This window comes from Corynebacterium hylobatis (assembly GCF_003955685.1).
Classification (GTDB): domain Bacteria; phylum Actinomycetota; class Actinomycetes; order Mycobacteriales; family Mycobacteriaceae; genus Corynebacterium; species Corynebacterium hylobatis.
The window spans coordinates 56,401-112,459 of record NZ_RXHJ01000007.1 but is presented as its reverse complement, the minus strand read 5'-3'; the positions used below and the strand labels follow the sequence as shown (position 1 = coordinate 112,459).

The window sequence follows — 56,059 nt, the reverse complement described above, 5'->3', positions numbered from 1 at the left end:
CTGATCCCGCAGGGGGAGGCTGCCGTCATCGAACGCCTGGGTAGCTACACCCGCACCGTGTCCGGCGGGTTGACCCTGCTGGTCCCGTTCATCGACCGGGTCCGTACCCGCATCGACACCCGTGAGCGCGTGGTCTCCTTCCCGCCGCAGGCCGTGATCACCCAGGACAACCTGACGGTCGCCATCGACATCGTGGTCACCTTCCAGATCAACGATCCCGCCAAGGCGATCTACGGTGTGGACAACTACATCGTCGGTGTCGAGCAGATCTCCGTGGCCACCCTCCGCGACGTTGTCGGCGGCATGACCCTGGAGGAGACGCTGACCTCACGCGACACCATCAACCGCCGCCTGCGCGGTGAGCTGGATGCCGCCACCTCCAAGTGGGGACTGCGCATCAGCCGCGTGGAGCTCAAGGCCATTGACCCGCCGCCGTCGATCCAGCAGTCGATGGAGATGCAGATGAAGGCGGACCGTGAGAAGCGTGCCATGATCCTCACCGCCGAGGGCCGCCGCGAATCCGACATCAAGACCGCCGAAGGCGAGAAGCAGGCCCGTATCCTCTCCGCGGAGGGCGAGAAGCACGCCGCCATCCTGCAGGCCGAGGCCGAGCGACAGGCCATGATCCTCAAGGCCGAGGGTGATCGTGCCGCCCGCTTCCTCCAGGCGCAGGGTGAGGCGCGCGCCATCCAGAAGGTCAACGCCGCCATCAAGTCCTCCAAGGTGACTCCCGAGGTGCTGGCCTACCAGTATCTGGAGAAGCTGCCGCAGCTGGCCCAGGGCGAGGCCTCCACGATGTGGATGATCCCCTCCCAGTTCGGGGACTCCCTCGAGCAGTTCGCGAAGGCCTTCGCCAAGAAGGACGAGGAGGGGGTCTTCCGCTACGAGCCTTCCCATGTCGACGAAGAGACCCGGGAGATGGCCGGGGCCGAGGACACCGAGGACTGGTTCAACACCGCCACGGACCCGGAGATCGCCGCCGCCGTCGCTGCCGCCACTGCGGTGGCGAACAAGCCCGTCGATCCGGAACCGCACGAGATCGCCCGCCCGCGGCGCACCGAGAACTCCGCCCTGGAGATCGGTCAGCTGGGCGCTGAGTCGCCGGAGCCCGAACCGGAGCCCGAGGTACGCTAGTCGTACCGGCCCGCCTCCGCGCGGGTCAGCAGGTTGACCGCCAGCCGCCATCCGGCGGACTCCGCCTGCCACCCGGCCGCCTGCAGGCGCTGGGACATCGCCTGCTTGGAGATGTCCAGCTCCTCGGCGGCCTCATTCTGATTTAGCCCCGAGCGCACCAGCGACGTGGCCTCCCGGCCCTCCAGGGTGCGCTTGCTCAGCACGTGACCCATCAGCGCGAAGACGGCGGCGATATCGTCGGCGAGGGTGGAGGTGCCCTTGGGCAGGCTGGCCACCTTCACCGTCCCGGCCCGTGCCCCACCCCGGAGCGCACCGGAGGCGGTGGAACGGGTGAGATCCTCATCCGTGGTACCCGGGACCACGCCGATACCCACGGCCCAGCTCCCGTCGGAGAGCAGCGCCATGACGGTGTCGCACAGGGCGGCGGGGGAGTCGACCGCCGCGCAGATATCCTCCACCCCCAGGACCTGGAATTCCCCTACCCCCTCGAGCGTGGACAGCGCCTCTGCGGAACGCCGCACCAGCAGGGCGCGGCGGGCCTCTTTGCCCCGGTAACGGGCGTGGACAGCAAGCATGGCGTGGACTCCTTCAAATGGCGACGTTGAGATAAGTCTACGTCACAGACTTGACCGGGAGTCTTTGGTCCACCGCAAGTCCGACCACACCCACCGCCGCCAGCAGGACGGTGAGGCCGATGACGACGGGATCGGTATCACCCGCGAGGGTATCGCCGAGCAGGACGGTGACCGCTGTGCCCGGGGCAGAACCAACGAAGGTGGCGAGGGTGAACATTCCCAGCGGCACACTCGTCAGGGCCGCCGCGTAGTTGAGGACGGAGAAGGGCACGCCTGCGATCATCCGGAGGCTGGTCACCGCCAGCCAGCCCCGCTCCTCCAGACGCGTGTTGACGCCCGCGACCGCCGGGTGGGTGAGCCGGGTGGACATCCAGTCCCCGAGGAGGCCGCGCACCACCAGCAGGCTCAGGGCGGCGGAGGCCGTGGTCGCGGTCAGCGCGATGAGTGCACCTTGCCACGGTCCGAAGAGGACACCACTGGCGAGGGTGAGGATGGTGCGGGGGACGGGGAACTGCGTGAGTGCCACATAGCCAACCCAGAACAATACGACGAAGGGGTTGCCGGCGGCACCGGCCCAGTCCTGCAGGGTCGCGACGGAGGGGATCTCCACGAGCACCGTCACCGCGATGCAGGACAGTAACGCTGCCGCGACCGCCAGGCGGCGGGGCCAGGACCATTCCGCGATGCCGGCCACAGCATCCCGGAACAGACCCACCATGGACTGCCCGACTTGTTTCACGGAAAGGAAGTCTACGCTCCCGGTACGTCGGAGGGGTCCGGCAGGTAGCCGTCCTCCTGTGCCCGGATGAGCAGATCGATCTTGATGTTGGCAGATTTCCCGCTGCCGGGGGCGCATGACGAAACAGCCCCGGCTCCTGCTGTCAGGAACCGGGGCTGTCTGTTGATTCTGTGCCCGGAGGGGGACTTGAACCCCCACGTCCGTTAATAGGACACTAGCACCTCAAGCTAGCGCGTCTGCCATTCCGCCACCCGGGCAGGGTGATCTTCTACTTCTCTGTGTCCATGCTCTCGGCTGGGCACCTGCATTACTGTAGCCCTACTCGCCGGAAACGTACAAATCGCCAGCTCAAAGCTAGTTTCAGGGGTGTGATGGGGGCCTGGAAAAGGGGAGCGGTGGGCGAAGCCGGGGACATGGCCCCTTCTTCTCGGGTACAACGTAGGCATGAGCAATTACGCAGAAGACACCCGTTGCCCCGGACCCGACCCGTACGCCCCGCTGAAGGACCTCCCCTCCTTCACACTGACCTCCGCCGACCTCAACAACGGCGATGAGCTTGATGAGGCGCAGCGCGCCCCCGCCAACATCTCCCCGCAGCTGTCCTGGTCCGATCTGCCGGAGGGGACGAAGTCCCTAGCAATCACCTGCCTCGACCCGGACGCACCGACAGGGGCGGGTTTCTGGCACTGGGCGGCCTTCAACATCCCGGCCTCGGTGACCGAGCTACCGACCGGGGCGGGCTCGACGGAGGACCTCGGCATCGAGGGCGTGATCAGCCTGGCCAATGACGCCGGACAGCGCACCTACTACGGTGCCAACCCACCCTCGGACCACGCGCCGCACCGCTACCTGTTCACGGTGCATGCGGTGGACGTCGAGAAGCTCGATGTCGACCCCTCCGCCACCCCCACGGTGCTGGGCTTCAACCTTCATTTCCACTCCATCGGCCGCGCCATCCTGTGGGGCTGGTACGAAAACAAGTAGTCTCTAAAGACCATGAGCGAAAACGATTCCCCTGAACGGACTTTCCGCGTGCCTGTGGCGCTGCGTGTGGGCGGCGCCTTCATGGCGCTGGCCGTGGCCCTGCTGGTGTTCACCGTCGTCTCGGTGTTCACCGACGGGTGGATGGCTCCGTTCGTGGTGACACCGGGTTTCCTCGTCATCATCGTCGCAGTGATCATCTTCGGTGCCTTCGCCACCGTCCGCCGGGATCAGGCTGCCAGCCGCGCCCAGGTCATCGCCCTGATCGTGGCGGTGGCCCTGGTGATCTTCAGCCGTTTCATCCCGAGCGTGGCCCTGTACGTGATGGGCCAGTACTGGCTGGCCATGTATGCGGTGGCGGCGCTGCTGGCGGGTCTGGTCATCCGCCGTTCACTGATCCCGAAGGACTGAGTGACAGGCATGGGGAGAGCGGACCGCGCCTGCCTCCTCATCCACGCCGATCGGGCGACGGTTTTTGCTGCCCTGACCAACCGGAATGCGCTGCTCAGCTGGTTGTCTCCCAGAGTGAGCCCAGGCTTCTAGCCGCGGGCCGGGTTGGCCAGCCACTCCAGTTCGGAACCGATGGCATCGGTGATGCTGGTCAGGCCGTGGCGGTGGATCTGGTTGGCGATGCCCCGGTGGATGTCGCTGATCCACAGCGGACCGCCGTAGATGAAGCCGGTATAGCCCTGCAGGAGGGTGGCGCCGGCGGTGATGCGTTCCCAGGCCTGCTGCGGGGTGGAGATACCGCCGACGGAGATGAGCACCAGCTTGTCGCCCACGCGGGCACGGAGACGGCGCAGGACCTCGAGGGCACGCTCGGCGACCGGCGGGCCGGAGATGCCACCCGCACCCATGGCAGCCACCTCATCGGCCGGGGTGTTCAGCCCTTCGCGGGAGATGGTGGTGTTGGTGGCGACGATGCCGGCCAGCCCCAGGTCCAGAGCGAGGTCGGCCACGGCGTCGACATCCTCATCGGACAGGTCGGGGGCGATCTTCACCAGCACGGGGGTGTCGGTGGACTTCTGGACGGCCGCGAGGATGGGGCGCAGGGACTCCACGGCCTGCAGGTCGCGCAGGCCCGGGGTGTTGGGGGAGGAGACGTTGACCACCAGGTAGTCGGCGAGGTCGCCGAGCAGGGAGGCGGAGCGACGGTAATCGTCGACGGCCTGGTCGGCGGGCACGACCTTGGTCTTGCCGATGTTGATGCCGATCACGTCATCGGAGCGGCGGCGGCGCAGGTTCTCCGCGGCGGCGGCCGCACCTTCATTGTTGAAGCCCATGCGGTTGAGGATCGCCTTGTCCTCCGGCAGGCGGAACAGGCGCGGGGTCGGGTTGCCCTCCTGCGGGGAGGCGGTGACGGTGCCGAGCTCGGAGTAGCCGAAACCCAGGGCGGTCCAGGTGTCGGCGGCGGCGGCGTTCTTGTCGAAGCCGGCGGCCAGACCCAGTGGACGCGGGACAGTGCGGCCGAAGACCTCCTGGGCGAGGACCGGGTCGTTGACGGGGATGACCCTGCCCAGCACCCGGTTGACGGGGCCGGCGGTCTGGAGGAGGCCGAGGCCGTCGTTGATGATTCCGTGGATGCGCTCCGGCGGGAGGTTGAACATGGCCTTCAGTGCCAGCTGATAGGCGGAGTGGCGCAGAGACAAGGCTGGGGTCCTTACTGGGATGTGATGTCGGGGTTGTCGATGATCTGCAGGCCGTCACCGGTGGCGGAGGCCAGGACGAGGGTGCCGTCCTCGAGCACGAGGAGGCTCTGGGCGTCGGCGACCGTGTCGAGCGACGCCCGGCGCTCGGGCACACCGCTGGACACGTCGTAGGCGGCCAGGGTGTTCTCCGCGGTGGAGGTGATCCAGGCCAGGTCCCGGCCGGCATCCCAGGCCACAGCCCAGGGGCTGGGGTCGACGGGGGCGGCCTGATGGAGCCGGACGACGTCGTTGGCGGTGTAGATCGTCAGCTGTGAGCCCATGTTGTCGGAGGCGACAAGCAGGCCGTTCTCACCTGCGGCGATCCGGCCGACACCGAGGCCGATGCGCAGGGTGCCGCCCTGCTCGCCGTCGCGCCAGTGGATGTCCTGGATGGTGGTGTTGACGTGGTTGGTGCGGACGACAGCGTCGTCCTGGCCCTCGCGGGGCACGGCGATGAGCTGGCTGGTGTGGCCGGCCACGGTGATGGTCTCCACCGGCTCCCCGGAGCCTTCCTCAAAGACGAGGACCCGGTCGTCCTCGGCGCCGGCCACGATCAGCTCGCCGGTGGAGGTCAGGGTCGCGGCGATGGAGGGCGCGGCGTCGGTGCCGGCGATGCTGCGGCGTTCGGTGTCGCCGGAGGCGGCGTCGACAAGCAGGACCTCCTCGCGGCAGGCGAGGACGAAGGTGTCGGCGGAGGCGGTGAGGTCACCGCAGTTCTCGGGGATGGTCACCTCGGTGACCGCACCGATCTCGAACTGGCCGAGGGTACCCAGCGCGAGGGTGCCGCCGGAGCGCAGGCCGATGACGTCACCGGCGGTCTCCATGTCGGTGACCTCGGCGTGGCCGGCCGCGAGTTCAATGACCCGGCCGGCGGGGTCTGTGGCGGGCGGAGAGACCTCGGCTACGGCGTTGCCCATGTCGGGCACGTCCTCCGTGGGCCCGCCACCGCAGGCTGTCAGGAGAAGGGTCGAGGCGGTCAAGGCCGCCAGGGCTGTCAGACGTCCGGCTTTCACGATCCATGAGCCTATCAGCGCGACACGTCGTCCAGCGCCTTGACGATGGCTCTGGGCAGAACCGTGTCAGTGACCTGCAGCAGCTGCCGGAGCTGCGCGGCGCTGCCGGCGCCCACCACGGCGGAGGAGACCCCCACCCGATCCCGGGCCCAGGCCAGCGCGACGACGCCGGGCGGCAGGCCCAGTCCGTCGGCGGCGGTGGTCAGCGCATCGACGATGGTGTGGGCCCGGCCGCCGAGCCGTGCGTGGACCTCCGCGCGCACACCGTGGGGCAGGGTGCTGCGGTACCTGCCGGTGAGCACACCCTGCGCCAGGGGCGCGGCGGCGATGACGCCCACCCCCAGGTGGCGGGCGGCGGGGATGAGCTCCTCCTCGATCTCCCGGGTGAGCAGGGAGTACTCGTGCTGCGTGGCGACGATCCCGGGGGAGGGGTTGCGCGCCGCCGTCACCGCCAGCTGCCAGCCCGCGTAGTCACGCGCCCCGGCATAGCGGGTCCGGCCGGTACGCACCGCCCAGTCCAGGGTGTCGGCGACCTCCGCGGGCGGGGTCTTCTCGTCCCAGTAACCCACCGACCACAGGTCGAGGTGGTCGGTGCCCAGGGTCTGCAGCGTCGCGTCGAGCTGCTGCATGAGTGCCCGGCGGGAGCAGTCCACCCGCCGGCCCACCGGGGAGCGGGGGGCGATACCGGCGGAGGAGGAGAGCACGAGGCGCTCGCGGGGCACGTCCGCGTCGGCGAGCACCTCGGCCAGGACCTGCTGTGCCTGACCCTGCGCGTAGCTGGTGGAGGAGTCGACGAGGGTGCCGCCCGCGTCGAGGAATTCCCGCAGGATGAGACGTGCCTCATCCATCGACGTTGACTCACCCCAGGTCGCCGTCCCCAGTCCGATGTCCGAGACCCGGAGGCCGCTGACCCCCACCATTCGCTGCTTCACCTCCTCTACAGTAGTAGTACGGTGGTCCGGGTGAATGACGTGTCCATCCTCGCTGCGGCCACCGACGCGGCCGCCACCGTCCCCGAGCAGATGTCCTGGCTGCAGGTCGTCGTGCTCTCCATCGTCCAGGGACTGACCGAGTTCCTCCCGGTCAGCTCCTCCGGCCACCTGCGGATCGTCTCCGAGCTCTTCTTCGGGGCCGACGCAGGTGCCTCCTTCACGGCGGTGGTCCAGCTGGGCACCGAAGCAGCTGTCCTGGTCTACTTCGCCAAGGACATCTGGCAGATCCTCACCGGCTGGTTCCAGGGTCTGTTCAACAAGGACCTGCGTGGTTTCCACTACCGCATGGGCTGGATGGTCATCGTCGGCACAATCCCGGTCGCCGTCATCGGTTTCTTCGGCCGTGACCTCATTCGCGAGGGGCTGCGCAACCTGTGGATCACCGCCACCGTGCTGGTGCTGTTCTCCTTCGTGTTCATCCTCGCGGAGAAGATGGGCAAGAAGCAGCGCAACTACGACGAGCTGACCATGAAGGACGCCATCGTGATGGGCCTGGCTCAGTGTCTGGCCCTGATCCCGGGTGTCTCCCGCTCCGGCGGTACCGTCGCCGCGGGCCTGTTCATGAACCTCGACCGCCAGGTGGCCACCCGCTTCAGCTTCCTGCTGGCGATCCCGGCGGTGCTCGCCTCCGGACTGTTCTCGCTCCCCGACGCCTTCGCACCCCAGTCCGGGCAGGCCGCCAGCGCGCTGCAGCTGGGCATCGGCTCCCTGATCACCTTCGTGCTGGGCTACATCTCGATCGCCTGGCTGCTGAAGTTCGTCGCCAGCCACTCCTTCGCCTGGTTCGCTGTCTACCGCATCCCGGTCGGCCTGCTGGTCATGGCGCTGCTGGCCTTCGGGGTGCTGCAACCGATGTAGCCTCCCGGCTGGGGGAGCCAATGGTCGTCCGTTAGAGTGTGGTTCATGCGTTCATGGCCACAACCTGAGGTACCGCAGATCAGCGGCACACCCGTCCCCCTCTCCCTGTACGACACGGCGGATGGGGTCATCCGCCCGGTGGAGGTGGACGGCACCGCCGGGATGTACGTCTGCGGCATCACCCCGTACGACTCCACCCACCTCGGCCACGCGGCCACCTACCTCACCTTCGATGTGGTCCACCGCGTGCTGCTCGACCAGGGCCACGGCGTCCACTACGTGCAGAACATCACCGACGTGGATGATCCGTTGTTCGAGCGCGCCGCCCGCGACGGCGTGGACTGGCGTGAGCTGGGGGACAGTCAGATCGATCTCTTCCGCTCCGACATGGAGCAGCTGCGGGTGATCCCGCCGCGCGACTACATCGGTGCGATCGAGACCATCGATGAGGTCATCGACCTGGTGCAGAAGCTTCTCGACGCCGGCGCCGCCTACGTCGTCGACGACCCGGAGCACCCGGACGTCTACGCCTCCGTCGACGCCACCGCGAACTTCGGCTATGAGTCCAACTACGACCGCGCCACCATGGCGGAGCTGTTCGCCGAACGCGGTGGCGACCCGGAGCGCCCCGGCAAGCGCGACCCGCTGGACGCCCTGCTGTGGCGGGCGCACCGGGAAGGGGAACCCGCCTGGGAATCCCCCTTCGGCCCGGGTCGACCCGGCTGGCACATCGAGTGCTCCGCCATCGCCACCAACCGTCTCGGTGGTTCCTTCGCCATCCAGGGCGGCGGGAGCGACCTCATCTTCCCGCACCACGAGTTCTCCGCGGCCCACGCGGAGGCCGGCCACGGTGTCGACCGCATGGCGGGCCACTACGTGCACGCCGGCATGATCGGTCTCGACGGCGTCAAGATGAGCAAGTCCCTGGGCAACCTGGTCTTCGTGCACAAGCTCACGGCCGCAGGCCACAGCCCCGACGCGATCCGGCTGGGGGTCTTCGCCTCCCATTACCGCGCCGACCGGGACTGGTCCGATGAGATCCTCGCCGAGGCTGAGACGCGCCTGGACACCTGGTGCCGGGCCGTGGCGGACGCCGGATCCCTGGCCGCCGCCCGCAAGCTCGTCCAGCAGCTGCGGGCCCGTCTGTCGGATGATCTGGACACCCCGGGGGCCCTGGCTGCCGTGGACGCCTGGGCGGCCGCCGACCGCGGGGCCACCGAACAGGGCGCCGCGCAGGTGGTGCGTGACGCACTCGACGCTCTTCTTGGCGTGCAGGTCCGCTAGATTTCGGGGACAATGACGCTCATGACCATCCGCGCCGAATTCCAGCCGACCGTCGACGAATTCCTCTCCAACCTCCACTCCTTCGCCACCGGTGATTACCTCAAGCCGGACGAGAAGGAGTTCTGGGAGCAGCCCTTCGACCCGGCGGTCCTGCCGGAGCTGCGGGGGATCCTCGAGAAGTTTCTCGATGCCCTCGATGTCCTCCCCGCCGACCCGACCGCGGACACGCTGGTCAAGGTCGTCCAGGTCACCGTCGACTCCCTCCTCGCCTTCAACGGGCGCAACCACGATGCTGTGCTCGAGCCTGAGGAGACGGCCGAGCTCAATGAACTCATCCATGACGCCTCCGCCGCCACCGGCGCGGACGATGAGGCACTCGCCGAGCTGCCGGAGATCGATTAACTCTTCCACCACCACCGCCCCCGCCGCCATCTTCTGGGACATGGACGGCACCCTCGTCGACACCGAGCCCCTGTGGGAACGGTTCACCTATGAACTCAGCGAACGCATGGGCCGGCGGCTGACGCCGGCGCTGCGGGAGACGACCATCGGCGGCAGTTTCGGCCATACCGTCCAGGTGTGCGCGAACCACGCCGGTCTCACCGTCACCGAGGACGACCATCCGCGCTACCGCGCCTTCATGTACGAGCGGATGGCGGAGCTGATGCACGCCGAGCTCGCCCCGAATCCGGGGGTGACCAGGCTGCTCGCGGATCTGGCCACCCGGGAGCTGCCCATGCTGGTGACCACCAACACGGAGCGGGTGCTGGCGGACCTGTCGATCGCGGCCGTCGGCACACATTTCTTCACCGGCTCCGTCGCCGGTGATGAGGTGCCCAGCCCCAAGCCCGCCCCGGACATGTACCTGCGTGCAGCAGAGCAGGTGGGCGCGGACCCCGCCGACTGCCTCGTCTTCGAGGATTCCTTCACCGGCATGACCGCCGCCGTGGCAGCGGGCTGCCGGGTCATCGGCCTGCCCTGGTACTCGGACACGGTGGTGCCGGAGGGCGTGGTCACGCTGGAATCTCTGCACGACCGGAATAATTTCGAGGGTGTGAACGCCGACACGGTATTCCACTGGTTCCACCAACTGGAGCGCTGAACAACGGGGCATGGAATAATGTCCTCCCGTGAAGAACTTTGACTCCCTGTTTGCCGAACTCACCGAACGTGCCACGTCCCGCCCCGAGGGCTCCGGGACCGTGGAAGCCCTGGACAAGGGCGTGCACCATATCGGCAAGAAGATCATCGAGGAGGCCGGGGAGGTCTGGATCGCGGCCGAGTACGAGTCCGACGAGGAACTGGCCGGGGAGATGAGCCAGCTCATCTACTGGACCCAGGTCATGATGGTCGCCCGCGGGCTGACCCCCGAAGACATCTACAAGAACCTCTAGGAGACCACCATGATCAAGATCGCAGTCCCCAACAAGGGTTCCCTGTCCGAGGCGGCCGTGGAGATCCTCCGCGAGGCCGGCTACAAGGGTCGCCGGGACACCAAGGCACTCAACGTCTTCGACAAGGTCAACGACGTCGAGTTCTTCTTCCTGCGCCCGAAGGACATCGCCATCTACGTGGCCAACGGCAAGCTCGACCTGGGTATCACCGGCCGCGACCTCGCCCGTGACTCCCGCGCCGAGGTCACCGAGGTGCTCTCCCTCGGTTTCGGTGGCTCCACCTTCCGCTACGCCGCCCCTGCCGATGAGATCTGGACCGTCGAAGACCTGGCGGGCAAGCGCATCGCCACCTCCTATCCGAACCTCGTGCGCGACGACCTCGCCGCCCGTGGCCTGGAAGCCGAGGTCATCCGTCTCGACGGCGCGGTGGAGATCTCCATCAAGCTCGGTGTCGCCGACGCCATCGCCGATGTCGTGTCCACCGGCAACACCCTGCGCCAGCAGGGTCTGGCCCCCTTCGGTGAGCCGCTGGTCTCCTCGGAGGCGGTCATCGTCGGCCGCAAGGACGTCGAGGTCACCGCTGAGCAGAAGGTGGTGCTGCGCCGCATCGAGGGCATCCTCCGCGCCCAGAACTACCTCATGCTCGACTACAACGTCTCCCGGGAACAGCTGATCGAGGCCACGAAGATCACCCCGGGACTGTCCGGCCCGACGGTCTCCCCGCTCGCGCGGGAGGACATGGTCGCCGTGCGCGCCCTCATGCCGCGCAAGGACGCCAACGCCATCATGGACGAGCTCTCTGAGCTCGGTGCGGAGGCGATCCTCGCCACCGAGCTGCGTATCGCCCGGATATAGGGGCCGGAAAGGCTCCGGCTACTATGGGTAGGTGAATCTCCACGATTTCACTTCTGAGAGCTCGATCACTGAGAGGAACCCCCACCACCATGGCGAACCCCCCGGAGCAGTCTGTGGACGTCGCTGACGACGCATCGCTTGAGACCACCACGACGGTCGTCCGCAAGACCCGGACCGAGGAGGATCTCCTCGGTCAGCTCGAGGTCCCGGCCACCGCCTACTACGGCATCCACACCATGCGCGCGCTGCACAACTTCCAGATCTCGCGCACCACGATCAACCACGTGCCCGAGTTCATCCACGGTCTGGTGCAGGTGAAGAAGGCCGCCGCCATGGCCAACCGCCAGCTGCACACCCTGCCGGCGAAGAAGCACGAGGCCATCGTGTGGGCCTGCGACCAGATCCTCAACGAGGGCCGGTGCATGGACCAGTTCCCCCTCGACGTGTTCCAGGGTGGTGCCGGAACCTCCGTGAACATGAACGTCAACGAGGTCATCGCGAACCTGGCGCTGGAGTATCTGGGAGAGGAGAAGGGCAGCTATGACATCATCAACCCCAACGATGACGTCAACATGTCCCAGTCCACCAACGATGCTTATCCGACGGGCTTCCGCCTCGGGCTGCACGCCACCCTGAACACCCTCATCCAGCAGATGGAGGACCTGCAGAAGGCCTTCCGCGCGAAGGGCCGTGAGTTCCAGGACATCCTGAAGATGGGCCGCACCCAGCTGCAGGACGCCGTGCCGATGACCCTCGGTGACGAGTTCAACGGTTTCGCCCACAACCTGGCCGAGGAACAGGCCGTCCTGCGCAACGCCGCGGACCGCCTCCTCGAGGTCAACCTCGGCGCCACCGCCGTGGGCACCGGCGTGAACACCCCGCCCGGTTACCGCCACCAGGTCACCGCGACCCTCGGCGAGGTCACCGGCCTGGAGATCAAGTCCGCCCTCGACCTCGTCGAGGCGACCAGCGACACCGGCGCCTACGTCCATGCCCACTCGGGTGTCAAGCGCGCGGCGATGAAGCTGTCGAAGATCTGCAACGACCTGCGTCTGCTCTCCTCCGGCCCGCGTACCGGCCTCAACGAGATCAATCTCCCGCCGCGCCAGGCCGGTTCCTCGATCATGCCGGGCAAGGTCAACCCCGTCATCCCGGAGATGGTCAACCAGGTCTGCTTCAAGGTCTTCGGCAATGACCTCACCGTGACCATGGCCGCTGAGGCAGGTCAGCTGCAGCTCAACGTCATGGAGCCGGTGATCGCCGAGTCGCTGTTCCAGTCCATCCGTTTCCTGGGCAACGCCGCGACCGCCCTGCGGGAGAAGTGCATCGAGGGCGTCACCGCCAACCCGGAGGTCTGCCGCTATTATGTGGAGAACTCCATCGGCATCGTCACCTACCTCAACCCGTTCATCGGCCACCACAACGGTGACCTGGTGGCCCGCGAGGCCGCCGAGACGGGCCGTTCCGTCAAGGAGATCGTCCTGGAGCGCGGGCTCATGGAGCCCGACGTCCTGGACCGTGTGCTGAGCAAGGAGAACCTCATGCACCCGGTGTTCCGCGGCAAGCTCTACCTGGACGGCGAGGAGTAGTTCCCGCGCCCCCGGTTCATCCCGGTGACCGCCCCGCACACCCGACTGTGCCGGGCGGTCTTTCCGTTCCGTGGCCACCCCGCGGGCAGTAACCTGGCCTCATGGGCACACCACTGACGGACGTCGCCATCGCGCAGGCACACACCCTCGAGCCGATCACCGACATCGCCGCCCGGGCGGGCATCCCGCCGCAGGCCCTGATCACCTACGGGCCGGACAAGGCCAAGGTGGACATCACCCGGCTACCGCCAGGCCGGCCCCGGGGCCGGCTCGTGCTGGTCACCGGCATCTCACCCACCCCGGCGGGGGAGGGCAAATCCACCGTGCTCATCGGCCTGGCGGATGCCCTGACCCGGCTGGGCCACCGGGCAGCCGCCGCACTGCGGGAACCCTCCCAGGGCCCGGTCATGGGGATCAAGGGCGGGGCCGCCGGGGGCGGATACTCCCAGATCGTGCCCATGGAGGAGATCAACCTCCACTTCACCGGGGATTTCCACGCCATCGCCGCCGCCACCAACACCCTGGCGGCACTCGTGGACAACCACGTCCACCAGGGCAACGTCCTGGGCATCGACTCCCGGCGCATCGTGTGGCAGCGCTGCCTGGATGTCAGCGACCGTTCCCTGCGCGACATCGTCACCGGCCTGGGTGGCCCGGCCCACGGCACCCCGCGGGAGACCGGTTTCACCATCACCGCAGCCTCCGAGATCATGGCGGTACTGTGCCTGGCCACGGACCTCGCGGACCTCAAACACCGCCTCAGCCGGCTCACGGTGGCCTTCACCTTCGACGATGAACCGGTCACCGCCGGAGACCTCGGCACCACCGGTGCCCTGGCCGCCCTGCTCAAGCAGGCGATCAACCCCAACCTCGTGCAGACCCTCGGCGGCACCCCGGCCTACGTCCACGGCGGGCCCTTCGCCAACATCGCGCACGGCTGCAACTCCCTGATCGCCACGCAGGTCGCCCTCCGGCACTCGGAGATCGTACTCACCGAGGCCGGTTTCGGTTCCGACCTGGGGGCGGAGAAATTCTTCGACATCACCGCCCGCTACGGCCGACTCGACGTCCACGGAGCGGTGGTCGTCGCCACGATCCGCTCCCTGAAATTCAACGGCGGTATGCCGCGGGAGGAACTGACCCGCGGGGACCTGCACCACCTCCAGGCCGGGGTGAAGAACCTCGCCCGGCACCTGTCCAACATCCAGCAGTTCGGCGTGAACCCGGTGGTGGCGGTCAACCTGTTCACCACGGACACCCCCGCCGAACGGGAGTTCATGAAGGCATGGGCGAGAGATTTCCGGGTCCCCCTCGCGGAGGTCGAGGTATGGGCGAAAGGCGGGGCCGGCGCCGAGGACCTGGCCCGGACCGTCCTGGGGCACCTCTCCGAAGGCGTCACTCGCCTCTACGACCCCGACCAGGGGGTGGAGAAGTCCATCGAGACCATCGCCCGGCGGATCTACCGGGCCACCAGGGTGGAGTACACCCCGCAGGCCCTGCGCGACCTGGCGGTGATCAGACGGCACGGCTGGGACAAGCTGCCCGTGTGCATCTCCAAGACGCCCTATTCCTTCAGCGACGACCCCACCCGGCTCGGCGCCCCCAGCGGCCACACCCTGCACGTGCGCCAACTCCTCCCGCGCACCGGCGCCGGCTTCATCGTGGCGCTGACCGGATCAGTGATGACGATGCCGGGGCTGCCGGACCACCCGGCCGCCGACCACATCGACATCGACGAGGGCGGACGGATCTCAGGACTGTTCTGAGCGGGACGGGCAGCCGTTCTTAATCCGCGGTGCTGCCCGGCCAACCAGGATAATCGGGCGTGGTACCCCCGAATTCCGGGCACTGCGCCTGGAAGGAGCACCAGCCACACAGCTTGGAGGTCTTCGGCCGGAAGCGCCCGGCCTTCCCGTCGCCCTCGATCTTGGCCCACAGGTCGCCTAAGTCGCGTTCGAAGTACTCGAGCTCCTCCTTCGACGGTGCCAGGAACATCGAGTCGAGGACCTTGAGATACATCAGGCGCAGCTGGTGGGGGATGGTCCCGTTGAGGCGCCAGTACACCAGAGCGTAGAAGCGCATCTGGAACTGGGCGTCGTGGCTGTAGCGGGGGATGGGCTTCTTGCCGGTCTTGTAATCGACGACACGGACCTCCCCGGTGGGGGCGACGTCGACGCGGTCGATGAAGCCGCGGACCGGCACGCCGTTGGGCAGGACGGTGTTGACGTACATCTCCACGGCGTGGGCGTCGAAGCCCTGGGGGTTCTCCATCTCGAAGTAACCGCGCAGCAGGCTGCGGCACTCGACGAGGAAGTCCAGCAGGTTCTCCTCGGGCACCAGTTCATCGAGTTCGGCATCGGCGGCGGTCATCGCCGCCCACTGGGGCTTGAGCTGCCTGACGGCGGCCGGGTAGGTGCGTTCCTCCCGGGGCTGGGCGTGCATGTGCTCGAGGACGGCGTGGACGAGGTTGCCCTTGACCTGGGGGATCGTCTTCGGCTCGGGGAGCCGGTCGATGGCGCGCAGCCGATAGAGCAGGGGGCACTGCTGGTAGTCGGAGGCACGGGAGGGGGACAGGGCAAGGGGGCGTGGAGCAGTCGACGTCATAATGGCCCTCACTTTATCCATGGCAAGCTGGAGACATGAATCAGACTCGTGACTTCCTCGACTTCATCGCGGCCTCACCCAGCTCCTACCATGCGGCACGCGTGGTCGCCGACCGGCTTGTCGACGCCGGTTTCACCCCCCAGCAGGAGACCTCCCCGTGGGACGCCGCCCCGGGCGGCCACGTCATGGTCCGCGGTGGGGCGGTGATGGCGTGGTGGGTGCCGGAGGATGCCTCCCCGGATTCCGGTTTCCGGATCCTCGGCTCCCACACCGATTCCCCGGGTTTCACCCTCAAGCCCGTGCCGGAGTCCTCGACCTGCGGCTGGGCGCAGGCGGGCGTGGAGGTCTATGGTGGGCCGATCCTGGCCTCCTGGCTGGACCGGGAGCTCACCTTCGCCGGCCGGGTCGTCCTCGGTGACGGCTCCGTGCGGCTGGTCAACACCGGCCCCATCGCCCGGATCCCGCACCTGGCTGTCCACCTTGACCGCTCCAAGGAACTGACCCTGGACAGACAGCTGCACATGCAGCCGGTGCTCGGCCTGGCGGGGGAGGGTGCCTCCTCGGTGCTGGATGTGGTGGCGTCCACGGTGGGGGTGGACAAGAACGACATCGACGGCTTCGACCTGATCACCGCCGACACCCAGCCGGGACAGGTCTTCGGCGCGGACGGCGAGCTCATTGCCGCCGGCCGGATGGACAACCTCAGCTCCGTGCACGCCTCGCTGCTGGCGTTGCTGCGCGCGATCGAATCCGGCGACACCGGCGCGGACGTCCTGGTGCTGGCCGCCTTCGACCACGAGGAGGTCGGCTCCGCCAGCACCACCGGTGCGGCCGGCCCCATCCTGGCGGATGTGCTCACCCGCACCGGCCTGGCCCTGGGGGCGGATGAGGAGGGCCTGCGGCGTATGTACGCCCGCTCCAGCTGCGTATCGGCCGATGCCGCCCACTCGGTGCATCCCAACCACGCCGGCAAGCACGACCCCGGCCACCACCCGCTGATCAACGGCGGCCCGGTGGTCAAGATCAACGCCAACCAGCGCTACGCTTCCAATGCGGAGACCGTCGCCCAGTGGCAGCGCGCCTGCCGGGCCGCCGGGGTGCCCTCGCAGTCCTTCGTCGGCAACAACTCCGTGCCCTGCGGCTCGACGATCGGCCCGATCACCGCCACCCGCCTGGGTATCGCCACCGTCGACGTCGGCGTGCCGCTGCTGTCCATGCACTCCGCCCGCGAGCTGGCCGGGGTCTCGGACCAGCTGTGGTTCGTCGACGCGCTTGAGGCATACTTGATCAATCGTTGATCCACCCCCTCAAGGAGTCTCCATTGGCCAATTCCGGCCCCTTCCAGCCCGGCGACCGCGTCCAGCTCACCGACGCCAAACGCAGGCACTTCACCATCGTCCTGAGCCCCGGGGAGAAGTTTCACACCCACAAGGGTGAGATCCTCCACGATGACATCATCGGCATGGAGGAGGGCACGGTCATCCGCTCCTCCATGGCGGGGGAGTACCTGCTGTTCCGCCACCTCATGGTCGACCACGTGCTGTCCATGCCGCGCGGCGCGGCCGTGATCTACCCGAAGGACTCCGCCCAGATCCTCATCGAGGGCGACATCTTCCCCGGCGCGCGGGTACTGGAGGCGGGCGCCGGTTCCGGTGCCCTGTCCATGGCGCTGCTGCGCGCCATCGGGCACGAGGGCAGGCTCATCTCCTATGAGATCCGGGAGGACCACCTCGAATTCGCGGAGTCCAACGTCGACGAATTCTTCGGCGGCCGTCCCGCCACCTGGGATCCGCGCCTGGGCGATCTCACGCAGGTGGGCGTCGAGGATCTCGGCGGTCCGGTGGACCGGGTCATCCTGGACATGCTCGAGCCCTGGGAGTGCCTGGACGTGGTGCGTGAGGTGCTCATCCCGGGCGGGGTGTTCATGACGTACGTGGCCACCGTTCCGCAGCTGATGAAGGTGATGGAGGGTATCCGCGCCCAGCAGTGCTTCACGGAGCCGAAGGCCTGGGAATCGCTCGTGCGCGAGTGGAAGGTGGAGGGTCTGGCCACCCGCCCGGAGCACCGGATGAACGCGCACACCGCCTTCCTGGTCTGGGCCCGGCGACTCGCCGACGGGGTCACCCCGCCGCGCCCGCAGCGCCGCGCCCGCAAATAGCGTCCCGCCAGGGGTCTCCCTGGGAATGGCCCGGGGATGAGCAGGCCCTCAGGTGGCGGGGGTTACAGTTGAGGTATGGAAAGCTCCCAGATCACCGATCCTGCTCGCCTGCAGCGTGAGGTCCAGACGTTGAGCAGCCGCAACGCCAAGCTGTCCCAGCTGCTCAAAGCGTCCCGGGACCGGCTCAAGGACCTCTCCGCCCAGGTCGACGCCCTCGCGGAGCCAGCCTCCACCTACGGCGTCTACCTCGGGGACAGCGAGGGCAGCCATGACGCGGAGGTGTACACCTCCGGCCGCCGCATGCGCCTGAAGATCTCGCCGCACATCGATCGCGCTGAACTCCTCCCGGGCACGCTGGTGCGCCTGGGCGACGGCTCCATCGTCGTGGAGACCTGCGGCTTCCCGGAGACCGGCGAGTTGGGGATGCTCACCGAACGCATCACCGGCAACCGCGCCCTGGTGGCCAACTCCACCGGTGAGGAACAGCTGGTACGCCTGGCCGAGCCGCTGCGCGGCACCGCGCGCGCCGGGGACACCCTGCTGGTGGACACGAAGGCAGGCGTCGCGCTGGAGCGCATCCCCAAGACGGAGGTCGCGCAGCTCTCGCTGGAGGAGGTCCCGGACGTCACCTACGCCGACATCGGTGGCCTGGACGAGCAGATCGACCAGATCCGCGACGCGGTTGAACTGCCCTTCTCCCATCCGCAGCTCTACCGTGACTATCAGCTCAGCCCGCCGAAGGGCGTGCTGCTCTACGGCCCGCCCGGCTGCGGTAAGACGCTGATCGCCAAGGCGGTGGCCAACTCGTTGTCCGCGCGCGTGGGCGACGGCTCCGCCAGCTACTTCCTCAACGTCAAGGGCCCGGAGCTGCTGAACAAGTACGTCGGCGAGACCGAACGCCGCATCCGGCTGATCTTCGAGCGCGCCCGGGAACTGGCGGAGGACGGCCGTCCCGTCATCATCTTCTTCGACGAGATGGAGTCGATCTTCCGCACCCGCGGGTCGGGGGTGTCCTCCGACATGGAGACCACCATCGTCCCGCAGCTGCTCACCGAGCTCGACGGCGTGGAGAACCTCGCCAACGTCATCATCATCGGTGCGACCAACCGGGAGGAGCTCATCGACCCGGCGCTGCTGCGCCCGGGGCGGCTCGACGTCAAGATCCGGGTGCAGCGCCCCACCCGCGACGGGGCCCGCGACATCTTCACCCGCTACCTCACCGGGAACGTGCCGCACGCCGTGCCGGTGGGCGAGCTGATCGAGGCGGGCGTCGAGAAGCTTTTTGAGCCGCGGCCCTATGTCGAGCTCACTCTCGTCGACGGGGAGATCGAGGTCCTCGACTACTCGGACTTCGTCTCCGGGGCGATGATCGCCAACATCGTCGACCGGGCGAAGAAGCTGGCCATCAAGGACCACCTGGCGAAGGTCAGCGAGGCGGGTGTGACGGTCGAGCACATCCACCAGGCGGTGGCCGCCGAGCAGAACGAGAGCGAGGATCTGCCGAACACCGCGAACCCGGACGAGTGGTCGCGGATCGCGGGCCGTCACGGCAAGCGCGTCATCCAGGCACGAGTGATTGGTTAGGGTTGATCAACATGTCCAGATTCATGGGTACCGAAACCGAGTACGGCATCTCCACCCCGGGAAACCCGGAGCTCAGCCCCATCGTCACCTCCACCCACGCGGTGGTCGCCTACGCGGCGATGAACACCGGGGCGCGGTCGCGCTGGGATTATGAGGAGGAGTCGCCGCTGAAGGACACCCGCGGCTTTGACCTGCGCCGCTACCACACCGTGCCGGTCGTGGAGCCGGATGCGGTGGGCATCGCGAATGTGGTCACCGCCAACGGGGCCCGGTTCTACGTCGACCACGCCCACCCGGAGTACTCCTCCCCGGAGGTGTCCAACGCCTACGACGCGATGGTCTACGACGCCGCCGGGGACCTCATCCTGCTCAAGGCCGCCGCCGATGTCGCCGCCCTCTACGAGGAGGGGGTGTCCATCCTCAAACACCACGAGCCGTGCCCGCCGCTGAAGTTCTACAAGAACAACGTCGACGGCAAGGGGGCCTCCTACGGGGCGCACGAGAACTACCAGTATTCGCGCCAGACGGACTTCGAGGTGCTCACCCAGGCGATCATCCCGTTCTTCGTCACCCGCAACATCATCATCGGTGCGGGCCGCATCGGTATCGGTGAGGCAGGGGAGCGCGACGGGTTCCAGATCTCCCAGCGGGCGGACTACTTCCACCAGGAGATCTCCCTGGAGACCACCCTCAACCGCGGCATCGTCAACACCCGCGACGAGCCGCACGCCAACGCCGTGCACTTCCGCCGCCTGCACACCATCGTCGGCGACGCGAACATGTCGCAGACGGCGACCTTCCTCAAACTCGGCATGACCAAACTGGTCATCGACGCCATCGAGGACGGTGTGGACTTCACCGACCTGCGCCTGGATGATCCGGTCGCCGAGATCAAGAACGTCTCCCACGACCTCAGCCTGCGCCACCGCCTCAAGCTTGTCGACGGCCGCGAGCTCACCGCCCTGGAGATCCTGCGGCTCTACCACTCCCGGGTGCGCCCGGTCGACGAGGTCGACGAGCGGGTCATCGCCCTGTGGGCGGAGGTCATGGACCTGCTGGCCGAGGACCCGATGAAGACCTCCCACCTGCTCGACTGGACGGCGAAGGCTGCCCTGATCAAGGCCTACGTCGACCGTGGGGTGGATATCGCGGACCCCAAGCTCAAGCTCATCGACCTGCAGTACTCCGACATCGACCCCGCGAAATCGCTGTACCACGCGCTGGTGCGCAAGGGCCGGATGCTCACCCTGGCCACCGACGAGGAGATCGAACAGGCGGCGAACACCCCGCCGGCCGATTCCCGCGCCTGGTTCCGCGGTGCGGTCTCCGCCCGCTTCGGCGAGGACATCATCGCGGCCAGCTGGCAGACGATGATCCTCAAGTACAGCGAGGGCACCGCCCGCCTGCAGACCGGCGAGGTGGACAAACTCACCCGGGAGCACGTCGGGGAGATCATCAACTCAGCCGAGAACACCGATGAGCTGCTGGCCGGACTGGCGGAGATCGGTTTCACCCCCGACCACTACATCACCCACCACAACAAGACCCACATCAACAAACCCCACCAGCACTAAGAAGGAGACCACCATGACCGGACCCCAGACCCAGATCAGCTCAGGCGGCGACGACAAGGACGGCTCGGGCGACGACGCCTTCCAGGCCGGCCAGGCCCAGCTCAACACCACCGGCACCGACGACCTGCTCGATGAGATCGACGGCCTGCTCGAGACCAACGCCGAGGAGTTCGTCCGTTCCTACGTGCAGAAGGGCGGGCAGTAGGCCCCCATGAGCAGCCCCACTGAGTCACCCGTGTTCGCCCGCCGCATCGTCGGCGTGGAGACCGAATACGGCATCACCGCGGTCACCGGCGACGGTGGCCGCACTCTGAGCCCCGACGAGATCGCCCGCTACCTGTTCCGGCCGGTCGTCTCCCGGCACGCCAGCTCGAACATCTTCACCCCCAACGGCTCCCGCCTCTACCTGGATGTCGGCTCCCACCCGGAGATCGCCACCGCCGAGTGCGACAGCCTCACCCAGCTGCTCAACCACGAGCAGGCCGGGGACCGGGTGGTCAACGACCTGGCGGTGCAGGCGGAGGCCGCACTGGCCGCAGACGGCATCGACGGGCGGGTCTACCTGTTCAAGAACAACGTCGACTCGGTGGGTAACTCCTACGGCTGCCACGAGAACTACCTCGTCGGCCGCCGGCTGCCCCTGCGCAGCCTGGGCAAGCAGCTCCTGCCCTTCATGATCACCCGCCAGCTGATCTGCGGGGCGGGCATGGTGGGGCGTGCCGGCGGCGGCTTCCCGGCCGGTTTCCTCCTCTCCCAGCGCGCCGACCAGGTCTGGGAGGGCATCTCCTCGGCCACCACCCGGGCCCGGCCCATCATCAACACCCGCGATGAGCCCCACGGGGACGCGGAGCGTTTCCGCCGCATGCACGTCATCGTCGGTGACTCCAACATGTCCGAGACGACCTTCGCCCTCAAGATCGGCTCCACCCTGCTGGTACTCGAGATGATCGAGGCCGGCGTGGCCCTGCCGGACTTCGAGATGGACAACCCCATCGGCCACATCCGCGACATCGCCCGCGACCTCACCGGCGCCACGCAGCTGGACCTCAAGTCCGGCGGCACCGTCACCGCCCTGCAGGTCCAGGAGGCCACCCTGGCCGCCGCCACCGCCTGGCTGGATGAGCGCCCCGACGAGGGCACCCCCACCGCCGAGCTGCGGAAGGTGGTGGACCTGTGGACCCGCCAGCTCGAGGCGATCCGCACCCAGGACTTCTCGCAGGTGGACCGCGAGATCGACTGGGTGATCAAACTCAACCTGCTCAACCGCTACCGGGAACGCCTCGGTGAGGACTGGACGCATCCCAAACTCGCCCAGGTCGACCTCGCCTACCACGACATCCGGCCTGACCGTGGCCTGTTCCCCATGCTGGAGGGCAGGGGACTGGTGAAGCGGTGGACCGATGACGCGGCGATTGCCGCGGCCGTCAACACGCCGCCACAGACCACCCGAGCGCGGCTGCGCGGGGAGTTCATCACCTGCGCCGAAGCCCTCGGCGCACCCGTGACCGTCGACTGGGTCAACCTGAAGGTCAACGGGCCGGAACCGCGTGTGGTGGAACTCTCAGACCCCTTCGCCGCGGTTGACGAGCGCATCGACGGCCTCCTGGCCTATCTTGAGGACAACGCCGGTGTCTACGGGAGGGTCTAGATGGTCAAACAGATGGAGGCGGTCACACGCCTGACCAACCTCGCCTTCGCGCTTCTCGACGCCGACCGCAACGGCGGCCGCATGCTCACCCCGGCCTGGATCCGCGACCACGTCGACGGCTACCAGGACCTGAGCCGGGAGGCCTTCCTGACCAAGCTGCGCCGCGACATCGACACCCTGGCGCGCGCCGGGGTGCCGCTGGAATCGGCCACCGGTACGGACGGGGTGACCACCTACCGGCTGCTCTCCGACCAGTACGACCTCCCCGAGGTGAACTTCACCGCCGAGGAGGCGGCCGTGCTCGGCCTGGCCGGGGAGATGGGGCGCAGCAGCGAACTCGGCGCCTTCGCCCGCTCCGGCTGGACCAAGCTCGCGGCCGCAGGTGTGCGTCGCGACCTCTCCCAGGCGCCGGTGTTCACCACCGTCAACGATCTGCACCGTCTGCCCCCGACACTGCTCAAGGACCTGCTCACCATCATCCGGCAGGGGTTGCGCATGTCCTTTGACTACGTGGCCACCCCCACCGCCGACCCGGTGCGACGGGTCATGGATCCGTGGGGCCTGGTGACCCTGCACGACAGGCTCTACCTCGCCGGCCACGACATCGACCGCGACCAGCCACGGGTTTTCCGCCTCCGGCGCATCCGGAACGTGAAGGCCTCACGTACCCCGGCCACCCACACCGAGCCCCCGGCGGATCTGCAGAGAATCGTCGAGGACTCCCTGCGCGCCGGGCGCGTGCGTGTCGACGCCGTCCTCACCATCCCCGAGGGCACCGCCCTCGAGCTCGCCGAGGCGGGCACCCGCCGCACCGACGGCCTGGTCGAGCTTGTCGACGTCGACCGGGACTGGCTGGCGCGCACCGCCGCCGGCTTCGCCCCGGCCGTCATCGTGCACGAGCCTGCGGACGTGCGCGCCGAAGTCATCGCCCTGCTTGAGGAGGTGGCCCGCTGAGATGTCCCGACCCGTGGATTCCCCCGCGAAACTGGACACCCTGGTCCGGGCGCTCAACCTCATCCCGTATTTCCAGGCGTATCCGGAGCGCACCGTGCTCGAGGCTGCCCGCGACCTGGGCCGGGACCCGGCCCGGCTCATCGACGAGCTGACCCGCCTGGCCTGCTGCGGGGTCGGCCCCTGGCCGGAGGAGCTGGTGGATCTGACCGCCACCTACAAGCAGGTGCAGATCACCAACTCCCAGGGCATGGACCGACCCCTGCGTCTGACACCCACGGAAGCCGGTGTCCTGCTGCTGACCCTTGAGTCGTTGGAGGCGATGCCGGGGCTGACCGACCGGGAGGCGGTGATCTCGGCGGCGGCGAAGCTGCGCGGGATTCTGGGGGAGGAGACCGTGGCCATCTACGACTCCTTTGCCGCCGACGACCCGGCGGAGCACACCTCCCAGGAGATCCTCCGGGAGGCGATGGAGGCCGGCCGCAGAGTGCGCTTCACCTACCGGTCGCACTCCTCGGACCGCACGAGTACCCGGGTGGTCGACCCGGCGCGGATCTTCGTCACCGGCGGGGAAACCTACCTCACCGCCTGGGAGGAGAGCTCCGGCCGGCACAAGAACTTCCGTGCCGACCGCATGAATCAGGTCCGGATCCTTGACGATGGCTCCACACCCCACCTGGAGTCCCTGCCCTTCGACTCGGATGACCCTTTCGGATACCGGTTGATCACCGAGCAGGCCGAGCTGCTCATCCACCCCGAGCACACGTGGCTGGCCGATTATTTCCCGGTCACCCTCGGGGAGGTGGCCGAGGACGGCTGGGTGAGCGCACGGATGCCGGTCGGTTCAAAGGAGTGGCTGGTACGTTTCGCGCTGGGTCAGTCCGACCGGCTGAAGGTCACCGGCCCACCGGAGCTGGTGGCGGAAATGCGGGACTCGACGGCCTCGGCTCTGGCCGCATACCATTGATTCCTTGCAGTGTGGGGCAGAAGTGTTAACGTAATCCTGATCCTTCCAGTTCCACCGAAAGGCCCCCATGCCCAACATCGGTCCCACCGAGCTCATCATCATCGTCGTCGTCCTGATCCTGCTGTTCGGCGCGAAGAAGCTCCCGGATGCGGCCCGCTCCCTCGGCCGGTCGATGCGCATCTTCAAATCGGAGGTCAAGGAGATGAGCAACGACGATCAGCCCCAGGCCGCCCCGCAGCCGGAGCCGGGCCAGATCGCCCCGCCGCAGGGTTACTGGGATCAGCCGCAGAACCAGCCGCAGCAGCCCCAGCAGCAGCCGGGTCCGACCGGCAAGCCGGGCCAGCCCGGTCAGCAGCAGTACCCCAACCAGCCGAACCAGTAGCCGGGGGTCACGTCGACGATGTCCCAGTCCGGTGACGTCACGCAGAGGCGCCCTCGCCTGAAGAAGAGGAAGAAGTCGCCGGCCGGTGAGATGCCACTGGTTGAGCACCTCCAGGAGCTGCGCCGCCGCGTGATCATCTCCCTGCTCGCCCTGCTGGCGGGCACGGTGGTCGGTTTCGTGTGGTACCAGTACGCCCCCTTCGGGCTCATGCCCTTAGGTGAGATCCTGCGGGGGCCCTACTGTGCGCTGCCCCCGGAGAACCGCGCCTCTTTCACCTCGGATGGCGAATGTCGCCTGCTGGCCACCGCCCCTCTGGAGATGTTCATGCTGCGCCTGAAAGTCGGCGCACTGGCCGGCATGGTGCTTTCCTCCCCGGTGTGGCTCTACCAGCTCTGGGCCTTCATCGTCCCGGGTCTGCACAAGAAGGAACGCCGCGCGACCTTCACTTTCGTCACCCTGGCGGTGCTGCTGTTCGTCGCCGGTGCCGTGCTGGCCTACTTCATCATCCACTTCGGCCTGCAGTTCCTGCTCACCATCGGTGACCAGACGCAGGCAGCGGCGCTGACCGGTGAACGCTACTTCAATTTTCTGTTGGCGTTCCTGCTCATCTTCGGCGTCAGCTTCGAGGTGCCGCTGATCCTCGTCATGCTCAACATCATCGGTGTGCTCGAGTACGAGGCGATCAAGGAGAAGCGGCGGATGATCATCCTCCTCCTGTTCATCTTCGCGGCGTTCATCACCCCGGGCCAGGAGCCCTTCTCCATGGTTGCTCTCGCCGTGGCACTGACACTGCTGGTCGAGATGGCGCTGCAGTTCGCCCGCTTGAACGACAAACGCCGTGACCGTCAGCGCCCGGAGTGGATGGACCTGGACGATGAGCAGGCCTCGCCGCTGGGCACCGCTCCCGGCGGGGTGGACGCGCCAGCCCCGGTCAGTCCTGCTCGGCCGGTGGCTGCCTCGCGCCCGGCCACCGACAGGCGTTTCGACAACTTCGACGACGTGCTCTAGCCCGGCACGTAAGCACTCCCATGCGCTAGTCTGGCGCCCAGCACCGCACCGTGGTTGCTGGGCGCCTCCGGTCTTCTGGGGTGTTCCCGATTGAACTGGTGCGGACCGCTACGGCACGGCCCTCTCGGGGCCCGGGGGTTCGAGTCCCCCTACTCCTCTCAAATGGGTTGCCGTCGCCCGGAATTTCCCCGGTGGTGGCCAGCGGCCCGGCCCGATCCTGTGCACCTTTGAGCACAGGGGACGCCCCGGTGCCCCGCCGGCCCCGGCCCCGGCCGGCGGCAACCCCCTCAACTTCTCCGGGTGATTGCATTGGGTCTTTTCCGTTCTCGTTCCGTCGACCGTGGCTGGACCATGTACTCACCGTTGTCGGATGGCCCGGGCCAGCGGCCCGGCTGGCAGCCATCACCGCTGTGTTCACCTGTACCGCGGGCCGGGCACGCCGTGCTGCGCCAGCGCGAGGGGGAGACCACCCGCCTGAATGCCCGCGAGTTCTCCCGGCCGGGGGATCGTTTCCTGCAGGTTGATCTGCGCCGGCGCCTGATTCAGGTGCATCCGCAGTCGATCCCCACCGCTGACGCCCTGACCGTGACGATCACGCTGGCGCTGTCGGCGCGCACCGTCGACCCGGTCGCCTTCATCATCGATTCCCAGGGACCGGACGAGGAGATCTACCTCGCCGCCCAGATCGCACTGCGGGAACTCGTCGCCGGACTCCCACTGGAAGCTTTCGTCGGCACCCGCATTGACCTCGCCCCGGTGCTCGCAGCCGCGCAGGAGGCGGCCGGGGCTGTCGGGGTGCAGGTGACCACGGTCCTGCTCAAGGACGTCAGTCTGCCCAAGGAATACTCCTCCGCGCTGCAGGAGGCACTGGTGGCCAAGGTACAGGCCGAGACCGACCTGGAGCGCGCCCGCACCGAGGTCAAGACGACCCGGGCGCGGCTGGCCAGCGCCAAGGTGCTGGAACAGAACCCCGTCCTGGCACGGATCCGCATGCTCGAGGCGTTGCCGCCCGGCTCCACCATCGAGGTCCGCGGTGAACAGCTCTAGCCGGCCCTGACCCGGGGGAGCGTGCCACCGGGTCTGTCCCGCTCACAGACCCCTTTTTTCAGTAACCTGGGAGCCATGAACGCCACTGACAGCCAGGCCAGCCACCTCGCGGAGTTCACCTCCCGCCTGAGCTTCCCGCTGGATGACTTCCAGCTCCGGGGTTGCCAGGCGGTCGAGGAGGGCCACGGGGTGCTCGTCTGTGCCCCCACCGGAGCCGGCAAAACCATCGTCGGCGAATTCGCGGTCTCCCTGGCACTGTCCCAGGGGACGAAATGCTTCTACACCACGCCGATCAAGGCGCTGAGCAACCAGAAGTACCACGACCTCGTCGAAGTCCACGGGGAGCAGGCGGTCGGCCTGCTCACCGGCGATGTGTCCATCAACGGCAACGCCGAGGTCGTCGTCATGACCACCGAGGTGCTGCGCAACATGATCTACGCCGGCTCCAATACACTCGACCGGCTCAGCCACGTGGTCATGGACGAGATCCACTACCTGGCTGACCGGGAACGCGGGGCGGTGTGGGAGGAGGTCATCCTCAACCTCGACGAACGCGTCAACATCATCGGCCTGTCGGCCACCGTGTCCAACTCCGAGGAGTTCGGCGACTGGCTGTCCACCGTGCGCGGTGACACCAAGGTCATCGTCACCGACCTGCGGCCGGTACCGCTGGAGCAGTGGATGCTGGTCGGCCGGAAGCTCTACCCCCTGTTCGAACCGGGCACCGGCGGCCAGGTCAACCGCGAACTGGAACGGCGTATCGAACGCCTGGAATCCGCCGAGGCGGAGGAGGGGCGTTCCGACTGGGAATCCGGCCGCGGTTTCCGCGCGCGTGCCGAAGGCCGGCGCTCCGGGGTCAAACGCCCCGAGGACCGCCAGAAGCCGGTGGGCCGCCCCGATGTCATCCGGGTGCTCCAGGGCATGAAGATGCTGCCCGCCATCACGTTCATCTTCTCGCGTGCCGGCTGCGACGGGGCACTGTTCCAGTGTCTGCGTTCCAACCTCATCCTCACCACCCAGGAGGAGGCGGAACGGATCGAGGAGATCATCGACGCCGGGGTGGAGGGCATCCCGGAGGAGGACCTGGAGATCCTGCAGTTCTCCCAGTGGAAGGCGGCCCTCAAGCGCGGTTTCGCCGCCCACCACGCCGGCATGCTGCCCGCCTTCCGCCATATCGTCGAGGACCTGTTCGTCCAGGGCCTGCTGCGCGCGGTCTTCGCCACCGAGACCCTCGCCCTGGGCATCAACATGCCCGCCCGTTCCGTCGTGCTGGAGAAGCTCGTCAAATTCGACGGCGAGGGCCACGTCGACCTCACCCCGGGCCAGTACACCCAGCTGACCGGACGCGCGGGCCGCCGCGGCATCGACGTCATCGGACATGCGGTGGTGCAGTGGGCCCCTGCCATGGATCCACGGGCGGTGGCCGGGCTGGCGTCGACACGCACCTACCCGCTGATCTCCACCTTCGCGCCGGGCTACAACATGGCCGTCAACCTGCTGAACATGATCGGCTTCGAACCTTCGCTGCGCCTGCTGGAGAAATCCTTCGCCCAGTACCAGGCCGATGAATCCGTCGTCGACGACGTCCGGGAGATCGAACGCGCCGAACACCGCGTCACCGACCTGCGCACCCAGCTCACCTACGCCATCGCCACCTTCGCCCCACCCGCCCGCGACGGCGAGGACGCCGCAGACCTGCTCATGGACTACATGCGCCTGCGCCGGGAGATCACCGACGAGGAGAAGGCTGCACGCATCTACTCCATGGAACAGCGCCACCAGGAGACCATCACCCTGCTGGGTAAGATGCAGGTCGGCGACGTCATCGCCATCCCGGGGCGTAAACACCCCGTCCTGGCGGTGGTGGTCACCCCGGCCAACCAGACCGCCGACCCGCGCCCCTGGGTGACCACGGAACAGGGCTGGTCGGGGCGTATCGACGCCGAGTCCTTCGCCAACCCGCCCATGACCCTGGGGCACATGCGCCTGCCGCGCAACGTGACCAAGGAACCGCGCCGCAACACCCGGTATGTCACCGAGCAGTTCCGCCGCCACAGCTACGGCCGACCGAAGAAGATGCGCGAGCACGCCCGGGTGCGCGAATCGAAGAAGGTCACCGAACTGCGCGATGCTCTACGCCGCCACCCGGTGCACCACTGGCCCTCGACCGACCGGGAGCAGCTGGCCCGGGTGGGCGAGAAGCTGGCGCGCCGGGAACGCGAGCTCGACCGGCTGACGGCACGGGTGGAGAAGGCCACCGACACCCTCGGCCGGCATTTCGAGCGCATCATCGGCCTGCTCTCTGAGATGAGCTACGTCGCCTTCGAGGGCACCGGCCCGGAGCGCACACCGGTGATCACCCCGGAAGGTGAGCTGTTATCCCAGATCCACAACGAATCCGATCTGCTGGTGGCCCAGTGCCTGCGCCGCGGTATCTGGAATGAGCTGGACCCGGCGGAGCTGGCCGGGGTGGTGTCGCTGTGCACCTTCGAGAACCGGAAGTTCACCGGTGGGGAGCCGCAGCCGGCCACCGACCGGATGGGGGAGGCCATGAATGCCACCATGCGGGTCTGGTCGGAGCTGGCCGCCGATGAGAAACGCCACCACCTGCCGGTCACCCGGGAACCGGAGGCGGGTTTCGCGCTGGCGATCCACCAGTGGGCCGCCGGTGCCCCGCTGGGTTATTGCCTGGCCGCGGCCGCGGACTCGGGTGCGGAGATGAGCCCGGGTGATTTCGTGCGCTGGTGCCGCCAGGTCATCGACCTGCTCGACCAGGTGGGTAAGACCGCCTACACCGACGATGTGCAGGCCAACGCCCGGCGCGCGATCAACGCGATCCGCCGGGGTGTCGTGGCCATCGGCTCCTAAGAACGGGGTGCGCGGTGGTCACCGACGGCGAGCATGTCAGCGCCGCCCTGCTGCTGGACCCGGAGGCGTTGCTGCTGTGCGGTCTCATGTGGGCAGGAAACGGCCACCAGGCCAGTGACCGGGTGTGTGCGGTGCTGGCGGGCGCGGACTTCTATGATCCCCACCATGGCCGGTTGTTCGAGTTGATCGCCACGCGCCGGGCGGTGGGCCAGCCCACGGATCCGGCGAGCCTGCGTTCAGCCCTGTCGGCCCAGGGCAGTGCTGCGGCGCTGCCGCACCGGACGGCGGAGTCCGTCCTGCTGGATCTGGCGACCCTCGGGGTGCGCGCCGAGCAGGTGCTCAGCTACGCCGACCAGGTACTCGGTGCCTCCTACCGCCGGCAGTTCCAGGCGATGGCGGCCGCGCTGGTGCATGCAGGGGAGACCGCCCCGGAACACGACCTGTTCCGGATCATGGTGGCACACGGTAAGGCCCAGCGGGCGGCCTGGCAGCGGCGTCAGGTGCTGCGGGAAGTGCTACCCGGGGATCAGTAGGCGCGCTGGAGAGCCTCGACCGCCGCCGCGATCTTTCCCCGGTGGGCGGCGACCTGGGCCACGGTGGCGATGCCGAGGTTGTATCCCAGCGGATCGGAGATCAGCGCCTGGACGGCCACGATCTCACCATCCACGATCACCGGTCCGCCGGAATCACCCTTGATCGCCTTGGGGCTGTTGTGCAGGATCGCCGCGGAGGTGACCAGGGTGCGCAGGTTGCGTCCCAGCGCGAAAGGCAGGTGGGCGATGACCCGGCCGTGGCGCTGCTGCACATGGCGGGCACCACCGCCGAAACCCTCGGTGCGGGTGGGGGCGAGCCAGGGGGCACGGGATGTCGATAAGCGCAGCAGATCGGCAGGGGGCGCGGGTGCGTCCAGGCGGAGCACCGCGAGATCGGTGCGCGGGATGCGCACGGCGCCGAGCACGTGTGCCCGGCCGACCTTGATCGGCCCGGTGCGACCGCGCAGGAAATGCGCGCAGCTGAGTACCAGATCGGTGCGGGTGTGTTCGGCGGCCTGCAGGTCCGGGCTGATGAGCACCCCGGAGCAGTAGGAACGGCCCGAAGACAGGCGGACGGTGATGGCAGAGGACACGCCACCCCAGGGTAGTGGTGCCTACGATGGACGGCATGGCTGAACTCTTCGACACACACGTCTATGCCCGCCGCCTCACCGAGGCCGCCCGCCTGTGCCGGGTACAGGGGCTGGCGGGGCTGATCATCGGCACGGGCCCGGAGCTGGCCTATCTCACCGGCTCCTGGCTCAGCTCCCACGAACGCCTCACCGCCCTCGTTGTCCCCGCCGACGGCACACCCGTGCTCCTCGTGCCCGGCACGGATGTTGGCGATATCGCCCATTCCGCGGTACCCGAACTCAACGTCGAGGTCCGCGGCTGGAACGACGGGCAGGATGCCCACGCCCTGGCCGTGGAGATCCTGCCCTCAACCGGCGCGGTGGCACTCGGCTCCTCACTGACCACCCTCCACGTCCTCACCCTCCAGCACCACCTCGACGGGCGCGAGACCGTGGCGGCGGCGACCACGCTCAAGGAACTGTTCATGCGCAAGGACCTCGCCGAGGTCGAAGAACTCCATAAGGCCGCAGTGGCCATCGACCGCGTCCACGAGCGGGTACCGAAGCTGCTGCGCGCCGGGCGCACGGAAGCACAGGTGGCGGCCGACCTGCACGCGCTGATCCTCAAGGAACACGATGCGGTCGATTTCGTCATCGTCGGCTCCGGACCCAACGGCGCCAACCCCCACCACAGCCACTCCGGCCGGGTCCTGGAAACCGGTGACATCGTCGTCGTCGATGTCGGCGGCACCCGCGGGCCCGGCTACCACTCCGATTCCACCCGCACCTACGTCGTCGGCGGCATCGAACATGCCGACCCGGAGGCTGTCGCCGCCTACGAGGTGCTGGCACAGGCCCACGCCGCCGCCGTGGCGCAGGCCCGCCCCGGGGTGACGGCAGCCTCCGTGGATGCCGCTGCCCGCGAAGTGATCAGCCGCGCCGGGTACGGGGAGTACTTCATCCACCGCACCGGCCACGGCATCGGTCTGTCCACCCACGAGGAGCCCTACATCATGGCCGGCAACGGTCTCGTGCTGGAACCGGGGATGTGCTTCTCCATCGAGCCGGGGATCTACCTGCCCGGGAAGTGGGGAATGCGGCTGGAGGATATTGCTGTTGTGTCAGATAACGGTATAGAGTTACTGACACGTCAACAAAGAGATCTGAGGTAAACACCCCCATGAGCACCACCCGCGCCCTGTTCGTCGGCCACGGCACCCCCATGAACGCCATCGAGGACAACGACTACACCCGCACCTGGACCAAACTCGGCGAACAGCTCACCCAGGAAGCCCCGCGGGCCATCCTCTCGATCTCTGCCCACTGGTACACCCGCGGCACAGGTGTCACCGCCATGACCAACCCGCGCACCATCCACGACTTCTGGGGCTTCCCCCAGGAACTCTTCAACGTCCAGTACAACGCGCCGGGCGACCCGGAGATCGCCGAGCTGGTCCGCGACATCGCCAAGCCCACCCTCGTCCAGAATGACCAGGACTGGGGACTCGACCACGGCACCTGGTCCGTGCTCAAACACATGTTCCCCGAGGCCTCCATCCCCGTCGTCCAGCTCTCCCTCGACGCCTCCAAGCCGCTGGGCGAGCACGTCTCCCTGGGCACCCGCCTGGCCAAACTCGCCACCGACCACAACGTCCTCATCGTCGGCTCCGGCAACGTCGTCCACAACCTCTCCATGGTGCAGTGGCACGCCGGCGACACCGGTTTCGGCTGGGCAGACTCCTTCGACGAGGCCGCCCGCGACCTCATGCTCACCGATCCCGACCGCCTCGAGGCCCTGCGCGACCACGCCGGCTACACCCGCTCCGTACCCACCCCCGACCACTTCCTGCCCCTGGCCTACATCGCCGGCGTCTCCGCCGCCATCGGTGACAGCGAAGTCGACGTCTTCAACGAGCAGCGCACCATGGGTTCACTGTCGATGACCGGATACCGCGTGGCATCCTGAGGGTCATGAACGGCATCCTCCTGCTCGGCGCCACCTCCGACATCGGCGGCGAACTGACCCGACGCCTCTGCCCGGGGCGCCCGGTCGTCCTCGCCGCCCGCAGACCCGACTCGCTTACCGACATCGCGGCCCAGCTGCGCAGTGCCGGTGCCACGCAAGTCCACACCCTCGCCTTCGAGGCCACCGACCTGACCTCCCACCGCGAGGTCGTCACCCGGGCGCAGGAACTCACCGGGGGAGTGGCAACCACCATCCTCGCCTACGGCATCCTCGGCGACCAGCAGCGTGCCGAAACCGACGAGACCCACGCCGCCGAGATCGCCACCATCGACTACACCGCCCAGATCAGCATGCTCACCGTCCTGGCGGATTCAATGCCCCACGGCGAGATCATCGCCTTCTCCTCCATCGCCGGCTGGCGGGCCCGCCGCGCCAACTACGTCTATGGCTCCACCAAAGCCGGCCTCGACGCCTTCTGCCAGGGACTCGCCGACCGACTCCACGGCAGCAGACTCCGCCTGATCACCGCCCGCCCCGGCTTCGTCATCGGCTCCATGACCCAAGGCATGACACCCGCCCCCATGTCCGTCACCCCAGACCAGGTCGCCGACGCCGTGGCCACAGAGATCCACACAGGGAAGGGCAGCACCACCCTCTGGATCCCCCGACGCCTCCAGCTGCTCGCCTGGGTGATGAAACTCGTCCCCCGACCCATCTGGCGCCACATGCCCCGCTAACAGACCCCGCGATCACCCCACCACGCCCCCAGACCCCCGCAAAGAGCTCGTGTCAGAATCAGAAGGCGCTGGCACAGACGCCGAGTGTCACTACTGTCGAAGTGCCTGGTTATGTGGACTCCGTGGGTTTCTTCCGCCGGGAGGGTAGTGTTCCAGCCTCTGTGCGCAAGTGCCCGGTAAACGGTCGTTTGCAGCCACATCCGGTGGGGTGTCATCAACCGCCGCGGGCACGGTCGAGGAAGTCCTCCAGCCCGGGGGCTTCCCACCCCACGGGCACGGACCACATCTGCACGAACTCAGGACTGATCCTGCTGCGCTCGTCTTCAAGGACAAGGCGGGCTACCTCCTCATCGAGGGTGGCGAGAATAAGATCCTGCCCGGGGAAGACAAAGGAGATGGGCCCGGGCTCGGGGAGCGCGCTGTGGAGGACAAGGTGGACCAGGGTGCCCTCGGCGGCGTCTTCCAGACCGGGTTCTTTACTTCTGATCTCTTCCCACTCCAGGTAATGGTGTTCGAGCTTGCCGGGTGGTTTCAAGAGTTTCTTGATCCGCGAGGTGCCTCTGAGTAAGCCGACGCAGCATTCCCTCCCGGTCTCCTTCTCGGAGACAAACAGCAGGGTGAGACGAGGTGGATCCACGAATGCGAACACTTTCCTGTCCTCTCCTTTTCTCGGGGATCTGACCGGCACGTGCAGCGTCGACTAGCGGTTTCTTCCGATAGCCGCGGTGTACCTCGCCCTGGGGCATATCCCAGGCAACAGGGTACTACCAGCTGTCGCCGGTCCTGCCCAGTTCTTCGCAGATGGCCGCCAGCTCTTCTGGATCTATCTGACGGAGAAACTTCGTTCGTTCTCCGATTTGGCGGGAGCGGGTGAGGAGCGTATTGGTGGGGTAGGAAGTCAACTCTTCCCTGGTGGCCGTGATATCTGAGATGTAGCCACCTCCCCAGGCCTTCGTCCAGAGCCCCTCGTCGGTGACCACGGGGGTGATCCAGAACAGTTCTTGAGGGTCGTGCGGAAACTGGATCGTCTGCCCCTCGTTGTCCTGGGTTGCCGTGCTGAGATTAACGGTGAACACTCCTCTCTTCGGCTCGGAGAAGGTGATCTCTCCGATATTCTCCGGTGGCCTCCATGGGTCCTGGGCTAGAGCATCGCGAATGTCCTCGTCGATCGCGTAAATCCGAGTGACTGCCGCATCACAGACCACGACATGGGCGAGGACGTCGCCGTTGTCATCCAGGGAAATCGCCATTTCCCCTACTGGAACGGCGGTGACGAGGTTACCGCAGGCCACGAGGCCTGGAATCAGACAGGCAAGCAGACAAAGCGCCACGCCACGGATCGGTTTTGTGACATCCCGGGAGCCGCGCAGAGGTGACCTCCTTGAGGAGCGAAGCCTCACCGTCTTCCTCCCGACGTAAAGCGCTTCCCGGCTTGGATGCCGGTTACTGCGCACAGAGGCTGATGCACTACCCACACGGCACAAGAAGTCCGCATAGCCAGACATTGCGACAGAGCGGCTCCTGGAATCTGTGCCAACGCCTTCTGACTCTGACAGCCAGAAAACACGACTGATCACAGGACCGTGATCACGGAGCTCTGACCGCAGAGTTTCCCGCAGAGGACCTACCCTCTCACCTCATACTCACCATCCCCGGTCGCCAGATACACCGTGTGCGGGCGCGCCGGGGCACCGCAGCGGTACCCACAGCCCACGAAATGCGTGTGCCCTGCCGCCAGCGCCCCGGAGGCCACCGCCTGCAGGGCATCGCCACGCACATCCGACAACGCCAACCCGCACTGGCCGGCCCCCACACATGCCGAAACCGCCAACAGCGGAGAATTGACGTCGAAGATCAACCCCTGCGGCGCCAGCACACGCACCACCTGCTCAGCAATCGACTCACTCAACCCCTCGATCCGCAGCACCCGCCCCCGGCACAACACCACCGGCGCCTCGATGACATCGAGCATCCGCGCCATCTGCGCACCCATCGTCCCCAACGGCAGCGCCGCACCCAGGTGCACCAGCCCATCCTCCTGCTCCAACCACCCGATCTCCCCCGCACCGGCGGAAGACCCCGCCGCAGCGGGGGAGTAGCCGGCATCGGCCAGGGCGTCGAGAAGCACCCCCACGGAGGATGCAGAGGAATACAGACGCAGCAGACCCGCCTCCGTCACATGCAGCAATGAATCCCCATGGGCATCCGCAAGCACAGCCAACGGCTCCCAACCCCCGGGCGCAATGACCCCACCAGGAATATCGATGTCAATGAATACAGGCTCGCGATCAGTCACGCCAGCAGTGTAACGACCATGGGTGGTTCCACCCCCAACTACGCAGGTAGGGTGACAGATGTGCCGTTGATCCTCACAGTTTTCCCCGTACTCCTCATCGAGGCCCTCACCTTCTGGGCAACCGCCTCCTGGCTCGGCCTCGGCTGGGCCCTGTTCACCGTCTTCGCCCTCATGGGCCTCGGAATGGTCAGCACAGGCGTAGAGATGCAACGCGTCAGCCGCCTCGCCGCCGCCAAACGCATCAGCCCCGGCCGCCTCGCCGGCGACTACGGACTACTCACCGCAGGCGCCATCCTCGCCGCCACCCCCGGAATCGCCTCCTCCATCGTCGGCCTCCTCCTCATCTTCCCGCCCACCCGCGCCCTGGCGCGCCGGGTGCTCGCCGCCAGGCTGGTCAAATCCATCGAAAACCTCGGTGTCCGCAGCTTCGAGGCCACCAACGCCAACCGTGAGGCCACCAGCTACGGCAGTTTCTTCGGCCCGCAGGAACCACAGCCCGGTGCGCAGGCGGACCAGCCCACCGGTGAGGTCATCGACGAATCAGAGATCGCCGAGTGGACCCGCAACATTCGCCCCGAAGACTTCACCGGACCCGAGAACCCGGAGAATCCGGACACGCCAGGGGAGAAGGGGTGAGCGTCAAGACGCGCTCCCGCCCGCAGACCCGCCGGAAACCACCGCAGCAGCAGGAGGTCGGCAGGCCCCGGGTGATCCTGCTGCTGCGTTTCCTGCTCGCCGCGGCCTCCGGTTTCCTCGCCTTCACCGCCAATGAGCCGCTGGGTTGGTGGATTGCCGGTGTCATCGGCATGGCGGGGCTCTACGCCGCGCTGATGCCCTGGCGGGGGAGACCTGGGCCGTCGTTACGCACCGGCGCACTCCTCGGCCTCGTCCACGCCCTGGTGCTCTACCTGCTCATGCTGCCCTGGATCGGTGAGTTCGTCGGCTCCCTGCCCTATGTCGCCCTCGCTGTCGTCTGCGCGCTCAGCGCGCTGCTCACCGGCCTGGGCGGGGCGGCAGTCGCCCGCTGGCGTCACGGTTTCCTCGCCTTCCCCTTCGTCTATGTACTGGTGGAGTGGGCGCGCAGTTCCTTCCCCTTCGGTGGTTTCGCCTGGGTGCGCCTGGCCTGGGGCCAGATCAACGGCCCCCTGGCCAGCCTCGCGGTGTGGGGCGGCCCGGCGCTGGTGAGCCTGGCGGCCGTCATGGTGGGGGCCGGCCTGGTGGGTCTGTTCACCCGCGACCGCCGCATCCGGTTGACCGCCCTGGCCGCCGTGGTGCTGCCCCTGCTGGCCGGCCTGCTCACCGGGGCCACCGTGGTCAACCGGGACTCCGCCACCACCGGAGAGGCCACCGTCGCCGCGGTACAGGGCAATGTGCCGCGCATGGGCCTGGACTTCAACGCCCAACGCCGGGCCGTGCTGGCCAACCACGTGCGCGTCACGGAGGAGCTGGCCGCACATGTGGCGGAGACCGGGCAGGAACTCGATCTGGTCATCTGGCCGGAGAATTCCTCCGACGTCAATCCCTTCGCCGATCAGCGGGCGGGCCAGATGGTCGCGCAGTCCGTCGCGGCCGTCGATACGCCCGTGCTCGTGGGAACCATCACCCGCGACGAGGTAGGCGACCGCAACACCATGGTGGTCATGGACCCGGAAGAGGGCGCCGTCGACCACCACCACAAACACTTCCTCCAGCCCTTCGGCGAGTACATGCCGATGCGGGACTTCTTCCGTCTGTTCTCCTCGTACGTCGACCAGGCGGGCGACTTCAAGCCCGGCCCACCGGAATTCACCGTCCGCATGGGGGACGTCATCCTGGGCGTGGCCACCTGCTACGAGGTCGCCTTCGACCCGGCCTACCGGCAGGCCGTCCTCGACGGCGCCCAGCTGCTGACCACCCCGACCAACAACGCCACCTTCGGATTCACCGACATGACCTACCAGCAGCTGGCCATGAGCCGCCTGCGCGCCATCGAGGTCGACCGGGCCCTGGTGGTGGCCGCGACCTCCGGGGTGTCCGCCATCGTCCACCCCGACGGCACCGTCAGCCAGAACACCGGGATCTTCCACCCCGGCCACCTCGTGGAGACGCTGCCACTGCGCAATTCGATCACGTTCGCAGCCCGGTACGGCCAGGCCGTTGAGCTGGCACTTATAATCCTGGGAGGCATTCTCTCGGCCGCCGCCCTGGTGCTCATCCGTCGGCAGCAGTCGACAACAACCACAAGGAGACCTTCGTGACCAATCCCAGTGACGCGACCCTGGTGATCATCCCCACCTACAACGAGCTGGAGAACCTTCCCCTGATCGTCGGACGGGTCCGCGCGGCCACCCCGGAGGTCGACATCCTCATCGTCGACGACAACAGCCCCGACGGGACGGGGAAGAAGGCCGACGAGCTCGCCGCGGAGGACAACCACATCAGCGTTCTGCACCGGGAGGGCAAGGGCGGCCTGTGCGGTGCCTACGTCGCCGGATTCAGGTGGGGCCTGGAGGCCGGTTACACCGTGCTGTGCGAGATGGACGCCGACGGCTCCCACGCCCCCGAGCAGCTGCACCTGCTGCTCGCGGAGGTTGACGACGGAGCAGACCTGGTCATCGGTTCCCGCTATGTCCCCGGCGGCAGGGTGGTCAACTGGCCCAAGAACCGCCTGGTCCTGTCGAAGGGCGGCAACGCCTACATCTCGCTGATGCTCGGTGGGGGACTGTCGGACATGACCGCCGGTTACCGTGCCTACCGCCGCGAGGTGCTCGAGGCGATGGATCTGGAGGAGCTCTCGGACGCCGGCTACATCTTCCAGGTGGACCTGGCGTGGCGGGCCGTCCAGGCCGGTTTCGACGTCCGCGAGGTGCCCATCACCTTCACCGAGCGTGAGATCGGCGAATCCAAGCTCGACGGCAGCTTCGTCAAGGACTCCCTCTTCGAGGTCACCCGCTGGGGGCTCAGCCACCGCGCGGGACAGCTCACCGAGTTCGCCAAGGTGGCCAAGGGCATGATCGGCTACGAGTACAACCGCTGGCAGCGCATGCGCCACCGTTAGGCATCCTGGAGGACAGTTCCCTGAATATCGATGACATCCACGACGACAGCTGCGCTGACTCCTATCAGGACCGGTTGCAGAAAACAGCTGAGGAGGCGCGCGTGCTGCTCGCCGAATTCCAGGCCGAGCAGCAGTCTCCTCATTTTTTCGGCACCAACTTTCCGCGAGGTTCCCTGGAGCAGATCAGGGATTCCACCCTGGAGGAAGATGAACGCCAGCGACTGATCACCTATCTGCTCGGTCACTGGTATCTGGACCAGGTGGAAGGGGACTGGGCCTACGTCCCCATGCTGGTCGACAAGCCCTCCCTGTATCTTTCCTTCGGGTTGGGAATCCGGACAGAGCAGGGTTCGATGATCAACATCGCCGAATCTGCCCGGGAGATCCTGGAGGGTGCTGACCTCGGATTCAAGGAAGCTTTTTATACCGCCAGCGTGAAGGTGGAGCAGCGGGGCGGCAGGTAACCGCCTGCAGCTGCCGCCGCGGCGACGGACCATGAAAAAATCCCCTCCCGGGTGGGGGAGGGGATCATCATCTGATGTGGGCGCGGGCCCTGCGGGGGGCTACTTCCCTTCCTGTGCCTGCTGCTCCTTGAGCAGACGGGCAGCGGAACGGCGGCGCTTGCGCAGGAGCTCAATGCGCTCCTCCAGGAGCACATCCAGCTCCTCGATGCTGCGACGTTCGAGCAGCATGTCCCAGTGGGTACGCGGGGGCTTGACCGGCTTGGACTCGACACCCTCGCCCTCGACGAGTGTGCCCAGCTGACCGTTCTTGCACATCCACTCCTCGGGGATCTCCGCATCCTCGGCGAACGGGACCTCGTAGATCTCACCGTTCTCCGTGCGGTACTTCACCATCTGGCGCGGGGCAAGGTCGTGGTCGCGGTCAGTTTCGTAGCTGACAGCACCCATGCGGCTGCCGCGGAGTACGCGATCTGCCATTGCGGCATCATCCTTTTCATTGCATTCCCGGGGAACCGGGGGAGAAGAACTCCCCATGGTTCACTTATAGACCTACCAGTATAACGGACCAGGCCACCGGTTTGTTCCCTGCGGATGGCACAAGATCAGTTATGGTGGGTCACGTGACGATATCCTCGACCAATCTCGTGACTTCCTGTACGTGGTGCGGCAAGGAGCTGGTCAACACCGGCCGTGGCCGACCACGCAAATACTGCAGCAGATCGTGCAAACAGCGGGCTTATGAGCAGCGCCATAACGTCGCGGGTACCAGTATCCCCGCGGAAGCAGTTATCATTCATCCGGACCGCGTTGCAGCACTGCGGGACTCTCTCTTCGAGTTGCGGTGCGCGGCCGAGGACGTTGCCACCGCATCCGCGGAGGGAGCCGACCCGGAGGAAATGCGCGTCCTGTGCACCGAACTGGTTGCGCTCGCACGGACAATTGAGAAGTTGAGGTAACTACGGGATGGCCCAGCAGAAATCCGCCAACAAGATCATCGTCGCGATCTTCGTCGTACTGATTGTGGTGCTTGCCCTGGTGGCGGTTGTTCCCATGCTGTACAACATCATCATGGGGCCGGGGGTGCGTACGGAGGGGCTCTCCGCGCAGAGCGCACAGCCCGCCACGACCGAGGTTGACGGCGAGTGGCAGGTCACCCACGGCACTGATACGAACTCCACCTCCGTGGGCTTCACCTTCTTCGAGATCCTGCCCTCCGACCGCCGCCAGACCTCCGGTTCCACGCAGGCCGTCGAGGGTTACGCCACCATCGAGGCGGGCACCCTGCAGGCCGGTGAGATCATCGTCGACATGACCCAGGTGAGCACGGACAACGAGCGGCGTGACATCAACGTCCGCAACAAGATCCTCCACACCAACCAGTTCCCGACTGCGACCTTCCGCATCACGGAACCTGCCGACGTCTCCCAGCTGCCGGGCAACGGCACCCCGGGCAAGGTGACGCTGAGCGGCGAGATGGAGATCAGGGGAGAGGTGCGCCCGCTCAGCCACGAATTCGACGTGCTTCGCGACGCCGACCGCCTCATCGTCTCCGGGGACGTCCTCATCGACCGCAACGAGTACGGCGTCGAGTCGCCGGACTTCGTCGCCGCGAAGATCGACGACACCGGTGAGCTGAACATCCGCGTCGCCCTGGAGAAGAACTGATGTCCCCGTCCCGGATGATCCCGATGATCTGGCTGCGCCTGATCGTCATCCTGGCTTTCGGTATTTTTGTCACGGCCCAGGGCTACTGGCTCGTCGGAATTCTCGCCGGGGTGATTGTCCTGGTTTCGGCCGGACAGCTCTGGTACGCGTACCGTCAGCGCGGCAACGAGTAGGGAAACCTGACCCCCTTAACGTCACAGTGACGTAATTGGGGTGGCCCGGAGGTCGCGGGGAAGAAGCGGCCTCCGGGCCGTTTTTTGCTTTTCGATGCCTGCGGGCCTGCGGCGAGGAGTCAACCGCGACGTGCCGGGTGCGGCAGGCTGGATTGAGGGTCATGCGGCCGGACGATGCCTGAGCGGCGCAGCGGCGCGGAACCCGCCGGGACGCATGCGACGGCGCGTGGCACTGGGGAGCTGAATCGGCGGTGCCCGGTGACTGGACGCCGGGAACGCGGGGCCGTCGATAAGCCGGAAAAACGCACGGGCCAGAGTGTGCCATGGCACGCGGATGGGCGCCGGAGGCCTGTCCAGGCCGATATCGGAAATTGTCCGATAATGTACATTATGTCATTTCATCTGGATGGGCTGCTCCCCGCGTGCGGGTTTCTATCCGCCCCAGCGACTCACACCGTCAACGGCGTCAGCACGGCGATGCGCCATTCCCGGTCAGCGTCCTGGGCCAGTTGGTAGATGAACCGCTCCCGAACCTCACCCTGATAACTCCACGCGACATCCACCCGTAGTTGCCCGGGAAAAGAATCAGTGCCGGAACAGAATAAAGTTCAGCGAGGGCGTCGGCATCACGATCCAGAAGAGCCTCCGTATGCTGGACGAAAAGATCGTGGACGAATGAAGGAACCGTGTCATGGTGTCTCATATCACTCAGGATGCGCTCCCCTGCCACCCGGCAATCTGCATTTCAGCATCTGTCCAGTTCTCAGCGCTTTTTCAGTGTCATTGCATATATAGAACGGGACTCCTGCTCCCCCATCGACCAACCTATGGGGCCAGGAAAGTCGCCGGAAGCCAACATGGAGCTGGCAGATATGGTGAGCTGAACAGGTCTGCCTCAGTCCGGGAAGGTTCCCGATTCTGAGAACTCACGTCTTCTGTTTGAGAGGAACTCTTCATTTTATGGGTGCTATTTTCACATTGATCGCCGTCGCGGTCCTCGTCATACTCGGTGTCGGCGGTCTCTTCTTCCTGCTGTCCGCACGGGCCTGGATCAAGGTCGCCCGAGCCGATGAGGCCCTCATCATCTCCGGCAAGAGCCAGAAGGATGAGGACGGCACCACCCACGCCACCACCGTCGTGGTCAACGGCAAGGCCCTGGTCAACCCCATCAACCAGCGCCATGAGGTCATCTCCCTGCGCTCCCGCCAGGTCAACATGAAGTCCGAGGCCCAGAGTGCGGACAACGTCACACTCGCCGTCGAGGCCGTTGCCCTGGTCAAGATCGGCTCCGACCCCGACTACGTCCGCCGGGCGGCCGAGCGTTTCGCCTCCCAGGACAAGGCCATCGAGAACTTCACCCAGGACCAGCTGGAAGGTTCCCTGCGCGGTGTCATCGCCCAGCAGTCCGTGGTCAGCCTGATGCGCGAGCGCAAGGCCTTCTCCGAGGAGATCGCCAGCTCCATCACCCCCGAGCTGGAGCAGCAGGGCCTGATCCTCGATTCCTTCCAGATCCGCGGCATCACCGACGGCGTCGGCTACATCCAGTCCCTGGGTGCCCCGGAGATCGAGGCCAAGCGCCAGGCCGCCGAGATCTCCCAGACCAACGCTGAGCGTGCCATCGCCAAGGAGCGCATCACCAACGAGGAGGCCAACCTCGTCGAGCAGACCGCGCTAGACACCAACACCGCCAACGCCACCAGTGAGGTCGGTCGGGCCCGCGCCGAGGCGGAGCAGGCCGAGGCGCTGGCCGGCGAGAAGGCCCGCCAGCAGGTCCTCCTGCAGCAGGCGGAGAACCGGCAGGCTCAGCTGGACGCGGACGTCAAGCGTGTCGCCGATGCCGAGCGTTACCGCCGCGAGCAGGAGACGGAGGCCATGGCCTTCGAGCAGACCCGCCAGGCGCAGGCCCGCGCCGAGATCGCCAAAGCCGATGCCCAGGCTGTCGAGGTCCGCGCCGAGGCGGAGGCCAACGCCATCCGCCTGGCCGGCCAGGCCAAGGCGGACGCCCTCAAGGCTGAGGCCGAGGCACTGAAGGAGAACCAGGAGGCGCTGCTGGCGCAGCGCGCCCTGGAGGTCCTCCCCGACCTGATGAGCACTTTCGCGGAAGGCTACCGCAATGTCGGCTCCATGACCGTCATCGCCGGCGGCGAAGGCACCGAGGGTACCGTCGGTTCCCGCTTCGCCGGTGAGCAGGCCGCGGGCATGCAGGCGGTCTTCCAGACCGTCCAGCAGACCACCGGTATCAACCTCGCCGAACTGATCCAGGGCCGCGCCCTGGGCGAGGCTGCGGGCGCCGCACAGGGGGCTGCGCTCAACAAGGCCCTGGACACTGAGGGCATCAACCACCGTCCCGCCCAGGAGATTGCCACCGAGAGCTGATCCCGGTCTCTCCCCCGCCATCGCCCACCGGTTAGCGCAAAGCTGGCCGGTGGGCTTTGTCCATGGGCACAATCGATGGACATGCTTTGCACTACACTGCTTCCATGGCTAATTCGCGCTCGGGTGAATCAGTGATCGTCCGGGTTGTTCGCATCCTTGAGGTTCTTTCTGGACACACAGCATCAATGAGCGTGCGTGAGATCGCTGCGAAAGCTTCTCTGCCGGTGACCACCGCGCACCGGCTGCTCGGAGAACTCGAATCTGAGGATCTGGTGGCGCGGGATGCAGCGGGTAGATGGCAGCATGGGAACCGTCTCTGGGAGATCGCCTCCCGCGGGACCCCCACCCAGGAGCTGCGTCAGGCTGCCTTACCGCCGATGGAGGACCTCATGCTGGAACTCAACGTCCATATTTCCCTGGGAATTCTCGACCGCAACGAAGTGCTCTACCTGGAACGGCTGGGACCTGATGAAAAGACGGTCAATATCACCCAGATCGCCGGCCGCCTACCCGCCCATGCCACCTCCGCGGGGCTCATACTCACCGCTTTCGGGAATGAAGAGGACCAGGAACTGATGATGCGTCGTCAACTACCGCGCTTCACCGATGACACCATCACCGATGCTGCAGCATTGAAGAGATTATTCCGCCAAATCCGGAGGGATGGTTTCGTGGTCGCCTCCGGAACCATCGTCCCTGAGTCAACCGGGCTGTCCGTACCGGTCTTCGGGCAGGATGAGCACGCCACTGCCGCCTTGACCGTCATCGTTCCCCGTGGTGACGAGAACCTGGCAGTGATGATCCCGCAGCTCAAGTTCGCGGCACGAGCCATTCAGCGTAGGCTCGGCGGCTCTCCTGACCGCCCCCAGGGGATCCGGCGCGAAAGCAACCAGGGGCCACTGGGTTGACTGAGATCAGGAATCAGACCGCAGGTTATTACCTGCAGTTTCGCCCCCGTCGAGCACGAAAGAACCACCCGTGGCGAATCGCGACTCATCGGAGACCAGATAGATGATCAGATATGAGACCTCCTCCACCCCCGCTGCCCGCCCGAGCGGGATCTGACCGAATCCACGCTTCAATCCTGCCGTCAGCGGGGTTTCGACGCTGCCGGGATGGACCGAGTTGACGCGGATCCCATACGGGCCGAGATCCATCGCGGAGGTCTTCGTGAGACCCTGCACCCCCCACTTCGCAGCAGAGTAGGCGGCGCGATTCTTGAATCCGGTTAACCCCGCGATGGAAGAGATGTTGATGATGGAGGATGTCTCGTTCTTCTTCATTTCCGGCACCGCAGCCTTCATCCCGTAGAACGCGCCGTTGAGGTCAATTGCGATGGTCCTGTCCCAGTCGGGGACACTGGCCTCCTCCACACTTCCGGCGGTGAAGATCCCTGCATTGTTGATCAGGACGTCCAACTTCCCGAATCTCCCCACGGTCTCCCGCACCGCATTCTCCCAGTTCCTGTGGTCGGTGACGTCAAGGTGGACATAGTGGGCATGCTCTGTGCCTATTTCCTCTGCCAGGGCGTGCCCCCGCTCATCAGCGATGTCCCCAATGACGACCTTTGCCCCCTGGGCGACGAGCATACGGGCGTGGGACTCCCCCATTCCTGAGGCGGCCCCCGAGATCAGGACGACTTTTCCGGCAACTCGTTCATTACTGTTCGACATGTGCGCAGACTACGTCTAACCCCTCAAACTGAACAGGGAAAAGAAGCTCTTGATCCATTGAACGGCACGTGATGTTCCATTCAATGGATTCACCCTACCGCTGACCTCCTCACCGTTTCATGATGTAGCTCACACCCGATGGAAATGAGTGAGAGGCAACACCAATCATGCGAATCCTCAACGATACCCTGCTGTCCGACAGCTACGATCTGGTCGTCGTAGGTTCCGGCGCAGCCGGACTGACTGCCGCAGCCACTGCCGCCCACGCTGGCCTCAATGTGCTGGTCACGGAAAAGACCGACCTTCTCGGGGGCACCTCCGCCGTGTCCGGCGGAATGCTCTGGGTCGTGGATAATCACTACGCCCACCGGGCCGGTATGTCTGACTCCAAGGAAGCTGGTCGTCGATACGTCAAGGCGGTTTCCCGTGGCCGCGGCCGCACGGAGCTTCTCGACGCAGCGCTCGATCACGGCGATGCAATGCTCAAGTTCCTGGCAGATGAGCTCGACGTGAAGTTCCTCTTCCTGGACAACTTCCCGGATTACCGCCAGGACTTCGCTGGGGCGGTGCAGGGTGGCCGCACCGTGGAGCCGGAGCTCTTCAACTACCGCGAGGCCCTCGGCGGAATGGCCGCGCACATCCGCACCGACGGACGCCACCCGTACACCATGCAGGAGTACGAAAACTGGGGCGCTTTCACCCGCTTCCCCTGGGAGGAGCTCAACCAGCGCATGATCGACGGTTACGCGGCCAAGGGACATGCCCTCGTGGCCATGCTGGTGTCGGCCTGCGTGCGGATGGGTGTCACCTTCGCTGTTGACACCCGGGTGACGCGGCTGCTCGGTTCCCCCGAGAAGATCACGGGCATTGAGACAGAGGAAGGGCACCTGATCCATGCCGGATCGGTGATGATCGCCTCGGGGGGCTTCGAGTGGGATCACGAGCTCGCGGATTCCATGCTTGCCTCTCGCCTGCACACCGTATGTTCCCCACCGTCCAACACCGGTGATGGGCTGAAAATGGCCCAGCGTGTGGGCGCTGCGGTCCGGGGAACCCGGGAGGCATGGTGGGCACCGATGTCCCTGACCGGGGGCACGCGCGACGGATCCCCCATCGGATCACTACTTCGCTTTGAACGCCAGGGGCCGGGGTCCATCATGGTCAACCGCCATGGGCAACGCTTCGCCAATGAAGCGCAGAACTACAACGACCTCGCACGCTGCCTGCAGTCCTGGGATTCGCCCAACAACCAGACACTCAACACCCCCGCTCATGTGGTCTTCGACCACTCCTACCTGGAGCGCTACGGCATCCTGGACCACCGTGCAGGCCAGCCGACCCCGGCTTATCTCATCGAGGCCGCCACCCTTGAGGAGCTGGCAGGCAGAATCAATGTTCCGGCTGAGGCTCTGCAGAACACGGTTGCGCGATTCAATGAGATGGCCGTACGCGGGGTGGATGAGGACTTCGGGCGTGGAGAATCCGAATATGACCGCTACTGGGGTGACGCCGACTGCTCCTGGCCCAACCCCTCGCTCGGTCCCCTGCAGCAGGGCCCGTACTACGCGCTCGAGGTCGTCAACGGCGCCTTCGGCACCTGCGGTGGAGTCGCCACAGACGGCAACGGCCAGGTCATCGACGTTGACGGCGAACCCATTCCAGGGCTCTTCGCCGCCGGCAACGTCTCAGAATCCCCCTTCGCGGCCGGATACCCCGGCGCCGGTGCCACGCTCGGCCCTCTCATGACCATGGCCTTCCAGGCGGGACGAACCATCACCACCCGGTTGAGTGAGCGTAACCCGCTGGCGGTGCACGCATGATCCGCCACGTCCTCATGTTCCGCTGGAAAGACAGCTTCACCCCGGACATCCGGGCGAAATGGCTCGAGGGTCTGGAAGCGATGCGTGGACAGATCCCCGGCATGCTCAGCCTCACCCACGGCCATGATGTCCTCCACACCGGGAAGTCCTGGGATCACGTCCTCATTGTTGATTTCGAGTCCCTCGAGGACCTCGATACCTACAACACGCACCCTCTCCACGAAGCGATCAAACCCTACTCCCTGCCCAATGTCGAAGAACTGGCGTATGTCGATTTCGAGCTTCACCCCCATCCCGCTGTCCCTGTAGGAAAGGTCTGAACATGAGCACCGAAGCAACAACCCTGGAAGAGCGGCGGAGCCCCCGGAAAGCTGCTCTGGCCTCCTTCCTCGGCTCCACCTTGGAGTACTACGACTTCTTCATCTACGGTACCGCCGCAGCCCTCGTCTTCCCCCGGCTGTTCTTTCCCGAAGGCAACCAGACGATCGCCACAATCGGGGCGTTCGCCAGCTTTGGCGTCGCTTACATCGCCCGCCCGCTGGGTGGTCTGGTCATGGGGCACTTCGGCGACCGGATCGGCCGGAAGAACGTCCTGCTCTTCACTCTGCTGCTGATGGGTATGGCCTCCTTGGGAATCGGCCTGCTTCCGACCTACAGCCAGATCGGTATCTGGGCCACGGTACTGCTGGTCCTCGGCCGACTCGCCCAGGGATTCTCAGCAGGTGCGGAAGCAGCCGGCGCCTCCTCCCTCACCCTTGAACACTCTCCGGAACGGCGGCGTGGATTCTTCACCTCCTTCGTCATGACCGGTTACGCCTCCGGCATGGTGCTTTCCACTGTGGTGTTCATTCCGATTGCTGCGCTTCCGGAAGAGGCACTGATGACCTGGGGCTGGCGGGTCCCGTTCCTCCTGTCCGTTGTCGTACTGATCCTCGCATTCTGGGTTCGCACCAAGCTTGATGAGACACCCGTGTTCCAGGACGAGGTGGAGGAATCCTCCGCGCCGAAGAAGCTGCCCGCCGGTCAGGTCCTCCGTTTCCAGGGGGGCGATGTTCTTCGGGTGCTCCTGATGTCGATCTTCTCCGTCATGCAGACCATCTTCACGGTCTTCGGACTCTCTTATGCGACCTCCCAGGGTGGTTTCGACCGGACCTCCATCCTCACCATCAATGCGGTCGCAATCGGATTGTCCATGATAATGATGCCGCTGGCCGGTCTCCTGTCTGACCGCATCGGTCGCAAGCCTCTGATACTGACCTCCATGGCCGGCTGCGGTGTCTCGATCTTCCTCTACTTCCTGGCCCTGGGAACAGGCAATATCTGGTTGGTCTTCGGCGCAAGCCTGCTGTTCATGACCGTCTTCTACTCCGGTTTCAACGGCATCTGGCCCTCCTACTTCGCAGAGCTCTTCGCCACGCCGGTCCGTTACACAGGCATGGCCATGGGAAATCAACTGGGCCTGGTTGTCGCCGGCTTTGGCCCGATGATCGGTGGTCTGCTTCTCACAGACGGAACCTTCGGCTGGGTACCTGTGGCTGTTTTCGGCCTCGTCTGTGTAATCCTTGCCGCCGGTGCAGCTCTCAGCTCCCGCGAAACCGCCTTCATCCCGATCACCCGTCTCGGCGAGCCTTACCTCCGCGCCACCGCCAGCTGGGAAACGGAAGAGTCCGTGGAAACTCACCAGAAGTCATCCGGTAGCCCCAAGACGCAGAGCCCTGTCCTGAGTCCTCTTTAAGGCGTTCGATTTCGATAACCACCTCTCCTCTCCACCCAGAAATCTCTGAATCAGCAAAGGAATTAAGTTCCATGACCTCCAGCATCAACTCTGGCCGCACCTGCGATGTCCTCGTCGTCGGTTCCGGTGTCGCGGGCCTGGCCACCGCTCTCGCAGCCGCACACCAGGGACTTGACGTCATCGTCGCAGAACAGGAGGCCCACTTCGGTGGTACCGCCGCCATCTCCGCCGGCTGGGCCTGGGTGCCCGGAAACCCGAAAGGCGCAGCCGCCACCGGTGACACCCGCGAGGAAGTCGAGACCTACCTCAAGGCCCTGGCACCGGACACCTACAACGAGGCCGGCGTGACGGCCTTCCTTGACACCGTCGCGGAGGCCATCACCTTCTTCGAGGACAACACCGAGGTCAACTTCGTCTACCCCGACAAAGCCCCCGACTACCAGATGGACCTGCCCGGGGCGAGGATCGGCGGGCGCGCCATCCTCCCTGACGACGCCGATGCCCGCATGCTCGGCGAGCGCAGGCACGAACTCCAGCCCTACCTGAGTTCCTACACCGTCTTCGGGTACATGCCTCAGGTCGGCCCGGACCTCAACAAGGTCGTCCAGGCCAACCGCTCTCTCCGCGCCTTCTGCTACGTGGCCGGCAAACTCACCCGCACCTGGTTCGATGCCCTCGTCCACCGTCAGCCCCTCAAACGCACCAACGGCTCCGCCCTGATCACCCGCATGGTTCGCTCGGCACTTGATGCCGGTGTCACCGTCTGGACCGCCACCCCCGTGGAGGCCCTGGAACAGGATGACACAGGAGCCATCACCGGGGCGGTCCTCGGCGGTGTGCACTCCGGCACTGTCCACGCCCGCCTCGGTGTGGTGCTCGCCGGCGGCGGTTTCACCGGCAACACCACCCTGCGCAGAAAGCACTTCCCGCACGATGTGACCGGTGACAACCACATCACCCCCACCATCGGCCATAACGGCTCCAGCGCGGAGATGGCCATCACCGCTGGCGGTCGTATCAGCGACGCCGTGTTCACCCCGGGTTCCTGGGCACCGGTCACCGAGTTCAGACAGCTCCGCGACGGCCGCCAACGACTGTTCCCCCACCTGCGGCAGATCGGCCTGCCCGGGATGATCACCGTGGACCGCACCGGGCGACGCTTCGGCAATGAGGCCCTGAGCTATCACGACTTCGGCCGTCAGCTGCTCGAACATGACAAGGACCACGACGACACCTACGCGTGGATCATCGCGGATGCCGCCTGCATGCACACCTACGGCATCGGCTACGCCAAGCCCTGGCCCATCCCGCGGAAGTACTTCCACGACATCGGTTTCCTCATCAAGGCCGACACGCTCGCCGAACTGGCCGGGAAGATCGGTGCAGATCCTGTCACCCTGGAGGAGACCGTCACCCGTTTCAACGGTTTCGCCCGTAGTGGTGTGGACGAGGACTTTGGCCGGGGTTCCACCGCCTACAACCACTTCCGGGGAGACCCGACTCATAAGCCGAACCCGAATCTGGCGACCCTGGAGAAGGCCCCGTACTACGCGGTGAAGATCCGGATGGGGGATCTCGGTTCCTTCGCCGGCATCGACGTGGATGGTCACTCGGCGGTCATCGACGATGACGGCCAGGTCATCCCGGGACTGTTCGCAGTGGGTTCAGCAGCTGTCTCCGTTTTCGGGGGTGGTTATCCCGGTTACGGTTCCCACATCGGTCCCGCACTGATCTTCGGCTACCGCATGGGCCGCGACATCGCCCGGTTGAAGCAGCGTTCTGCCTCCCGGGCAGGTTAATTCTGATGGAAACGGCGCCCCTGGATAAGGGGGCGCCGTTTCTATTCTTAGCAAGCTTTCCCACCTGGTGGACATGGGTCTCCTGAATCCTCGGCCCGAGACCCGATCCCATTTCATGAATTTCCCACCTGATGGGATTTAATCCCCGGCGCGGTGGGGTTCTGCCCCTTCCCTCAGCCTCCCGGGGTGATCTGACCGGCCAGCTCGGAGGCAGCCAGCTTGCCTTCCTTGGAAGCGGCCATGACTTCGCGGGCTTTCGGAACGCTGTCCCAGGTGTTCCACAGCAGGACGCCGCGTACGACGTCGTTGTCGTCGAGGTAGTAGAGGACGGCGGCGGTGTGCTCGTCGTTCCAGTGCTCCTCGACGCGGTGGTTGGTGCGGGTCTCCCCGACGGCCTCGTAGCCGTCGTCGAAGAGATCGGACCAGAACAGCGGGGTGTAGCGGTATTCGGTGCGTTCGCCGGCCATGGTGCGCCCGGCGGTGTCGCCGGAGCGCTCCGCCATGGCCATGTGTTCGACGCGGCGGCGACCGAGGATGGGGTCATCGTAGGTGGCGATATCGCCGGCGGCGTAGATGTCGGGGGCGCTGGTGGCCAGAGTCTCGTCGACGAGCACGCCGCCCATCTCGAGGGTCAGGCCGGCTTCCTCGGCGAGCTGAATGTTGGGGGCCGCGCCCAGGCCGAGGACGACGACGTCGGCGACCACCTCGTCCCCGGACGTGGACTTCAGCACGAGCTTTTCCCCGGCGGACAGCGAGTCGAGGAAGAAGTCGCCGTTGAGGCTGACCCCCTTCGATTCGTAGAGCTTGGACAGGTGCCCGGTGATCGAGTCGGGGAACATCTGCTCCAGGATGCGTTTGCCCGGGAAGTGGACGCTGACGTCGGCGCCCACGGCTGCCAGCCCGGCGGCCATCTCGGAGGCGATGTAACCGCCGCCGACGATGGCGACGCGGGTGCCCTCGGAGACCATGGAGCGCAGGTGGCGGTAGTCATCGGCGTTGCGGTAGTAGACGATGCGCTCATCGTCCGGGGTGCCGATGTGCCGGGCGGAGGCGCCGGTGGCCAGCAGCAGCTTCCCGTAGCCGACCTGCTGCCCGTCGGCGGTGGTCACGGTGTGCCCCTTCGGGTCGAGGGCGGTCACCCGCGTCCCCAGCAGAAGCTCGGCACCGGTGTTCTCCTTCGTTGCCAGGTCGATGCTGTCCAGCTCCGCATTGGGTTTGAGCCACAGGTCCTTGGACAGGCCGGGCCGGTAGAGCGGGCCATCGCTGATATCCGAGATGATCAGCACGGAGGCGTCCGGGGCCACCTCCCGGATCGCCCGCGCGGCCTTGTCGGCGGCCACACCCCCGCCGACGATGATGTGGTCATAGGCGGGTTGGAGAGTTGCTTTCACTTCGATGGGGTTCGACATGCTGACTGCACCGTCCTCAAAGAATCGGGTTCTTGTGTGTTATATGCCACACTACCCCTGTGGTCCGGACCGCAGTCCCTGTTCGGGCGGCCCAGACTCGGGACCATGACGAACTCCAGCACCGCAGACATCACCCCCTACCGACGTTTCCCCGGCACCGCCCGGGAGGCCATGGAGACCTACCAGCGGATCTTCGGCCGCGAGCTGGCGACAAGGTCATGCACGCCGAGCTGATCATCAACGACCGCAAGGTGCTCTTCGCCGCGGACGTCCCGGGCGGGGACGCGCCGCAGAAGGGGCAGGATACTCCCCTGGCGATCACCGGGGGACCCGCCTAGGCGGAGCAGATCCGGGAGCACTGGGAACAGCTCGCCGAGGGTGGCACCATCGACATGCCCCTGGAGCGCTCCCCGTGGGAGGCGACCTTCGGTCAGCTCACCGACCGTTTCGGCAGGATCTGGATGTTCAACATCGCCCCGAACTAGTACTCAGGGCGTGTAGTGCGCCACCAGGACCCGAGGGCCAGACAGTCACCGGCGTCCCCGCCGGTCGCGGTGGGTGAGCGTGAACTGGACGGTGTCGAGCATGCCGAGACGGTACAGGGCCTCGCGGAGGGAGAACTGGTAGCTCCACAGGCGTCGGAAAGCGATGTCGAAGCCGGCGGCGGCGGCCTCGCGCATCTGTCCGTCGAAAAGCGAGCGCTGCATCGCCAGGGAACGCTGCTGGTGGCTGCCCAGATAGGTCTCCCCGATGATGCGCAGGCCTGATTCGCGGTCGACCAGCTTATGGATGTCCGTGACCGTCGGATGATCCAGCCCCGGCCAGACATAGGCCCGCAGTGGATCGAGGGCGGCCCGGGCGGTGGGGGTCATGGTCTCGGTGGCCACCGCCGACTGCATCGAGATGAAACCGCCGATGGTCAGCAGCCGGTCCAGGGCTCGGATATAGGGCACCCGGTCGCGTTCATCGAGGGCCTCGAGGCGTTCCACCGACACGATCGCGTCGTAGCTGCCCCGCCAGTCCCGCGGACCGGGCACCGGACGTTCGATGACGGCGGTGTGCACCGAGGCGTCGACACCCGCGAGCATGAGCTGCTCCCCGACCGCCCGGGCATGCTCCGGGTCTGCGGTGAGCGTATCCACGGTCGCCCGCCGGTGCGCCGCAGCAATCGCGACCGCGCCGCCGGAACCCGGGTACTCCAGGAGATGGGTGCCGCCGGTGACCCGCGCGGCGTCGAGAAGCCGCATGACGGTGCGTTCCTGCGCATCGCCGAGATCGTCCCGGTCCACGTCCACGGGCGCGGAGAACGTCGTCATGTCCACGAAGTAGGTGGCCCGGCCGCGGTCGCGGGCATGGCCCGGGACGTGGCTGGACACAGCGGTACGCACCGTCGTGGGCACCCCGGAGGCGAAAACCCCGGCGAAAGCGCTCAGTCCGTCACCGGAACTCAGACGGACCAGTTCGGTGGGCAGCTCTCCCCCGCCGTAGCTCCCGACGGACAGGACCTTGCCGGGTCTGCCCGGACGGGGCCGGTATCCGACGCGGATGAAGGCCTCAAGGACATCCGTGAGACGCTCCGAATGCCATTCCCCGGCCATGTAGCCCTCCGCCAGCCCCAGCCAGCCGGAGACCGCCAGGCGGTGGAAGAGGGTGTCGTATTCAACGACGAGGTCGGCTTTCCCGGCCGGATCCGGGTCCAGTCCGGCCTGCACGCAGGCCCGGGCGAAGGCGGCCTCCGCCACGCGGGCGCGCATGCTGATGAGCCGTCCGGTCGGGACGTCAGCCAGACCGGGCCACGCCGCGGCGTCGATGGCCGCCAGATGGGGATGCCTCACAACCGACGATCCTAACCCCCGCCGTGCCCCGAAACACGAATGCCCCACCATTCCGATGTCCGGAATCGGGGTTAGCCACGGATTTCCCGGCTCCCCGGTCCCGTTGACACCCGTGAACGGGATACGATGGGTGCCGTTGCTTCCCGCTAGTAGATGAGGAACTGATCTTCAATGACGAACACCCCCTCCCGTCCTGAAGGCGGCCGCCACCATGTGGTCATCATCGGGTCCGGATTCGGCGGCCTCTTCGCCGCCCAGGACCTGAAGAACGCCGACGTCGATGTCACCATCATCGACCGGACGAACCATCACCTGTTCCAGCCGCTGCTCTACCAGGTGGCCACCGGCATCCTCTCCTCCGGCGAGATCGCCCCCTCGACCCGCCAGGTGCTCAAGGGACAGGAGAACGCCAACGTGGTCAAGGGGGAGGTCACCGACATCAACCTGGAGAAGCAGGTGGTCACCACCTCCCTGGGTACCTATACCCGCACCTTCGAATACGACTCCCTCATCGTCGCCGCAGGCGCCTCCCAGTCCTATTTCGGCAACGACCACTTTGCCCAGTACGCCCCGGGCATGAAGACGATCGATGATGCCCTGGAGATCCGGGCCCGCGTCATCGGTGCCTTCGAGCGCGCCGAACTGGCCAAGGACCCGGCGCAGCGGGAGCGCCTCCTCACCTTCGTCATCGTCGGCGCCGGCCCCACCGGTGTGGAGCTGGCCGGCCAGCTGGCCGAGCTCTCCCACCGCACCCTGACCGGCGAGTACTCCAACTTCTCCCCGGCCGCCGCGAAGATCATCCTGCTGGACGGCGCCCCGCAGGTGCTGCCGCCCTTCGGCAAGCGCCTGGGGCGTAACGCCCAGCGCCAGCTGGAGAAACTGGGTGTGGACGTCCGCCTCAACGCCATGGTCACCGACGTCGACGAGAACTCCGTCACCTACAGGAGCACCGTCGACAACACCGAGACGACCATCGACACCTTCACCAAGATCTGGTCCGCCGGTGTGGCAGCCTCCCCGCTGGGCCAGCTCGTGGCTGAGCAGTCCGGTGCCGAGGTCGACCGCGCCGGGCGTGTCCTCGTCAACGACGACCTGACCGTGGGCAAGCACAAGAATGTCTTCGTCGTCGGCGACATGATGAACTACCAGAACCTGCCGGGCGTGGCCCAGGTCGCCATCCAGGGTGGCCAGTACGCATCCGAGCTGATCTCCGATGAGCTCTCCGGACGCAGCACCGTCGAGCAGCGCGAGCCCTTCGAGTACTTCGACAAGGGTTCCATGGCCATCGTCTCCCGATTCAGCGCCGTGGTGAAGATGGGCAAGGTCGAGGTCACCGGCTTCATCGGCTGGATGCTGTGGCTGGCCGTGCACGTGCTCTTCCTCGTCGGCTTCCGTAACCGCATGATCTCCATGCTCAACTGGGGCCTCAACAGCGTCGCGCCGAAGCGCTACAACCTGGCCACCACCCGCCAGCAGCTGCACTCGCGCACCGCACTGATGAAGCTCCAGGAGTTCACCTCCGAGATCGAGGGCGACACCCCGATCGAGCTGCGGGACACCACCAAATTCACCGGTAAAAAGCAGCTGCGCTGACAGTCACCCACGCGCATTCCAGGGCCCGGCAGGAGAATTTTCCTGCCGGGCCCTTTTTCGTCCTGCGGAAATTGATGCCTGTGCCGGGGTGGGAGGAGGCCCCGCTGGTGCCTGATAGGCTCGTCCACGACATTGGGGTGCACGGCTTACAGGGCTGTGCTGAGAACACACCCATCGAACCTGATCTAGCTAGAACTAGCGGAGGGATTGTCGTGACTCAACCACGCGTTCTGTCCATCGCCGGCACCGACCCGACGGGAGGTGCAGGCATCCAGGCGGACCTGAAGTCCATCGCCGCGGCCGGGGGTTTCGGTATGGCGGCGGTCACGGCCCTGGTCGCCCAGAACACCCATGGGGTGCGCTCTGTGCACACCCCGCCCCATGACTTCCTCCGTGAGCAGCTGGCCGCCGTCTTCGACGATGTCACGGTGGATGCGGTGAAGATCGGCATGCTCGGCGACGCCGCCACCGTCGCCGTCGTCA

General features: G+C 66.5%; 55 protein-coding genes, 1 tRNA gene, 2 pseudogenes and 1 riboswitch (2 of these 59 running past the window's edge). Of the genes and pseudogenes, 43 read left to right on the top strand and 15 right to left on the bottom strand.

From position 1 onward, the window contains the following. Nucleotides 1-1,134: the 3' portion of an SPFH domain-containing protein gene (locus tag EAH68_RS07460; protein WP_126120691.1), read on the top strand. The gene continues 75 nt to the left of window position 1, outside the view; only the last 1,134 of its 1,209 coding nucleotides appear in the window; its start codon lies off the left edge, out of view; its stop codon occupies nucleotides 1,132-1,134. On the opposite strand, the gene EAH68_RS07455 is transcribed toward EAH68_RS07460, so the two are convergent. The 3 genes from EAH68_RS07455 to EAH68_RS07445 all read right to left on the bottom strand — a co-directional run bounded on the left by EAH68_RS07455 (nucleotide 1,131) and on the right by EAH68_RS07445 (nucleotide 2,705). Further along, entirely contained in the window at nucleotides 1,131-1,709 is a 579-nt protein-coding gene (locus tag EAH68_RS07455; RefSeq protein WP_126120690.1) for a MarR family transcriptional regulator, read from the bottom strand. The two genes, EAH68_RS07460 and EAH68_RS07455, sit on opposite strands and share 4 nt — an antisense overlap. Before the next feature lie 37 nt (nucleotides 1,710-1,746). Then, nucleotides 1,747-2,448 (bottom strand): TVP38/TMEM64 family protein, encoded by a 702-nt coding sequence (locus EAH68_RS07450; protein ID WP_369408351.1) that lies wholly within the window; start codon nucleotides 2,446-2,448, stop codon nucleotides 1,747-1,749. 171 nt (nucleotides 2,449-2,619) lie between these two features. After that, nucleotides 2,620-2,705, bottom strand: a tRNA-Leu gene (locus EAH68_RS07445). 187 nt (nucleotides 2,706-2,892) lie between these two features. Between EAH68_RS07445 and EAH68_RS07440 the strand changes: the two genes are divergently transcribed. Beyond that, entirely contained in the window at nucleotides 2,893-3,432 is a 540-nt protein-coding gene (locus EAH68_RS07440) for a YbhB/YbcL family Raf kinase inhibitor-like protein (protein WP_126120689.1), read from the top strand. Between the two features lie 12 nt (nucleotides 3,433-3,444). Next, nucleotides 3,445-3,840: a hypothetical protein gene (locus EAH68_RS07435; protein ID WP_126120688.1), complete on the top strand. Its 396-nt coding sequence runs from the start codon at nucleotides 3,445-3,447 to the stop codon at nucleotides 3,838-3,840. A gap of 128 nt (nucleotides 3,841-3,968) precedes the next feature. On the opposite strand, the gene EAH68_RS07425 is transcribed toward EAH68_RS07435, so the two are convergent. Genes EAH68_RS07425 through EAH68_RS07415 form a run of 3 tightly spaced genes read right to left on the bottom strand, consistent with a single transcriptional unit; the run spans nucleotide 3,969 to nucleotide 7,050 of the window. Further along, the gene (locus tag EAH68_RS07425) at nucleotides 3,969-5,078 is read right to left on the bottom strand and encodes a quinone-dependent dihydroorotate dehydrogenase (RefSeq protein ID WP_439647617.1); all 1,110 of its coding nucleotides are present in this window, start codon (nucleotides 5,076-5,078) and stop codon (nucleotides 3,969-3,971) included. An 11-nt stretch (nucleotides 5,079-5,089) separates the two neighbouring features. Next, complete coding sequence (locus EAH68_RS07420) at nucleotides 5,090-6,130, bottom strand: NHL repeat-containing protein (protein ID WP_241228341.1); 1,041 nt, start codon at nucleotides 6,128-6,130, stop codon at nucleotides 5,090-5,092. A 14-nt stretch (nucleotides 6,131-6,144) separates the two neighbouring features. After that, the gene (locus tag EAH68_RS07415) at nucleotides 6,145-7,050 is read right to left on the bottom strand and encodes an aldo/keto reductase (RefSeq protein WP_126120787.1); all 906 of its coding nucleotides are present in this window, start codon (nucleotides 7,048-7,050) and stop codon (nucleotides 6,145-6,147) included. Nucleotides 7,051-7,152: 102 nt separating this feature from the next. Between EAH68_RS07415 and EAH68_RS07410 the strand changes: the two genes are divergently transcribed. The 8 genes from EAH68_RS07410 to EAH68_RS07375 all read left to right on the top strand — a co-directional run bounded on the left by EAH68_RS07410 (nucleotide 7,153) and on the right by EAH68_RS07375 (nucleotide 14,868). Further along, nucleotides 7,153-7,980: an undecaprenyl-diphosphate phosphatase gene (locus EAH68_RS07410; protein ID WP_126120786.1), complete on the top strand. Its 828-nt coding sequence runs from the start codon at nucleotides 7,153-7,155 to the stop codon at nucleotides 7,978-7,980. A gap of 45 nt (nucleotides 7,981-8,025) precedes the next feature. After that, nucleotides 8,026-9,264: a cysteine--1-D-myo-inosityl 2-amino-2-deoxy-alpha-D-glucopyranoside ligase gene (gene mshC / locus EAH68_RS07405; protein WP_126120686.1), complete on the top strand. Its 1,239-nt coding sequence runs from the start codon at nucleotides 8,026-8,028 to the stop codon at nucleotides 9,262-9,264. Between the two features lie 21 nt (nucleotides 9,265-9,285). Continuing rightward, complete coding sequence (locus EAH68_RS07400) at nucleotides 9,286-9,666, top strand: hypothetical protein (RefSeq protein ID WP_126120685.1); 381 nt, start codon at nucleotides 9,286-9,288, stop codon at nucleotides 9,664-9,666. Beyond that, on the top strand, nucleotides 9,632-10,366 hold the full coding sequence (locus EAH68_RS07395) for an HAD family hydrolase (RefSeq protein ID WP_277600462.1): 735 nt from the start codon (nucleotides 9,632-9,634) through the stop codon (nucleotides 10,364-10,366). Before EAH68_RS07400 ends, EAH68_RS07395 begins: the two co-directional genes overlap by 35 nt. A gap of 28 nt (nucleotides 10,367-10,394) precedes the next feature. Beyond that, on the top strand, nucleotides 10,395-10,658 hold the full coding sequence (locus EAH68_RS07390; RefSeq protein ID WP_126120683.1) for a phosphoribosyl-ATP diphosphatase: 264 nt from the start codon (nucleotides 10,395-10,397) through the stop codon (nucleotides 10,656-10,658). Nucleotides 10,659-10,667: 9 nt separating this feature from the next. Further along, a complete protein-coding gene (gene hisG / locus EAH68_RS07385) occupies nucleotides 10,668-11,513 on the top strand; it encodes an ATP phosphoribosyltransferase (RefSeq protein WP_126120682.1) in 846 nt (281 codons plus the stop codon). An 89-nt stretch (nucleotides 11,514-11,602) separates the two neighbouring features. After that, nucleotides 11,603-13,102, top strand: coding sequence for an aspartate ammonia-lyase (aspA, locus tag EAH68_RS07380; RefSeq protein ID WP_126120681.1), 1,500 nt, complete (start codon nucleotides 11,603-11,605; stop codon nucleotides 13,100-13,102). Nucleotides 13,103-13,203: 101 nt separating this feature from the next. Continuing rightward, entirely contained in the window at nucleotides 13,204-14,868 is a 1,665-nt protein-coding gene (locus tag EAH68_RS07375; protein WP_126120680.1) for a formate--tetrahydrofolate ligase, read from the top strand. Between the two features lie 19 nt (nucleotides 14,869-14,887). On the opposite strand, the gene EAH68_RS07370 is transcribed toward EAH68_RS07375, so the two are convergent. After that, entirely contained in the window at nucleotides 14,888-15,706 is an 819-nt protein-coding gene (locus tag EAH68_RS07370; RefSeq protein ID WP_126120679.1) for a RecB family exonuclease, read from the bottom strand. Nucleotides 15,707-15,741: 35 nt separating this feature from the next. On the opposite strand from EAH68_RS07370, the gene EAH68_RS07365 reads away from it, so the two are divergent. From EAH68_RS07365 to EAH68_RS07305, 13 genes are all read left to right on the top strand, one after another. Beyond that, nucleotides 15,742-17,004 (top strand): M18 family aminopeptidase, encoded by a 1,263-nt coding sequence (locus EAH68_RS07365; protein WP_126120678.1) that lies wholly within the window; start codon nucleotides 15,742-15,744, stop codon nucleotides 17,002-17,004. A 23-nt stretch (nucleotides 17,005-17,027) separates the two neighbouring features. Then, nucleotides 17,028-17,864, top strand: coding sequence for a tRNA (adenine-N1)-methyltransferase (locus EAH68_RS07360; RefSeq protein ID WP_126120677.1), 837 nt, complete (start codon nucleotides 17,028-17,030; stop codon nucleotides 17,862-17,864). Between the two features lie 75 nt (nucleotides 17,865-17,939). Beyond that, nucleotides 17,940-19,448: a proteasome ATPase gene (gene arc / locus EAH68_RS07355; RefSeq protein WP_126120676.1), complete on the top strand. Its 1,509-nt coding sequence runs from the start codon at nucleotides 17,940-17,942 to the stop codon at nucleotides 19,446-19,448. Nucleotides 19,449-19,459: 11 nt separating this feature from the next. Next, the gene (dop, locus tag EAH68_RS07350) at nucleotides 19,460-21,022 is read left to right on the top strand and encodes a depupylase/deamidase Dop (protein WP_126120675.1); all 1,563 of its coding nucleotides are present in this window, start codon (nucleotides 19,460-19,462) and stop codon (nucleotides 21,020-21,022) included. Nucleotides 21,023-21,035: 13 nt separating this feature from the next. Beyond that, complete coding sequence (locus EAH68_RS07345; protein WP_126120674.1) at nucleotides 21,036-21,227, top strand: ubiquitin-like protein Pup; 192 nt, start codon at nucleotides 21,036-21,038, stop codon at nucleotides 21,225-21,227. A gap of 6 nt (nucleotides 21,228-21,233) precedes the next feature. Beyond that, entirely contained in the window at nucleotides 21,234-22,670 is a 1,437-nt protein-coding gene (gene pafA, locus EAH68_RS07340; RefSeq protein ID WP_126120673.1) for a Pup--protein ligase, read from the top strand. After that, the gene (locus EAH68_RS07335) at nucleotides 22,671-23,624 is read left to right on the top strand and encodes a helix-turn-helix transcriptional regulator (protein ID WP_126120672.1); all 954 of its coding nucleotides are present in this window, start codon (nucleotides 22,671-22,673) and stop codon (nucleotides 23,622-23,624) included. 1 nt (nucleotide 23,625) lies between these two features. Then, complete coding sequence (locus EAH68_RS07330) at nucleotides 23,626-24,588, top strand: helix-turn-helix transcriptional regulator (RefSeq protein WP_126120671.1); 963 nt, start codon at nucleotides 23,626-23,628, stop codon at nucleotides 24,586-24,588. 67 nt (nucleotides 24,589-24,655) lie between these two features. Next, entirely contained in the window at nucleotides 24,656-24,970 is a 315-nt protein-coding gene (gene tatA / locus EAH68_RS07325; protein ID WP_126120670.1) for a Sec-independent protein translocase subunit TatA, read from the top strand. A gap of 18 nt (nucleotides 24,971-24,988) precedes the next feature. Further along, nucleotides 24,989-25,978 carry a twin-arginine translocase subunit TatC gene (gene tatC / locus EAH68_RS07320; protein ID WP_439647616.1) on the top strand — a complete coding sequence of 330 codons (990 nt, stop codon included), beginning with the start codon at nucleotides 24,989-24,991 and terminating at the stop codon, nucleotides 25,976-25,978. Nucleotides 25,979-26,287: 309 nt separating this feature from the next. Next, nucleotides 26,288-27,025, top strand: a complete 738-nt coding sequence (locus EAH68_RS07315) for a slipin family protein (protein WP_164546429.1) — start codon at nucleotides 26,288-26,290, stop codon at nucleotides 27,023-27,025. 75 nt (nucleotides 27,026-27,100) lie between these two features. After that, nucleotides 27,101-29,893 (top strand): DEAD/DEAH box helicase, encoded by a 2,793-nt coding sequence (locus EAH68_RS07310; RefSeq protein ID WP_126120669.1) that lies wholly within the window; start codon nucleotides 27,101-27,103, stop codon nucleotides 29,891-29,893. A gap of 14 nt (nucleotides 29,894-29,907) precedes the next feature. Continuing rightward, nucleotides 29,908-30,426 (top strand): DnaB-like helicase N-terminal domain-containing protein, encoded by a 519-nt coding sequence (locus EAH68_RS07305; protein ID WP_126120668.1) that lies wholly within the window; start codon nucleotides 29,908-29,910, stop codon nucleotides 30,424-30,426. On the opposite strand, the gene EAH68_RS07300 is transcribed toward EAH68_RS07305, so the two are convergent. Continuing rightward, the gene (locus EAH68_RS07300) at nucleotides 30,420-31,019 is read right to left on the bottom strand and encodes a S1 family peptidase (RefSeq protein WP_126120667.1); all 600 of its coding nucleotides are present in this window, start codon (nucleotides 31,017-31,019) and stop codon (nucleotides 30,420-30,422) included. The two genes, EAH68_RS07305 and EAH68_RS07300, sit on opposite strands and share 7 nt — an antisense overlap. A 35-nt stretch (nucleotides 31,020-31,054) precedes the next feature. Between EAH68_RS07300 and EAH68_RS07295 the strand changes: the two genes are divergently transcribed. From EAH68_RS07295 to EAH68_RS07285, 3 genes are read left to right on the top strand one after another with little or no spacing between them, the layout of a single operon-like run. Then, nucleotides 31,055-32,170 carry a M24 family metallopeptidase gene (locus EAH68_RS07295; RefSeq protein WP_126120666.1) on the top strand — a complete coding sequence of 372 codons (1,116 nt, stop codon included), beginning with the start codon at nucleotides 31,055-31,057 and terminating at the stop codon, nucleotides 32,168-32,170. A gap of 8 nt (nucleotides 32,171-32,178) precedes the next feature. Continuing rightward, nucleotides 32,179-32,964 (top strand): 4,5-DOPA-extradiol-dioxygenase, encoded by a 786-nt coding sequence (gene ygiD / locus EAH68_RS07290; RefSeq protein WP_126120665.1) that lies wholly within the window; start codon nucleotides 32,179-32,181, stop codon nucleotides 32,962-32,964. 5 nt (nucleotides 32,965-32,969) lie between these two features. After that, complete coding sequence (locus EAH68_RS07285) at nucleotides 32,970-33,701, top strand: SDR family oxidoreductase (RefSeq protein ID WP_126120664.1); 732 nt, start codon at nucleotides 32,970-32,972, stop codon at nucleotides 33,699-33,701. A gap of 214 nt (nucleotides 33,702-33,915) precedes the next feature. Here the strand turns inward: EAH68_RS07285 and EAH68_RS07280 are convergent, their stop codons facing one another. The 3 genes from EAH68_RS07280 to EAH68_RS07270 form a co-directional block, all read right to left on the bottom strand. Further along, nucleotides 33,916-34,389, bottom strand: a complete 474-nt coding sequence (locus EAH68_RS07280; RefSeq protein WP_241228339.1) for a hypothetical protein — start codon at nucleotides 34,387-34,389, stop codon at nucleotides 33,916-33,918. A 76-nt stretch (nucleotides 34,390-34,465) separates the two neighbouring features. Next, on the bottom strand, nucleotides 34,466-34,951 hold the full coding sequence (locus tag EAH68_RS07275; protein WP_126120663.1) for a hypothetical protein: 486 nt from the start codon (nucleotides 34,949-34,951) through the stop codon (nucleotides 34,466-34,468). 374 nt (nucleotides 34,952-35,325) lie between these two features. Beyond that, nucleotides 35,326-35,997 carry a hypothetical protein gene (locus EAH68_RS07270; protein WP_126120662.1) on the bottom strand — a complete coding sequence of 224 codons (672 nt, stop codon included), beginning with the start codon at nucleotides 35,995-35,997 and terminating at the stop codon, nucleotides 35,326-35,328. A 60-nt stretch (nucleotides 35,998-36,057) separates the two neighbouring features. On the opposite strand from EAH68_RS07270, the gene EAH68_RS07265 reads away from it, so the two are divergent. The 4 genes from EAH68_RS07265 to EAH68_RS07250 all read left to right on the top strand — a co-directional run bounded on the left by EAH68_RS07265 (nucleotide 36,058) and on the right by EAH68_RS07250 (nucleotide 39,498). Continuing rightward, nucleotides 36,058-36,633 carry an FxsA family protein gene (locus EAH68_RS07265; RefSeq protein ID WP_126120782.1) on the top strand — a complete coding sequence of 192 codons (576 nt, stop codon included), beginning with the start codon at nucleotides 36,058-36,060 and terminating at the stop codon, nucleotides 36,631-36,633. A 71-nt stretch (nucleotides 36,634-36,704) separates the two neighbouring features. Next, entirely contained in the window at nucleotides 36,705-38,234 is a 1,530-nt protein-coding gene (gene lnt / locus EAH68_RS07260) for an apolipoprotein N-acyltransferase (protein WP_126120781.1), read from the top strand. Further along, on the top strand, nucleotides 38,231-39,034 hold the full coding sequence (locus EAH68_RS07255; protein WP_126120661.1) for a polyprenol monophosphomannose synthase: 804 nt from the start codon (nucleotides 38,231-38,233) through the stop codon (nucleotides 39,032-39,034). The genes lnt and EAH68_RS07255 overlap by 4 nt, the downstream gene beginning before the upstream one ends. A 74-nt stretch (nucleotides 39,035-39,108) precedes the next feature. Next, nucleotides 39,109-39,498 (top strand): hypothetical protein, encoded by a 390-nt coding sequence (locus tag EAH68_RS07250; protein WP_126120660.1) that lies wholly within the window; start codon nucleotides 39,109-39,111, stop codon nucleotides 39,496-39,498. Nucleotides 39,499-39,597: 99 nt separating this feature from the next. Here the strand turns inward: EAH68_RS07250 and EAH68_RS07245 are convergent, their stop codons facing one another. Continuing rightward, a complete protein-coding gene (locus EAH68_RS07245) occupies nucleotides 39,598-39,975 on the bottom strand; it encodes an RNA polymerase-binding protein RbpA (protein ID WP_126120659.1) in 378 nt (125 codons plus the stop codon). A gap of 131 nt (nucleotides 39,976-40,106) precedes the next feature. On the opposite strand from EAH68_RS07245, the gene EAH68_RS14955 reads away from it, so the two are divergent. The 5 genes from EAH68_RS14955 (at nucleotide 40,107) to EAH68_RS07220 (ending at nucleotide 44,620) form a co-directional block, all read left to right on the top strand. Then, entirely contained in the window at nucleotides 40,107-40,454 is a 348-nt protein-coding gene (locus tag EAH68_RS14955) for a hypothetical protein (protein ID WP_126120658.1), read from the top strand. A 7-nt stretch (nucleotides 40,455-40,461) separates the two neighbouring features. Then, nucleotides 40,462-41,163 (top strand): YceI family protein, encoded by a 702-nt coding sequence (locus EAH68_RS07235; protein ID WP_126120657.1) that lies wholly within the window; start codon nucleotides 40,462-40,464, stop codon nucleotides 41,161-41,163. Then, the gene (locus EAH68_RS14735; protein WP_164546424.1) at nucleotides 41,163-41,336 is read left to right on the top strand and encodes a hypothetical protein; all 174 of its coding nucleotides are present in this window, start codon (nucleotides 41,163-41,165) and stop codon (nucleotides 41,334-41,336) included. The genes EAH68_RS07235 and EAH68_RS14735 overlap by 1 nt, the downstream gene beginning before the upstream one ends. A gap of 960 nt (nucleotides 41,337-42,296) precedes the next feature. Then, nucleotides 42,297-43,712 (top strand): SPFH domain-containing protein, encoded by a 1,416-nt coding sequence (locus EAH68_RS07225; RefSeq protein ID WP_126120656.1) that lies wholly within the window; start codon nucleotides 42,297-42,299, stop codon nucleotides 43,710-43,712. Nucleotides 43,713-43,774: 62 nt separating this feature from the next. Beyond that, entirely contained in the window at nucleotides 43,775-44,620 is an 846-nt protein-coding gene (locus EAH68_RS07220) for an IclR family transcriptional regulator (RefSeq protein ID WP_241228338.1), read from the top strand. Between the two features lie 6 nt (nucleotides 44,621-44,626). Here EAH68_RS07220 and chcB1 read toward each other — a convergent pair whose 3' ends face one another. Continuing rightward, nucleotides 44,627-45,385: a trans-4-hydroxycyclohexanecarboxylate dehydrogenase gene (gene chcB1 / locus EAH68_RS07215; RefSeq protein ID WP_126120655.1), complete on the bottom strand. Its 759-nt coding sequence runs from the start codon at nucleotides 45,383-45,385 to the stop codon at nucleotides 44,627-44,629. A gap of 167 nt (nucleotides 45,386-45,552) precedes the next feature. Here chcB1 and chcC1 point away from each other — a divergent pair, with 167 nt between their 5' ends. The 4 genes from chcC1 (at nucleotide 45,553) to chcC2 (ending at nucleotide 50,739) form a co-directional block, all read left to right on the top strand. Further along, a complete protein-coding gene (gene chcC1, locus EAH68_RS07210; RefSeq protein ID WP_126120654.1) occupies nucleotides 45,553-47,205 on the top strand; it encodes a 4-oxocyclohexanecarboxylate 2-dehydrogenase in 1,653 nt (550 codons plus the stop codon). Continuing rightward, nucleotides 47,202-47,525 (top strand): Dabb family protein, encoded by a 324-nt coding sequence (locus EAH68_RS07205; RefSeq protein WP_126120653.1) that lies wholly within the window; start codon nucleotides 47,202-47,204, stop codon nucleotides 47,523-47,525. Before chcC1 ends, EAH68_RS07205 begins: the two co-directional genes overlap by 4 nt. 2 nt (nucleotides 47,526-47,527) lie before the next feature. Then, on the top strand, nucleotides 47,528-48,940 hold the full coding sequence (locus EAH68_RS07200) for an MFS transporter (RefSeq protein ID WP_164546428.1): 1,413 nt from the start codon (nucleotides 47,528-47,530) through the stop codon (nucleotides 48,938-48,940). A 71-nt stretch (nucleotides 48,941-49,011) separates the two neighbouring features. After that, the gene (gene chcC2 / locus EAH68_RS07195) at nucleotides 49,012-50,739 is read left to right on the top strand and encodes a 4-oxocyclohex-2-ene-1-carboxylate 5-dehydrogenase (protein ID WP_126120652.1); all 1,728 of its coding nucleotides are present in this window, start codon (nucleotides 49,012-49,014) and stop codon (nucleotides 50,737-50,739) included. Between the two features lie 173 nt (nucleotides 50,740-50,912). Here chcC2 and EAH68_RS07190 read toward each other — a convergent pair whose 3' ends face one another. Further along, nucleotides 50,913-52,148 (bottom strand): NAD(P)/FAD-dependent oxidoreductase, encoded by a 1,236-nt coding sequence (locus tag EAH68_RS07190; protein WP_126120651.1) that lies wholly within the window; start codon nucleotides 52,146-52,148, stop codon nucleotides 50,913-50,915. A gap of 105 nt (nucleotides 52,149-52,253) precedes the next feature. Here EAH68_RS07190 and EAH68_RS07185 point away from each other — a divergent pair. Next, a pseudogene (locus tag EAH68_RS07185) lies at nucleotides 52,254-52,633 on the top strand (VOC family protein). 45 nt (nucleotides 52,634-52,678) lie between these two features. Here EAH68_RS07185 and EAH68_RS07180 read toward each other — a convergent pair. Beyond that, complete coding sequence (locus EAH68_RS07180) at nucleotides 52,679-53,983, bottom strand: SAM-dependent methyltransferase (protein WP_241228337.1); 1,305 nt, start codon at nucleotides 53,981-53,983, stop codon at nucleotides 52,679-52,681. Between the two features lie 171 nt (nucleotides 53,984-54,154). Between EAH68_RS07180 and EAH68_RS07175 the strand changes: the two genes are divergently transcribed. Both EAH68_RS07175 and EAH68_RS07170 read left to right on the top strand, forming a co-directional pair. Continuing rightward, the gene (locus EAH68_RS07175; protein WP_126120649.1) at nucleotides 54,155-55,576 is read left to right on the top strand and encodes an NAD(P)/FAD-dependent oxidoreductase; all 1,422 of its coding nucleotides are present in this window, start codon (nucleotides 54,155-54,157) and stop codon (nucleotides 55,574-55,576) included. 123 nt (nucleotides 55,577-55,699) lie between these two features. Further along, a riboswitch (TPP riboswitch) is annotated at nucleotides 55,700-55,800 on the top strand. Further along, nucleotides 55,789-56,059, top strand: a pseudogene (locus EAH68_RS07170) (bifunctional hydroxymethylpyrimidine kinase/phosphomethylpyrimidine kinase); its annotated part runs 1,256 nt beyond the window's last position; the annotation flags it as partial. It overlaps the preceding riboswitch by 12 nt.

What these genes read in the sequence shown, in the direction of transcription:
- EAH68_RS07455 (WP_126120690.1), bottom strand. Translation starts at nt 1,709, where the DNA reads ATGCTTGCTGTCCACGCCCGTTACCGGGGCAAAGAGGCCCGCCGCGCC.
- EAH68_RS07440 (WP_126120689.1), top strand. Translation starts at nt 2,893, where the DNA reads ATGAGCAATTACGCAGAAGACACCCGTTGCCCCGGACCCGACCCGTAC.
- EAH68_RS07435 (WP_126120688.1), top strand. Translation starts at nt 3,445, where the DNA reads ATGAGCGAAAACGATTCCCCTGAACGGACTTTCCGCGTGCCTGTGGCG.
- EAH68_RS07415 (WP_126120787.1), bottom strand. Translation starts at nt 7,050, where the DNA reads ATGGTGGGGGTCAGCGGCCTCCGGGTCTCGGACATCGGACTGGGGACG.
- EAH68_RS07410 (WP_126120786.1), top strand. Translation starts at nt 7,153, where the DNA reads ATGTCCTGGCTGCAGGTCGTCGTGCTCTCCATCGTCCAGGGACTGACC.
- mshC (WP_126120686.1), top strand. Translation starts at nt 8,026, where the DNA reads ATGCGTTCATGGCCACAACCTGAGGTACCGCAGATCAGCGGCACACCC.
- EAH68_RS07400 (WP_126120685.1), top strand. Translation starts at nt 9,286, where the DNA reads ATGACCATCCGCGCCGAATTCCAGCCGACCGTCGACGAATTCCTCTCC.
- EAH68_RS07395 (WP_277600462.1), top strand. Translation starts at nt 9,632, where the DNA reads ATGAGGCACTCGCCGAGCTGCCGGAGATCGATTAACTCTTCCACCACC.
- hisG (WP_126120682.1), top strand. Translation starts at nt 10,668, where the DNA reads ATGATCAAGATCGCAGTCCCCAACAAGGGTTCCCTGTCCGAGGCGGCC.
- aspA (WP_126120681.1), top strand. Translation starts at nt 11,603, where the DNA reads ATGGCGAACCCCCCGGAGCAGTCTGTGGACGTCGCTGACGACGCATCG.
- EAH68_RS07375 (WP_126120680.1), top strand. Translation starts at nt 13,204, where the DNA reads ATGGGCACACCACTGACGGACGTCGCCATCGCGCAGGCACACACCCTC.
- EAH68_RS07370 (WP_126120679.1), bottom strand. Translation starts at nt 15,706, where the DNA reads ATGACGTCGACTGCTCCACGCCCCCTTGCCCTGTCCCCCTCCCGTGCC.
- EAH68_RS07365 (WP_126120678.1), top strand. Translation starts at nt 15,742, where the DNA reads ATGAATCAGACTCGTGACTTCCTCGACTTCATCGCGGCCTCACCCAGC.
- arc (WP_126120676.1), top strand. Translation starts at nt 17,940, where the DNA reads ATGGAAAGCTCCCAGATCACCGATCCTGCTCGCCTGCAGCGTGAGGTC.
- dop (WP_126120675.1), top strand. Translation starts at nt 19,460, where the DNA reads ATGTCCAGATTCATGGGTACCGAAACCGAGTACGGCATCTCCACCCCG.
- EAH68_RS07345 (WP_126120674.1), top strand. Translation starts at nt 21,036, where the DNA reads ATGACCGGACCCCAGACCCAGATCAGCTCAGGCGGCGACGACAAGGAC.
- pafA (WP_126120673.1), top strand. Translation starts at nt 21,234, where the DNA reads ATGAGCAGCCCCACTGAGTCACCCGTGTTCGCCCGCCGCATCGTCGGC.
- EAH68_RS07335 (WP_126120672.1), top strand. Translation starts at nt 22,671, where the DNA reads ATGGTCAAACAGATGGAGGCGGTCACACGCCTGACCAACCTCGCCTTC.
- EAH68_RS07330 (WP_126120671.1), top strand. Translation starts at nt 23,626, where the DNA reads ATGTCCCGACCCGTGGATTCCCCCGCGAAACTGGACACCCTGGTCCGG.
- tatA (WP_126120670.1), top strand. Translation starts at nt 24,656, where the DNA reads ATGCCCAACATCGGTCCCACCGAGCTCATCATCATCGTCGTCGTCCTG.
- tatC (WP_439647616.1), top strand. Translation starts at nt 24,989, where the DNA reads ATGTCCCAGTCCGGTGACGTCACGCAGAGGCGCCCTCGCCTGAAGAAG.
- EAH68_RS07310 (WP_126120669.1), top strand. Translation starts at nt 27,101, where the DNA reads ATGAACGCCACTGACAGCCAGGCCAGCCACCTCGCGGAGTTCACCTCC.
- EAH68_RS07295 (WP_126120666.1), top strand. Translation starts at nt 31,055, where the DNA reads ATGGCTGAACTCTTCGACACACACGTCTATGCCCGCCGCCTCACCGAG.
- ygiD (WP_126120665.1), top strand. Translation starts at nt 32,179, where the DNA reads ATGAGCACCACCCGCGCCCTGTTCGTCGGCCACGGCACCCCCATGAAC.
- EAH68_RS07285 (WP_126120664.1), top strand. Translation starts at nt 32,970, where the DNA reads ATGAACGGCATCCTCCTGCTCGGCGCCACCTCCGACATCGGCGGCGAA.
- EAH68_RS07275 (WP_126120663.1), bottom strand. Translation starts at nt 34,951, where the DNA reads ATGGCGATTTCCCTGGATGACAACGGCGACGTCCTCGCCCATGTCGTG.
- EAH68_RS07245 (WP_126120659.1), bottom strand. Translation starts at nt 39,975, where the DNA reads ATGGCAGATCGCGTACTCCGCGGCAGCCGCATGGGTGCTGTCAGCTAC.
- EAH68_RS14955 (WP_126120658.1), top strand. Translation starts at nt 40,107, where the DNA reads ATGGTGGGTCACGTGACGATATCCTCGACCAATCTCGTGACTTCCTGT.
- EAH68_RS07235 (WP_126120657.1), top strand. Translation starts at nt 40,462, where the DNA reads ATGGCCCAGCAGAAATCCGCCAACAAGATCATCGTCGCGATCTTCGTC.
- EAH68_RS14735 (WP_164546424.1), top strand. Translation starts at nt 41,163, where the DNA reads ATGTCCCCGTCCCGGATGATCCCGATGATCTGGCTGCGCCTGATCGTC.
- EAH68_RS07225 (WP_126120656.1), top strand. Translation starts at nt 42,297, where the DNA reads ATGGGTGCTATTTTCACATTGATCGCCGTCGCGGTCCTCGTCATACTC.
- EAH68_RS07220 (WP_241228338.1), top strand. Translation starts at nt 43,775, where the DNA reads ATGGGCACAATCGATGGACATGCTTTGCACTACACTGCTTCCATGGCT.
- chcB1 (WP_126120655.1), bottom strand. Translation starts at nt 45,385, where the DNA reads ATGTCGAACAGTAATGAACGAGTTGCCGGAAAAGTCGTCCTGATCTCG.
- chcC1 (WP_126120654.1), top strand. Translation starts at nt 45,553, where the DNA reads ATGCGAATCCTCAACGATACCCTGCTGTCCGACAGCTACGATCTGGTC.
- EAH68_RS07205 (WP_126120653.1), top strand. Translation starts at nt 47,202, where the DNA reads ATGATCCGCCACGTCCTCATGTTCCGCTGGAAAGACAGCTTCACCCCG.
- EAH68_RS07200 (WP_164546428.1), top strand. Translation starts at nt 47,528, where the DNA reads ATGAGCACCGAAGCAACAACCCTGGAAGAGCGGCGGAGCCCCCGGAAA.
- chcC2 (WP_126120652.1), top strand. Translation starts at nt 49,012, where the DNA reads ATGACCTCCAGCATCAACTCTGGCCGCACCTGCGATGTCCTCGTCGTC.
- EAH68_RS07190 (WP_126120651.1), bottom strand. Translation starts at nt 52,148, where the DNA reads ATGTCGAACCCCATCGAAGTGAAAGCAACTCTCCAACCCGCCTATGAC.
- EAH68_RS07175 (WP_126120649.1), top strand. Translation starts at nt 54,155, where the DNA reads ATGACGAACACCCCCTCCCGTCCTGAAGGCGGCCGCCACCATGTGGTC.